53 protein-coding genes (2 of these 53 cut by a window edge) are annotated in these 55,997 nt (G+C 72.6%); 30 read left to right on the forward strand and 23 right to left on the reverse strand.

Annotated elements, in window-relative coordinates:
* From AB0E14_RS12450 to AB0E14_RS12460, 3 genes are all read left to right on the forward strand, one after another.
* On the forward strand, positions 1–724 hold the 3' portion of the coding sequence (locus tag AB0E14_RS12450) for an ionic transporter y4hA (RefSeq protein ID WP_362415422.1). The gene continues 383 nt to the left of window position 1, outside the view; the window shows 724 of its 1,107 coding nt (coding positions 384–1,107); its start codon lies off the left edge, out of view; its stop codon occupies positions 722–724.
* Positions 725–788: 64 nt separating this feature from the next.
* Positions 789–2,300, forward strand: coding sequence for a fatty acyl-CoA synthetase (locus AB0E14_RS12455; protein WP_362415424.1), 1,512 nt, complete (start codon positions 789–791; stop codon positions 2,298–2,300).
* Positions 2,301–2,349: 49 nt separating this feature from the next.
* A complete protein-coding gene (locus AB0E14_RS12460; protein ID WP_362415426.1) occupies positions 2,350–2,916 on the forward strand; it encodes a hypothetical protein in 567 nt (188 codons plus the stop codon).
* A gap of 121 nt (positions 2,917–3,037) precedes the next feature.
* Here AB0E14_RS12460 and paaK read toward each other — a convergent pair whose 3' ends face one another.
* Positions 3,038–4,324 carry a phenylacetate--CoA ligase PaaK gene (gene paaK / locus AB0E14_RS12465; protein ID WP_362415428.1) on the reverse strand — a complete coding sequence of 429 codons (1,287 nt, stop codon included), beginning with the start codon at positions 4,322–4,324 and terminating at the stop codon, positions 3,038–3,040.
* A gap of 179 nt (positions 4,325–4,503) precedes the next feature.
* On the opposite strand from paaK, the gene AB0E14_RS12470 reads away from it, so the two are divergent.
* From AB0E14_RS12470 to AB0E14_RS12500, 7 genes are all read left to right on the forward strand, one after another.
* Positions 4,504–5,319 carry a hypothetical protein gene (locus AB0E14_RS12470; protein WP_362415431.1) on the forward strand — a complete coding sequence of 272 codons (816 nt, stop codon included), beginning with the start codon at positions 4,504–4,506 and terminating at the stop codon, positions 5,317–5,319.
* A 180-nt stretch (positions 5,320–5,499) separates the two neighbouring features.
* Positions 5,500–6,756, forward strand: a complete 1,257-nt coding sequence (locus tag AB0E14_RS12475) for a type III polyketide synthase (RefSeq protein ID WP_362415433.1) — start codon at positions 5,500–5,502, stop codon at positions 6,754–6,756.
* Positions 6,753–7,976 carry a cytochrome P450 gene (locus tag AB0E14_RS12480; RefSeq protein WP_362415435.1) on the forward strand — a complete coding sequence of 408 codons (1,224 nt, stop codon included), beginning with the start codon at positions 6,753–6,755 and terminating at the stop codon, positions 7,974–7,976. Before AB0E14_RS12475 ends, AB0E14_RS12480 begins: the two co-directional genes overlap by 4 nt.
* A gap of 16 nt (positions 7,977–7,992) precedes the next feature.
* A complete protein-coding gene (locus tag AB0E14_RS12485) occupies positions 7,993–8,535 on the forward strand; it encodes a cupin domain-containing protein (protein ID WP_362415437.1) in 543 nt (180 codons plus the stop codon).
* Positions 8,536–8,621: 86 nt separating this feature from the next.
* Entirely contained in the window at positions 8,622–9,407 is a 786-nt protein-coding gene (locus AB0E14_RS12490) for a GNAT family N-acetyltransferase (protein ID WP_362415439.1), read from the forward strand.
* 152 nt (positions 9,408–9,559) lie between these two features.
* The gene (locus AB0E14_RS12495) at positions 9,560–10,834 is read left to right on the forward strand and encodes an FAD-dependent monooxygenase (RefSeq protein WP_362415441.1); all 1,275 of its coding nucleotides are present in this window, start codon (positions 9,560–9,562) and stop codon (positions 10,832–10,834) included.
* Positions 10,834–12,363, forward strand: a complete 1,530-nt coding sequence (locus AB0E14_RS12500) for a hypothetical protein (RefSeq protein ID WP_362415443.1) — start codon at positions 10,834–10,836, stop codon at positions 12,361–12,363. Before AB0E14_RS12495 ends, AB0E14_RS12500 begins: the two co-directional genes overlap by 1 nt.
* A gap of 95 nt (positions 12,364–12,458) precedes the next feature.
* Here AB0E14_RS12500 and AB0E14_RS12505 read toward each other — a convergent pair whose 3' ends face one another.
* A complete protein-coding gene (locus AB0E14_RS12505; RefSeq protein ID WP_362415445.1) occupies positions 12,459–12,854 on the reverse strand; it encodes a hypothetical protein in 396 nt (131 codons plus the stop codon).
* Between the two features lie 56 nt (positions 12,855–12,910).
* Positions 12,911–13,720: a pentapeptide repeat-containing protein gene (locus AB0E14_RS12510; RefSeq protein WP_362415447.1), complete on the reverse strand. Its 810-nt coding sequence runs from the start codon at positions 13,718–13,720 to the stop codon at positions 12,911–12,913.
* Between the two features lie 99 nt (positions 13,721–13,819).
* Between AB0E14_RS12510 and AB0E14_RS12515 the strand changes: the two genes are divergently transcribed.
* The gene (locus AB0E14_RS12515) at positions 13,820–15,340 is read left to right on the forward strand and encodes an alpha/beta fold hydrolase (protein WP_362415449.1); all 1,521 of its coding nucleotides are present in this window, start codon (positions 13,820–13,822) and stop codon (positions 15,338–15,340) included.
* Positions 15,341–15,513: 173 nt separating this feature from the next.
* Here AB0E14_RS12515 and AB0E14_RS12520 read toward each other — a convergent pair whose 3' ends face one another.
* From AB0E14_RS12520 to AB0E14_RS12535, 4 genes are all read right to left on the reverse strand, one after another.
* Complete coding sequence (locus AB0E14_RS12520) at positions 15,514–16,524, reverse strand: transporter (RefSeq protein WP_362415451.1); 1,011 nt, start codon at positions 16,522–16,524, stop codon at positions 15,514–15,516.
* A complete protein-coding gene (locus AB0E14_RS12525; protein ID WP_362415453.1) occupies positions 16,521–17,417 on the reverse strand; it encodes an ABC transporter ATP-binding protein in 897 nt (298 codons plus the stop codon). Before AB0E14_RS12525 ends, AB0E14_RS12520 begins: the two co-directional genes overlap by 4 nt.
* The gene (locus AB0E14_RS12530) at positions 17,414–17,818 is read right to left on the reverse strand and encodes a GntR family transcriptional regulator (RefSeq protein WP_362415456.1); all 405 of its coding nucleotides are present in this window, start codon (positions 17,816–17,818) and stop codon (positions 17,414–17,416) included. The genes AB0E14_RS12525 and AB0E14_RS12530 overlap by 4 nt, the downstream gene beginning before the upstream one ends.
* Before the next feature lie 399 nt (positions 17,819–18,217).
* Positions 18,218–19,849 carry an acyl-CoA synthetase gene (locus AB0E14_RS12535; protein WP_362415458.1) on the reverse strand — a complete coding sequence of 544 codons (1,632 nt, stop codon included), beginning with the start codon at positions 19,847–19,849 and terminating at the stop codon, positions 18,218–18,220.
* A 177-nt stretch (positions 19,850–20,026) separates the two neighbouring features.
* Between AB0E14_RS12535 and AB0E14_RS12540 the strand changes: the two genes are divergently transcribed.
* Both AB0E14_RS12540 and AB0E14_RS12545 read left to right on the forward strand, forming a co-directional pair.
* On the forward strand, positions 20,027–20,827 hold the full coding sequence (locus tag AB0E14_RS12540; protein ID WP_362415460.1) for a crotonase/enoyl-CoA hydratase family protein: 801 nt from the start codon (positions 20,027–20,029) through the stop codon (positions 20,825–20,827).
* A 174-nt stretch (positions 20,828–21,001) separates the two neighbouring features.
* Positions 21,002–21,961, forward strand: coding sequence for an OB-fold domain-containing protein (locus AB0E14_RS12545; protein WP_362415462.1), 960 nt, complete (start codon positions 21,002–21,004; stop codon positions 21,959–21,961).
* On the opposite strand, the gene AB0E14_RS12550 is transcribed toward AB0E14_RS12545, so the two are convergent.
* Positions 21,934–22,206 (reverse strand): hypothetical protein, encoded by a 273-nt coding sequence (locus AB0E14_RS12550; protein WP_362415551.1) that lies wholly within the window; start codon positions 22,204–22,206, stop codon positions 21,934–21,936. The two genes, AB0E14_RS12545 and AB0E14_RS12550, sit on opposite strands and share 28 nt — an antisense overlap.
* On the opposite strand from AB0E14_RS12550, the gene AB0E14_RS12555 reads away from it, so the two are divergent.
* The 7 genes from AB0E14_RS12555 (at position 22,126) to AB0E14_RS12585 (ending at position 29,866) form a co-directional block, all read left to right on the forward strand.
* Positions 22,126–23,160 (forward strand): thiolase domain-containing protein, encoded by a 1,035-nt coding sequence (locus tag AB0E14_RS12555; RefSeq protein WP_362415545.1) that lies wholly within the window; start codon positions 22,126–22,128, stop codon positions 23,158–23,160. The genes AB0E14_RS12550 and AB0E14_RS12555 overlap by 81 nt on opposite strands.
* On the forward strand, positions 23,153–24,319 hold the full coding sequence (locus AB0E14_RS12560; protein ID WP_362415464.1) for a thiolase domain-containing protein: 1,167 nt from the start codon (positions 23,153–23,155) through the stop codon (positions 24,317–24,319). The genes AB0E14_RS12555 and AB0E14_RS12560 overlap by 8 nt, the downstream gene beginning before the upstream one ends.
* 180 nt (positions 24,320–24,499) lie before the next feature.
* Positions 24,500–24,742 carry a DUF397 domain-containing protein gene (locus AB0E14_RS12565; protein WP_362415466.1) on the forward strand — a complete coding sequence of 81 codons (243 nt, stop codon included), beginning with the start codon at positions 24,500–24,502 and terminating at the stop codon, positions 24,740–24,742.
* Positions 24,743–24,784: 42 nt separating this feature from the next.
* Positions 24,785–25,195 (forward strand): ACT domain-containing protein, encoded by a 411-nt coding sequence (locus tag AB0E14_RS12570; RefSeq protein ID WP_362415468.1) that lies wholly within the window; start codon positions 24,785–24,787, stop codon positions 25,193–25,195.
* A 107-nt stretch (positions 25,196–25,302) separates the two neighbouring features.
* Positions 25,303–28,839: an AAA family ATPase gene (locus AB0E14_RS12575; RefSeq protein ID WP_362415470.1), complete on the forward strand. Its 3,537-nt coding sequence runs from the start codon at positions 25,303–25,305 to the stop codon at positions 28,837–28,839.
* 136 nt (positions 28,840–28,975) lie between these two features.
* Positions 28,976–29,476 carry a hypothetical protein gene (locus AB0E14_RS12580; RefSeq protein ID WP_361966387.1) on the forward strand — a complete coding sequence of 167 codons (501 nt, stop codon included), beginning with the start codon at positions 28,976–28,978 and terminating at the stop codon, positions 29,474–29,476.
* 24 nt (positions 29,477–29,500) lie between these two features.
* Positions 29,501–29,866, forward strand: a complete 366-nt coding sequence (locus tag AB0E14_RS12585) for an RNA-binding S4 domain-containing protein (protein WP_362415473.1) — start codon at positions 29,501–29,503, stop codon at positions 29,864–29,866.
* A gap of 29 nt (positions 29,867–29,895) precedes the next feature.
* On the opposite strand, the gene AB0E14_RS12590 is transcribed toward AB0E14_RS12585, so the two are convergent.
* The 3 genes from AB0E14_RS12590 to AB0E14_RS12600 form a co-directional block, all read right to left on the reverse strand.
* On the reverse strand, positions 29,896–32,094 hold the full coding sequence (locus AB0E14_RS12590; protein ID WP_362415475.1) for a terpene synthase family protein: 2,199 nt from the start codon (positions 32,092–32,094) through the stop codon (positions 29,896–29,898).
* A gap of 158 nt (positions 32,095–32,252) precedes the next feature.
* Positions 32,253–34,175, reverse strand: coding sequence for an N-acetylmuramoyl-L-alanine amidase (locus AB0E14_RS12595; RefSeq protein ID WP_362415547.1), 1,923 nt, complete (start codon positions 34,173–34,175; stop codon positions 32,253–32,255).
* Between the two features lie 334 nt (positions 34,176–34,509).
* Positions 34,510–35,634, reverse strand: a complete 1,125-nt coding sequence (locus AB0E14_RS12600) for an aminoglycoside phosphotransferase family protein (RefSeq protein ID WP_362415477.1) — start codon at positions 35,632–35,634, stop codon at positions 34,510–34,512.
* A gap of 233 nt (positions 35,635–35,867) precedes the next feature.
* On the opposite strand from AB0E14_RS12600, the gene AB0E14_RS12605 reads away from it, so the two are divergent.
* A complete protein-coding gene (locus AB0E14_RS12605; protein ID WP_362415479.1) occupies positions 35,868–37,361 on the forward strand; it encodes a hypothetical protein in 1,494 nt (497 codons plus the stop codon).
* Positions 37,362–37,624: 263 nt separating this feature from the next.
* Here AB0E14_RS12605 and AB0E14_RS12610 read toward each other — a convergent pair whose 3' ends face one another.
* The 4 genes from AB0E14_RS12610 to AB0E14_RS12625 all read right to left on the reverse strand — a co-directional run bounded on the left by AB0E14_RS12610 (position 37,625) and on the right by AB0E14_RS12625 (position 41,368).
* Positions 37,625–39,103 (reverse strand): SpoIIE family protein phosphatase, encoded by a 1,479-nt coding sequence (locus AB0E14_RS12610; RefSeq protein ID WP_362415481.1) that lies wholly within the window; start codon positions 39,101–39,103, stop codon positions 37,625–37,627.
* 737 nt (positions 39,104–39,840) lie between these two features.
* The gene (locus AB0E14_RS12615; RefSeq protein WP_362415483.1) at positions 39,841–40,227 is read right to left on the reverse strand and encodes a hypothetical protein; all 387 of its coding nucleotides are present in this window, start codon (positions 40,225–40,227) and stop codon (positions 39,841–39,843) included.
* A 58-nt stretch (positions 40,228–40,285) separates the two neighbouring features.
* Entirely contained in the window at positions 40,286–40,576 is a 291-nt protein-coding gene (locus AB0E14_RS12620) for a hypothetical protein (RefSeq protein ID WP_362415485.1), read from the reverse strand.
* Between the two features lie 141 nt (positions 40,577–40,717).
* Positions 40,718–41,368 (reverse strand): NAD(P)-binding domain-containing protein, encoded by a 651-nt coding sequence (locus tag AB0E14_RS12625; protein ID WP_362415487.1) that lies wholly within the window; start codon positions 41,366–41,368, stop codon positions 40,718–40,720.
* A 179-nt stretch (positions 41,369–41,547) separates the two neighbouring features.
* Between AB0E14_RS12625 and AB0E14_RS12630 the strand changes: the two genes are divergently transcribed.
* Complete coding sequence (locus AB0E14_RS12630; protein ID WP_362415489.1) at positions 41,548–42,090, forward strand: GNAT family N-acetyltransferase; 543 nt, start codon at positions 41,548–41,550, stop codon at positions 42,088–42,090.
* Here the strand turns inward: AB0E14_RS12630 and AB0E14_RS12635 are convergent.
* From AB0E14_RS12635 to AB0E14_RS12655, 5 genes are all read right to left on the reverse strand, one after another.
* A complete protein-coding gene (locus AB0E14_RS12635; RefSeq protein WP_362415549.1) occupies positions 42,083–42,634 on the reverse strand; it encodes a YdeI/OmpD-associated family protein in 552 nt (183 codons plus the stop codon). The two genes, AB0E14_RS12630 and AB0E14_RS12635, sit on opposite strands and share 8 nt — an antisense overlap.
* A 118-nt stretch (positions 42,635–42,752) precedes the next feature.
* On the reverse strand, positions 42,753–44,045 hold the full coding sequence (locus tag AB0E14_RS12640) for a bifunctional GNAT family N-acetyltransferase/ATP-binding protein (RefSeq protein ID WP_362415491.1): 1,293 nt from the start codon (positions 44,043–44,045) through the stop codon (positions 42,753–42,755).
* A 269-nt stretch (positions 44,046–44,314) separates the two neighbouring features.
* A complete protein-coding gene (locus tag AB0E14_RS12645; protein WP_362415493.1) occupies positions 44,315–44,671 on the reverse strand; it encodes a DUF805 domain-containing protein in 357 nt (118 codons plus the stop codon).
* Between the two features lie 237 nt (positions 44,672–44,908).
* Complete coding sequence (locus AB0E14_RS12650) at positions 44,909–45,295, reverse strand: SPW repeat protein (RefSeq protein WP_362415495.1); 387 nt, start codon at positions 45,293–45,295, stop codon at positions 44,909–44,911.
* A 246-nt stretch (positions 45,296–45,541) separates the two neighbouring features.
* Positions 45,542–45,919, reverse strand: coding sequence for a VOC family protein (locus AB0E14_RS12655; RefSeq protein WP_362415497.1), 378 nt, complete (start codon positions 45,917–45,919; stop codon positions 45,542–45,544).
* A gap of 166 nt (positions 45,920–46,085) precedes the next feature.
* Here AB0E14_RS12655 and AB0E14_RS12660 point away from each other — a divergent pair, with 166 nt between their 5' ends.
* The 4 genes from AB0E14_RS12660 to AB0E14_RS12675 all read left to right on the forward strand — a co-directional run bounded on the left by AB0E14_RS12660 (position 46,086) and on the right by AB0E14_RS12675 (position 48,837).
* Positions 46,086–46,457 (forward strand): cupin domain-containing protein, encoded by a 372-nt coding sequence (locus AB0E14_RS12660; RefSeq protein WP_362415499.1) that lies wholly within the window; start codon positions 46,086–46,088, stop codon positions 46,455–46,457.
* Between the two features lie 71 nt (positions 46,458–46,528).
* Positions 46,529–47,044 (forward strand): DinB family protein, encoded by a 516-nt coding sequence (locus tag AB0E14_RS12665; protein WP_362415501.1) that lies wholly within the window; start codon positions 46,529–46,531, stop codon positions 47,042–47,044.
* Between the two features lie 92 nt (positions 47,045–47,136).
* Entirely contained in the window at positions 47,137–47,667 is a 531-nt protein-coding gene (locus AB0E14_RS12670) for a GNAT family N-acetyltransferase (protein WP_362415503.1), read from the forward strand.
* Positions 47,668–47,862: 195 nt separating this feature from the next.
* The gene (locus AB0E14_RS12675) at positions 47,863–48,837 is read left to right on the forward strand and encodes a teichoic acid biosynthesis protein C (protein ID WP_362415505.1); all 975 of its coding nucleotides are present in this window, start codon (positions 47,863–47,865) and stop codon (positions 48,835–48,837) included.
* A gap of 120 nt (positions 48,838–48,957) precedes the next feature.
* Here AB0E14_RS12675 and AB0E14_RS12680 read toward each other — a convergent pair whose 3' ends face one another.
* Positions 48,958–49,326 carry a hypothetical protein gene (locus AB0E14_RS12680; protein ID WP_362415507.1) on the reverse strand — a complete coding sequence of 123 codons (369 nt, stop codon included), beginning with the start codon at positions 49,324–49,326 and terminating at the stop codon, positions 48,958–48,960.
* A 151-nt stretch (positions 49,327–49,477) separates the two neighbouring features.
* On the opposite strand from AB0E14_RS12680, the gene AB0E14_RS12685 reads away from it, so the two are divergent.
* Complete coding sequence (locus tag AB0E14_RS12685; protein WP_362415509.1) at positions 49,478–50,923, forward strand: carboxylesterase family protein; 1,446 nt, start codon at positions 49,478–49,480, stop codon at positions 50,921–50,923.
* Between the two features lie 40 nt (positions 50,924–50,963).
* Here the strand turns inward: AB0E14_RS12685 and AB0E14_RS12690 are convergent, their stop codons facing one another.
* The gene (locus tag AB0E14_RS12690; protein WP_362415511.1) at positions 50,964–51,404 is read right to left on the reverse strand and encodes an OsmC family protein; all 441 of its coding nucleotides are present in this window, start codon (positions 51,402–51,404) and stop codon (positions 50,964–50,966) included.
* A gap of 234 nt (positions 51,405–51,638) precedes the next feature.
* On the opposite strand from AB0E14_RS12690, the gene AB0E14_RS12695 reads away from it, so the two are divergent.
* Together AB0E14_RS12695 and AB0E14_RS12700 are read left to right on the forward strand one after the other, a co-directional pair.
* Entirely contained in the window at positions 51,639–51,905 is a 267-nt protein-coding gene (locus tag AB0E14_RS12695) for a hypothetical protein (RefSeq protein ID WP_362415513.1), read from the forward strand.
* Positions 51,906–52,007: 102 nt separating this feature from the next.
* Positions 52,008–53,000: a glutamate ABC transporter substrate-binding protein gene (locus AB0E14_RS12700; protein WP_362415515.1), complete on the forward strand. Its 993-nt coding sequence runs from the start codon at positions 52,008–52,010 to the stop codon at positions 52,998–53,000.
* A 151-nt stretch (positions 53,001–53,151) separates the two neighbouring features.
* Here AB0E14_RS12700 and AB0E14_RS12705 read toward each other — a convergent pair whose 3' ends face one another.
* Positions 53,152–53,952 carry an NAD(P)-binding domain-containing protein gene (locus tag AB0E14_RS12705; RefSeq protein WP_362415517.1) on the reverse strand — a complete coding sequence of 267 codons (801 nt, stop codon included), beginning with the start codon at positions 53,950–53,952 and terminating at the stop codon, positions 53,152–53,154.
* A 62-nt stretch (positions 53,953–54,014) separates the two neighbouring features.
* Between AB0E14_RS12705 and AB0E14_RS12710 the strand changes: the two genes are divergently transcribed.
* Positions 54,015–55,997: the 5' portion of a molybdopterin cofactor-binding domain-containing protein gene (locus AB0E14_RS12710; RefSeq protein WP_362415519.1), read on the forward strand. 408 nt of this gene lie beyond the right edge of the window; the window shows 1,983 of its 2,391 coding nt (coding positions 1–1,983); the start codon lies at positions 54,015–54,017; its stop codon lies off the right edge, out of view.

Genomic DNA, 55,997 nt, shown 5'->3' on the forward strand with positions numbered 1-55,997 from the left:
CGTCTTCAACGCGGAAGGCTCGGGCGGCGCCCTCGCCACCGTCTGCACCCTGGCGACCATGACCCTGGTCCTGCCGACGTTCACCACGAGCCACCCGGGACCGGAGTTCTCCGGTGCCCAGCTGACCTTCGCGGCCGTCGCCTCCCTCTGCCTGTACGGGGTCTTCGTCGCCGTCCAGACCGTCCGGCACCGGGACTACTTCCTGCCGGTGTCCCGGGAGGGCCAGGCCGGCGCGGGGTCGGAGGACGACCACGCCGACCCGCCGACCAAGCAGGAGATGTGGATCAGCCTCGGCCTCCTCGTCCTCGCGCTCGTCGCCGTCGTCGGGCTCGCCAAGCTCATCTCGCCCACGATCGAGGACGGTGTGGAGTCGGCCGGCCTGCCCAAGGCCGTGGTCGGCGTCATCATCGCCCTGATGGTGCTGCTCCCCGAGACCCTCGCCGCCGTCCGGGCCGCGCGCCGGGACCGCATGCAGACCAGCCTCAATCTGGCGTACGGCTCCGCCATCGCCAGCATCGGCCTGACGATCCCTTCGATCGCCCTCGCCTCCATCTGGCTCTCCGGGCCCCTGATCCTCGGCCTCGGGGCCGTCCACATGGTGCTGCTCGTGCTGACCGCCGTCGTCAGCGCCCTCACCGTGGTGCCGGGCCGCGCCACGCTTCTCCAGGGCGGCGTCCACCTCTCCATCTTCGCGGCCTTCGTGTTCCTCTCGTTCAGCCCCTGACCCCGAAGACCCCGGGGCGGTATACGTACTTGACCGGCCACCCCGGTCCGCCGAGGATCGCGCCATGGAACGACTCCTCAGCCGCACCGTCGACGGCGTCCTGCGCATGACCGCCCAGCGCACCCCCGACCGGGTCGCCGTCCGGTACGCGGACCGCTCCTGGACGTACGCGGAGCTGGACGCCGCCGTGACCACCGGGGCCGCCGTGCTGCGGGAGCGCTACGGACTCGAGGAGAGTGCCCGCGTCGCGACGTACGGCCACAACTCCGACGCGTACCTCATCGCCTTCCTGGCCTGCTCGCGCGCGGATCTCATCCACGTCCCGGTCAACCACCACCTCACCGGCGACGACCTCGACTACATCCTGCGCCAGTCGGGCAGTTCGCTCGTCCTCGCCGACCCCGCGCTCGCCGACCGCGTCCCCGCCGACATGCCCGTACGGGCACTGCGGGACACCGAGGGCTCCTTCCTCACCGCGCTCGACGAACCGGAGACGTTCGACCCCGACCGCGATGCCCGCGAGTACGTCCAGCTCCTCTACACCTCAGGGACGACGGCGCTGCCCAAGGGCGCCCGGATGACGCACCGGGCGCTGGTCCACGAGTACGCCAGCGCCATCGAGGCCCTGGACCTGAGCCCCGACGACCGGCCGGTCCACTCGCTGCCGCTCTACCACTCCGCGCAGATGCACGTCTTCCTGCTGCCGTACCTCGCGGTCGGCGCGGAGAACACCATCGTGGACGGCCCTGACCCCAAGGTCCTCTTCGACCTGATCGAGTCGGGCCGCGCGGACAGCCTCTTCGCCCCGCCGACGGTCTGGATCGGCCTGTCGAACCACCCGGAGTTCGCGAGCCGCGACCTCTCCGGCCTCCGCAAGGCGTACTACGGCGCCTCGATCATGCCCGTCCCGGTCCTGGAGCGGCTGCGCGAGCGCCTCCCCGACCTGGGTTTCTACAACTGCTTCGGCCAGTCCGAGATCGGCCCCCTCGCCACGGTCCTCGGCCCGGACGAGCACGAGGGCCGGATGGCCTCCTGCGGGCGTCCCGTCCGGCACGTCGAGGCGAAGGTCGTCGACGAGGACGGCGACGAGGTCCCCGACGGCACACCCGGCGAGATCGTCTACCGCTCCCCGCAGCTGTGCGACGGCTACTGGGACAAGCGCGAGGAGACCAGGGCGGCCTTCCGCGACGGCTGGTTCCGCTCCGGCGATCTCGCGGTGCGCGACGCCGACGGCTACTACACGATCGTGGACCGGGTGAAGGACGTCATCAACTCCGGCGGCGTCCTGGTCGCCTCGCGCCAGGTCGAGGACGCCCTCTACACCCACCCGGCCGTCGCCGAGGTCGCCGTCGTGGGGCTCCCCGACGACCGCTGGATCGAGGCGATCACGGCGGTCGTCGTCGCCCGCGCGGACGTCACCGAGGCCGCCCTGATCACCCACGCCCGCGAGAAGCTCGCGCCCTTCAAGGCTCCGAAGCGGATCCTCTTCGTCGACGAACTCCCCCGCAACGCCAGCGGCAAGATCCTCAAGCGCGAGCTCCGCGACCGCTTCGCGACGGCCACGGACGGCGCCTGAAGGGATCCCGCCCAGGGCCGCTCGTCGAGACTCCCGTAGCGTCCGTTCCATGACTGAGCTGGAGGCCCTCGTCCGTCTGTGCCCACCGCCCGCCGAAACGCCGCCGGTGGTGGACTGGGCGTCGGCCGAGCGCGCTCTCGGTGTGACGCTTCCTCAGGACTACAAGCGGCTCGTCGAGACGTACGGTGACGGCGTCTTCGACGAGACGGTCTGGCTGCTCGTCCCCGACTCCGCCTACGACGACTGCGACCTCCACGCGCAGACCGCCGAACGGGACGAGATCCTGGCCGACTTGTGGGGGATGGGTGAGGAGAGACCGGCCGCCCTGCTGGAACCGGGGGTCCGGGTCCTGCCGTGGGCCTTCGAGGAGGGCACCGGGGCGTTCCTGTACTGGCTGGTGCGCCCCGGCCGGCACCCCGACGAGTGGACCGTGCTCTACAACGAGGGACGCGGCCCCCTGTGGGAGCACCACGACACGGGGTGTGTCGCGTTCCTGCGGGCGGTGCTCACGGGAACGGCGAGGACGGCCTACTTCGGCTACCTGCACGAGGTGCTGAAGCCGAAGGAGCACCGCTTCGAGACGGCCGACGAGACCCTCGGCGCGTCCCGGTCCTGACGTCGTCGGCCGCTCCCGTCGCCCGGATCCGGAAGGCGGTTCCCAGGGCCCCTCGTTCGGATCATGCCGGGAATGCCGGGCTCGCGGGGTCCCCGATCCGGCCTGATCCGAACAGAAGGCGCTAGTTCTGCCGCAGATCCACGATCCGCTTGATCTTGCCCACGGACCGCTCCAGCGTCTCCGGGTCGACGACCTCCACCGCGACCGAGACGCCGATGCCGTCCTTGCAGGCCGTCGCGATCGCGCGGGCCGCTGCCGCGCGTTCGTCGGGGGTGGCGTCCGGCCGGGCCTCGGCGCGGACGGTCAGGGCGTCGAGGCGGCCCTCGCGGGTGAGCTTCAGCTGGAAGTGCGGGGCCACGCCCGGCGTACGCAGGACGATCTCCTCGACCTGGGTGGGGAAGAGGTTCACCCCGCGCAGGATCACCATGTCGTCGCTGCGCCCCGTGACCTTCTCCATCCGTCGGAAGACCCGCGCCGTGCCCGGCAGCAGCCGCGTCAGGTCCCGCGTGCGGTACCGGATCACGGGCATGGCCTCCTTGGTGAGGGAGGTGAACACCAGCTCGCCCTCCTCGCCGTCCGGCAGCACCTCGCCCGTGATCGGGTCCACGATCTCCGGGTAGAAGTGGTCCTCCCAGATGTGCAGGCCGTCCTTGGTCTCGACGCACTCCTGCGCGACGCCCGGGCCCATCACCTCGGACAGCCCGTATATGTCGACCGCGTCGATCGCGAACCGCTCCTCGATCTCCCGGCGCATCGCCTCGGTCCACGGCTCGGCGCCGAAGATCCCCACCTTCAGCGAGGTCGTCCGCGGATCGACGCCCTGCCGCTCGAACTCGTCGAGCAGCGTGAGCATGTACGAGGGCGTGACCATGATGATCTCGGGCCGGAAGTCCTGGATCAGCTGGACCTGGCGGGCCGTCATGCCGCCCGACGCCGGGATGACCGTACAGCCCAGCCGCTCCGCGCCGTAGTGCGCTCCGAGCCCGCCGGTGAACAGGCCGTATCCGTAGGCCACATGGACCTTGTGGCCCGGCCGGCCGCCCGCCGCCCGGATCGAGCGGGCCACGACGTCGGCCCAGGTGTCCAGATCACGCTCGGTGTAGCCCACCACCGTCGGCCGTCCGGTGGTCCCGCTGGAGGCGTGGATGCGCCGGACCTCCGACTGGTCGACGGCGAACATCCCGAACGGGTACTGGTCCCTCAGATCGGTCTTGACGGTGAAGGGGAAGCGGGCGAGGTCGGCCAGCGAACGGCAGTCCTCGGGACGCAGCCCGGCCTTGTCGAAGGACTGCCGGTAGAAGCCCACGTTCTCGTACGCGTGCCGCAGGGTGGACCGCAGTCGCTCAAGCTGGAGCGCCGCCAGCTCCTCACGTCCGAGTCGTTCGCCGCTGTCCAGCAGATCCGTCATGCCGCGCCCACTCCCGTTCCGTCACCGCGCACTCGTGATGAATCGAACTCGTGATGAATCGGACTACCGATCATTCGGTAGATCCTTTCGGGGTCAGTAAATCGGCCCCGACCCGGTGCGTGGCAAGAGGGTGGCGCCGAATTTCCCGTTCCGTGATCGGCTGATTACGCTCGGTCGCCGTGACTCTCTGGATGCTCAACCACCTCAGCACCCTGACCCTCGGCGTGGTGATCGTCGGCGGCACGGTCCTCGTCTCCCTCGTCGGGAGCGTCCTCCTGCGCAGGCGGCACCCCCGGCTCGCCGAGGGGGAGCACAACGACATGGTGGGGGTCGTCCTCGGGATGTTCGGTGCGATCTACGGGATCATCCTCGCCTTCGTCATCGTCACCCTGTGGACGCAGATGGAGAACACCCAGAACGTGGTCGCCGCCGAGGCCACCGGCGTCGCCCTGATCGTGCGTGACGCCCGCGCCTTCCCGCCCGAGGCCAAGGCCCGGGTGGACGCCGCCGCCTCCGGCTACGTCCATGGAGTCGTCGAGGTGCAGTGGCCGCTCATGCGCGAGGGTGCCTCGGACTACTCCGTGACGGGCGCCCGACTCGACGGCCTGTACGACGCCCTGCAGGCGTACGAACCCGTCACCGAGTCGGAGAAGGCCTTCTATGCCCAGGCCGCCGCCACCCTCGACGACGTGGCGGGCGAGCGCAGGGCCCGGATCACCATGGCCGGCCAGCAACTGCCGCTGCTCCTCCAGTTGCTGGCCGTCGGCGGCGCCCTCGTCATCATCCCGCTGACCTTCCTCTACGGGATGCGGAGCCGGCGCATGCAACTCCTCTTCGTCGGCGCGGTCGCGGCCCTGATCGGCTTCAGTCTCCTGCTCGTCGTCGTCCTCGACCGGCCCTTCGCCGGTGACCTGAGCGTCAGCCCCGCGCCCTACAGGGAGGGTGCGCTGGCCGCCTTCTGGGAGCCCGGCGCGCAGGGCATCGCACGGGGCTGACAACTCTTCTGCGCTTCTGTCACCACGGTTACTTCAAGATCACACAATTGAGTGTGTTTGATCGTCTTTCTGATCGTTCCGCCCTCCCGGGGGTAATCCGCAGGGAACCAGAGGTACGCCCGGCGGCTCGTCCCCGGCCCGGACGGACCTCCTACGCCCCTTCGGACACAAAGGCCCCCCATGCCCGTCCTGTGCCGTCCCGCCGTCTCCGTCCCCGAGCACACCATCACCCAGGACGAGACCCTCGACCTGGCCCGCAGACTGCACGCCGGACACGCGCAACTCCCGCTCGTGCTCCGTCTCATCGCCAACACCGGAGTCGCCAAGCGCCACCTCGTCCAGCCGATCGAGCAGACGCTGGCCCACCCAGGCTTCGAGGCGCGCAACGAGATCTACGCGGCTGAGGCCAAGGCGCGCGTGCCCGCCGTCGTCGACGAGGCGCTCGCCCACGCGGGCCTCGACGCCCGGGACATCGACCTGATCGTCTACGTCTCCTGCACCGGCTTCATGATGCCCTCGCTGACCGCCTGGATGATCAACAACCTGGGGTTCCGCAGCGACACCCGCCAGATGCCGATCGCCCAGCTCGGCTGCGCGGCCGGCGGCGGCGCCATCAACCGCGCCCACGACTTCTGCGCCGCCTACCCGGGAGCCAACGCCCTCATCGTCGCCTGCGAGTTCTGCTCCCTGTGCTACCAGCCGAACGACCTCACGGTCGGCAACCTCCTCTCCAACGGACTCTTCGGCGACGCCGTCGCAGCCGCCGTCATCCGCGGCACGGGCGGCGTCGGCGTCCGGCTCGAGGGCAACGGCTCGCACCTGGTGCCCGACAGCGAGGACTGGATCGCCTACAAGGTCCGCGAGACCGGCTTCCACTTCATGCTCGACAAACGCGTCCCCGGCACGATGGAGCAGCTCGCCCCCGCCCTCGTCGACCTCGCCGCGAAGCACGGACAGGACGCGCGCGACCAGGACTTCTACGTCATCCACGCCGGCGGACCCCGCATCCTCGACGACCTCGGCCGCCACCTCGAGGTCGCCCCGGAGGCCTTCCGCTTCAGCCGCGCCACCCTGACCGAGTACGGCAACATCGCGAGCGCCGTCGTCCTGGACGCGCTGCGCAGGCTCTTCGAGGAGGGCGGCACTCCGCCCGGCTCACCGGGCCTGATCGCGGGCTTCGGCCCCGGCATCACGGCCGAGATCTCCCTCGGCAGCTGGACCGGCGACCACCCGGCGGACGAGATCCGCCGCGAGACGGTCCACCTGCACGGAGGCCCGGTGCCCGTCCGCGTCCCGGCCGTCCCCGTACCCGCTGCCCTTCCGGCTCCCACACCGGCTTCCAGCACCCCCGTGCCCGCCGGTCTCTCCGCGCTGACCACTCCCTCTCGCCCCCTCGCATCGCCGAACAGCCCCGCACCCGCGAAAGCCGCCTCATGACCACCACCGCCACGCCCGAGTCCACCGCCACCCCCCGCGTCCACTTCTGGGCCGTACCGGACCTCACCGGCCTCTCGTTCGACCCCCTCCTCGCCAAGCTGCTCCACGAGGACCCCGTCACCCGGGTCCGGCTGCCGCACGGCGAAGGACACGCCTGGCTGGTGACCCGCTACGAGGACGTCAAGTTCGTCTCCGTCGACCCCCGCTTCAGCCGCCAGGCTGTCTACGGCCGTCAGATCACCCGGCTCGCCCCGCACTTCATCCCCATGGACGGCGCCGTCGGATTCGCCGATCCGCCGGACCACACCCGGATGCGGCGGGTCGTCGCCCGGGCCTTCTCCGCCCGCGCGCTCGCCGCCCTGCGCGACCACGCGCAGGCCACCATGGACCGGCTCCTGGACGTCATGGAGGAGCAGGGCGCCCCCGCCGACCTCATGGCCATGGTCAACCGGCCGTTCCCGCTGGCCATGGTGAGCGAGCTGATGGGCGTACCGGAAGGGGACCAGCAGCTGATGGCGGGGTGGTCCGACACGATCATCTCCGCCGGCGCAGGACGCGAGGCCAGCGAGCAGGCCAAGGCCCGGATGGCCCAGTACTTCACCGACCTGATCGGACGCGACCACGGCACCGGCCGCGAGACGCTCGCCGCCGTCCTCGCCGACGCCGTCGACGACGCGACCCTCGAAGAGCACGAGGCCGTCGGCCTCGCCGTGCTCATCCAGATCGGCGGCGCGCACGCCGTGCGCAACAACAGCGCCAACATGGTCTACGCCCTGCTCACCCACCCCGAGCACCTCGCCCGGCTCCGCGCCGAACCAGAACTGCTGCCGCAGGCCGTCGACGAACTGCTCCGCTACATCCCGCACCGCAACGCGGTCGGCCTCTCCCGGATCGCCATGGAGGACGTCGAGGTCGGCGACGTCCTCATCCCGGCCGGCGACCCCGTCTACGTCTCGTACCTGACGGCGAACCGGGACCCGGAGGTCTTCCCCGACCCCGAGTGCCTGGACTTCGACCGCGGCTACAACCCGCACGTCGCCTTCGGCCACGGTCCGCACTACTGCCCCGGCTCCCAACTCGCCCGTATCGAGTCGGAGATCCTCCTCGACACCCTCTGGAAGCGGTTCCCCGGACTGCGCCTCGCGGTGCCCGAGGAGGAGATCGAGTGGCAGCGGGGCGCGCTGATCCGCGGCCCCGAGACCCTGCCGGTCACGTGGTGAGAGGACCGACGGAGCCATGACAGCCATCCATCCCGCCGACGGACTCGTCGTGCCCCCCGGACACGGCAAGACCCTGACGACCGCCGCGCAGCGCGTGACGTTCAAGGTCACCGGCGCGCACACCCGGACCGCCTCCACCTTCGAGGTCGAGGTCCCGCCGGGGTTCGACGTCGGCGCCCACACCCACGGCCACAGCGAGGAGCTCTTCTACCTGCTCGAAGGAGAGCTGGACGTCCTCGCCTTCGAGCCCCTCGTCCGCACCCCCGACCGGTGGCGGGACTGGGAGTCCGCCTCGGGCGAACGGGTCGTCCGAGCCACCCCGGGCACCCTGATCCTGGTCCCGCCCGGCTGCCCGCACGCCTTCGCCAACCCGACGGGGGAGCCCGCCCGGATGCTCTTCCAGGCATCCCCGCCCCCCGACCACGAGCGGTACTTCGAGGAGCTCATCGAGATCCTCGGTTCCGGCGGAGAGGTCGACCATGCCGCGGTCGAGGCGCTCCGCCGCCGCTTCGACATCGAACAGCTCACGCCGCTGCGCCACGAGCCCGCCCCCGGCTGACGCCGGGCGACGCACGGCAGGGCCGTCGGGGCGCCCACGCGGAAAACGGATTGCCGCGCCCCGGCGGCCGGTGCTGGAGTCTGCCCATGACCGACGACGCGATCCTCGCCCTGTACGACCGTCAGCTGCGCCTCGGCGCCCGCCCGGACGGGCCCGGCGTGCGCGTGGAGCGGGCCGGTCCTGTCGTACGCCAGACGGGCCCGGCCCACGCCTGCAACGGCGTCCTCTGGTCCGGGCTCGACGAGCGGGACGCCGATGCGGCCGTCGCCGAGCAGATACGTCACTTCACCGCCCTCGGACTGCCCTTCGAGTGGAAGGTGTACGGGCACGACGGCCCGGCCGATCTCGCCGAACGGCTGCGCGCGGCCGGGTTCGACGCCGAGGACGAGGAGACCCTGATGGTCGCGGAGGCGGCCACGCTGCCCCTCTCCGTCGACCTCCCCGAAGGCGTCGAGCTGGTCCCCGTCACCGACGCCGCCGGAGTGGAACTGGTCACCCGGGTCCACGACCGGGCCTTCGGCGGAGACAGCTCCCACATCGGCCGCCAACTCCTCGACCGGCTCGCGGCGGCGCCCGACACCGTCGCCGCGGTACTCGCCCTGGCCGGCGACGAACCCGTCAGCGCGGCGCGCCTGGAGCTCTACCCCGGCACCGACTTCGCGGGGCTGTGGGGCGGAGGCACCGTCGAAGCCTGGCGGGGCAAGGGCCTCTACCGTGCCCTGGTCGCCTTCCGCACCCGTATCGCCGTCGAGCGGGGCCACCGCTACGTCCAGGTCGACGCGGCCGACACCAGCCGCCCGATCCTCCACCGCCTCGGTTTCACCGCGCTGACGACGACCACGCCGTACGTGTACGTCCCGCGCACGCCGTAGTCGCCCATGGGCGCGGCAGGCCCCGGCCCACGTTGACATGCCTGGGGCGACATGTTGCTATGAGGCGCCGCTCAGCCCTCTCCCTGCGCCGCGCCCCGACCATCCACCGCCGGAACCCGTGCGGCCGAGCCCTAGAACCTGAGCGAGGAACCATGCCGCAGCGCGCCGCCACCGTCGTCGGCGGCGGGATCGGCGGCCTCGCGGCCGCCCTCGCCCTGCACCGGCGCGGCTGGCGCGTCGAAGTCCTCGAACGGGCCCCGCGGTTCACCGAGATCGGCGCCGGGATCTCCCTGTGGCCCAACGCCCTGCGCGCGCTGGAAGCACTCGGTACCGACGACACCGTGCGGGCCCTCGGCGCCGTAGAGAAGTCCGGCGGCGTGCGCGACCGCCGGGGCCGCTGGCTCTCCCGTACGGACACGGCCGCACTCGTGCACCGCTTCGGCCGTCCCCTCGTCGTCCTGCACCGCGCGGACCTCCTGCGGGCACTCGCCGAGGCGCTGCCCGCGGAGTGCCTCCGGCCCGGCAGCGAGGTGACCGCCGTCCACGACGACGGCCACGGCCTCGTCGTCCAGCACACGGGTGGCGCGACCCGGGCCGACCTCGTCATCGGCGCCGACGGGCTGCGCAGCACGGTCCGCCGTGCGCTGTGGCCCGAAGCGCCCGACCCCCGGTACGCCGGCTACACCGCCTGGCGCATGGTCACCGAGCCCCTCGCCGCACCGCCCGCCGAGGGCGCCGCCACCTGGGGCCGCGGCGAGCGGTTCGGCTATACGGCCCTGCCCGGCTGCCGGATGTACTGCTTCGCGACCGCGTCCCTCCCGCCGGGAACGCCCCCGGGCACCACCGAGCATGCCGAACTGCTGCGCCGGTTCGGGGCCTGGCCGGACCCGATCCCGTCCCTCCTCGCCGCCGTCCCCGCGGACGCGGTGCTCCGCCACGACCTGTACGCACTGCCACCGCTGCGTTCCTTCGTACGCGGCCGGGTCGCCCTCCTCGGCGACGCCGCCCACGCCATGACCCCCAATCTGGGCCAGGGGGCCTGCCAGGCCCTGGAGGACGCGGTCACCCTCGCCGCCTGCCTCGACGACACCCCGGACGTGACCGCCGCGCTCCGCTCGTACGACCGGCTGCGCCGACCCCGGTCCCAGGCTGTCGCGCGCCGCTCGGCCCGCCTGGGCGCGATCGGCCAACTGGCGTGGCCACCGGCCGTGTTCCTGCGCGACCTCGCGGCCCGGCTCACGCCGGAGCGGGCGACGCTGCGTTCCATGACACCGGTGCTCGGCTGGACCCCGCCCGGCGCATCCGCGACCGCGACCGCGACCGCGCGTGAGCCCGCGCCCGACAGGGCACCCGCTCCGCCTGAGACGGCGACACCCGCCCCGGCGCCCGACACGGCGGCACCCGCACCCGAGAACGAGACCCCCTGATGCCGGACTGGACGTATCACCCCCTGCGCGGCGCCGCCGCCTCCCTCGTCGGCACGCGACGCTCGCAGCGCACCGCGCTGCGGTTGCTGGCCGCGATCGGCTCCCGGCCGGTCGGCGCGCGGCTGATCGCCCGGGGCTTCGGGCACCGCCATCCGCCCGAGCGGCTCGCGGGCGAGATCGCCGGTGTGCCCGTGGCCGTCCGCCTCGGGATGTCCGTGCCGCCCGTGCTCGCCCGCGAGACCCTCCGCGCCATGGCCCCGATCGGGGCCGGGGTCGTCGAGGTGGGGCCGGTCGCGGCGGCCGATGTCGAGACCGTCAGGGCTGCCGCCGCAGGTCGCTCGATCCCGCTGGTCGTCCGAACCGACGACCCTGAGGTGGAGGCCGCCCTCGGCGCGCACGTCGACGGCTTCACGAGCGGCGCCGAGCCTCACGTCCTGCGGGTGTCCGACGCGTCGGTCGGCGCCGCCGCCGACGCGCTCGACGACCCGAAGGCGGTCGTGCTCGCCCGGCCGGCCCTGCTCGTCGCGGCCGGACCCGGCTGGTTCGCCCGTGTCACCGAGGCGGCCACCCCCACCGCCCCGGCTCCTCGGCTGCGCGACGTCGGCCGCGATCCCCGCCGCTGGCCCGCCTGGGTGTGGGCGCTGCTCGTCGGTCTCGGCATGATCGGCGCCGGGCTCGGCGCGGCGGTGATCACCCTCGGACCCGTCCTGCTCTGGTACGACCGCGACTACCTCGGCATGACGCTGGACGAACTGCACGCCGCCAACCACCACCTCGTGCACTTCCTCCAGCACGACCGGATCACCATGGCCGGCACGATGGTGTCCATCGGCGCGCTCTACACCGGCCTCGCCGTCGGCGGGATCAGACGCGGCAGGGCCTGGGCCCGCGAGGCGTACCTGATCTCCGGCGCCATCGGCTTCCCCACCCTCTTCTACTTCCTGGCGACCGGCTTCGTGGAGCCGCTCCACACGGCCACCACGATCGTCCTCTTCCCGATGTTCGTCGCCGCGGTGCTCCGCGCCCCGCACACCCCGCGCTGGCGCCGGATGCCCGAGGGCCCGGAGCGCGAGCGGAGGCGGGCCCTGGTGGGACAGCTCCTGCTCATCCTCACGGGAGCGGGCCTGTTCGCCGGCGGCACGGTCATCTCGGTGGTCGGTCTCACCGGCGTCTTCGTCCCGAGCGACCTGGTCTTCCTGGGCGCCGACACGCAGGCCCTGGAAGCCGTGAACCCCCGGCTCGTGCCGTTCGTCGCCCACGACCGCGCGGGCTTCGGCGGCGCCCTGATGTCCGCCGCCGCGGCCATCACGCTCCTCAGCGCGTGGGGCTGGGGGCGGGGCGAGGCCTGGGTGTTCTGGTCCCTGGCCACAGCGGCGGCCTTCGGCTTCCTGCCGGCCGTCGTCGTGCACGGCGCGATCCACTACACGGACTTCCTCCACCTCGCACCGGTCTACCTCGGCATCCTCCTGACGGCCCTCGGCCTGTACCTGGCCCGCCCGTACCTGTGCGCGAAGGAGGCGGACGTCTAGTGCCGTGACGGCGAACCTCTGCAGGGTTGCTCGTCTCGCCGTCGGCGTCCAACGCGCTCGGAAGCGGTCGGTCTGACGAGTCCTGGGAACTCGTCTCAGTCGGTGAGGTGCCGTCGGACGAACGGTGCCGTTCCCAGGACGAGTACGGCAAAGACGGTCAGGCGTTGAAGGCCGGGCTGAAGGGCGAGGCTGCTGTGCTGGATGCCGTAGACCGCGTACCAGTTGGCGGCGAGATCGGTCGCCATGATGGCGCAGGCGAGGTCGGTTCCTCGGCGTTTGCCCCGGATCAGGAACACGGCGGCAAGCGTGTCGAACAGCGCCAGCGACGACCAGTAGAGGTTGAGCCACCCCGGTGCCCAGGGGTACGGGTGCAGACCATGGCTGAGCAGGTCGCTGATGTGCGCGGAAGTGCCGACGAAGAGCAGGAGGGCCGCGACGACGCAGACCGCTGACACCGCCCAGCGCGGGGTGTGGTGCATCCATCCGATCACGCTGGGGATCGTCCCACCTGCGGGCGCTGCTCGTCAGGTTGCGATCTGCGGTGGCGTCATGCGTTCTTGGCCCAGTGCGCCGGGCGCTCGAAAGTCTCGGGCAGGCGGGTCGTGGCGTCGCCGCGGGCCGAGTTGAGCTGCGGCTGGGTGAGGAACAGGGCGTCCGTGAGGTCCGCGCCCGACAGGTCCGCGTCGCGCAGGTCGGCGCCGATCAGGTCGGCCAGGGACAGGTCGGCGCCCTTCAGGTCGGCGGCGATCAGCAGGGCGCCGCGCAGGTCCGCGCCGCGTAGTTTCGCTCCGCGCAGCCGGGCCCCGATCAGGTCGGCCCCGCGCCGGCTCTTGACCTTGGCGCCCGCCGCGGCCCGTACCAGGGCGCTGGTCTTCAGGAGCAGCGGGTTGACCTCGCCGCGCACGGCGGCGACGTCCAGTTTCTCCAGCGCGTCCGCCGACCCCTCGGTCAGGCTCTCCACCCGCGCGAGGAGCGCGCGCAGTTCCGCGTGGACCGGGCGCGCGGCGGGCCGGGCGAGGGCCTCGGTGAGGTAGCGCAGCAGCTCGTGGAGCTGGCGCATCACGGGGAACACCTCGTACATCTGCCGTGCGCTCTCCGGCGCCTCGCGCCAGGAGATCCCCCCGAAGGTGACCTGCGAGACCTTCTGGCCCGCGCCGAAGCAGTCGTACACCGTGCACCCGGAGTACCCGCTCGGCCGCAGCCGCGTGTGGATGCCGCAGCGGAAGTCGTCCTGGAGGTTCCGGCACGGCTCCCCGGACGGCTTGTGCGCCGCGAAGTCCGCGGACTTCGCGAAGGGGAGGGCGACGCAGCACAGCCCGAAGCAGTTCGTACAGTCGCCTCGGAGGGTCTCGGGCATGGGAAAGTCGTTCCTTCGCGGGTGGGAGTGAACCCACCGTATCGCGCCCTGGGCGAAATCGCTTGCGAAGATCATCCGGCTGCGCGCACGATCGGTGTCATGCCGACCTTCACGACGTACGACGGGACCGAACTGGCCTATGACGTACGGGGGGAGGGCGAGCCCCTGGTCTGTCTCCCCGGCGGCCCGATGCGCGACGCCGCGTACCTCGGCGAACTCGGCGGCCTGGCCGCCCATCGCCGTCTGATCGTGCTCGACCTCCGCGGCACCGGCGCGTCCGCCGAGCCGGCGGACCCCGCCTCCTACCGCTGCGACCGTCAGGTGGCCGACGTCGAGGCGCTCCGCCGCCACCTCGGCCTGGAGCGGATCGACCTGCTGGGCCACTCCGCCGCCGGGAACCTCGCCACCCTGTACGCCGCGTCCCACCCCGAGCGGGTGCGCTCCCTCGTCCTGGTCACGCCGGGCACACGCGCCGTCGGCATCGAGATCACCGACGAGGAGTGGGACAGGGCGGGGGAGGTGTTCCAGAGCGAGCCCTGGTACGAGGAGGCCCGGGCGGGCCTGGCGACGATCGGGCCCGACGCGCCCCCGGCGCGGATCATGGAGATCGCCGCTCCCTTCGCGTACGGCCGGTGGGACGAGGCCGCCCGGGCCCATGCCGCCGCGCTCGCCGACGAGGCGCACTGGGCCGCCGCGGCCGCCTTCTACGCGGACGGCGCCTTCGACCCCGAGGCGACCCGGGCCGCGCTGGCCGGGCTCACCGCGCCTGTACTGATCCTGGCGGGGGAGTACGACGGCGGGCCGGGCCCGGCGCGGGCGGCCGAGCTCGCGGAGTGCTTCCCGCACGCCGAGCTGGTCGTCCAGCGCGGCGCCGGCCACTACCCCTGGGTGGACGACGCGGGTGCCTTCGCCCGACCGATCGCCGCGTTCCTCGACCCGGAGGTCCGCACGGTCACCGTCGACGGAGTCCGCCTCGCCTACCGGGCGTGGGGCGAGGAGGGCGCGCCGCCCGTCGTCCTGGTGCACGGGCGCGGCGGGAGCGGCGCCGAGTGGGCGCGGATCGCCGGGGAACTGGCCGTCGATCACCGGGTGTACGCCGTAGACCTGCGCGGGCACGGTCTGAGCGACTGGACAGGGCCGTACGGGTTCGACGTGTTCCGCGACGAGCTGCGCGGCTTCCTGAAGGAACTGGACCTCACCGGCGCGGATGTGGTCGCCCATTCCATGGGCGGCGCGGCGGCCTACCTCCTCGCCATGGACGAGCCCGGCCTGATCGGCAGGCTCGTCCTGGAGGAGGCGCCCGTCTTCTTCCCCCTCGATCCGCCGCGCACTCGCGCGGACCGTCCCGAGGGGCCCCTCGGCCTCGACTGGGACGTCGTGCACGCGACCGACGCCCAGCTGAACGAGCCCGAGCCCGCCTGGCGCGAGGGCCTGGCGGCGATCACCGCCCCGACCCTGATCCTGGCCGGCGGCGAGCTCAGCCACTTCGCGCAGGAGCGCATCGCGTGGATGGCGAATGCCCTCCCCTCCGCCCGCCTCGTCACGATCGACGTCGGCCACGAGATCCACCGGTCCCGGCCCGACGCCTTCCTCGCCGCCCTGCGGGCCTTCGGGATCTAGGGCGCGGTCGGGCGGCTCGAGGCCGGTGGACGTGAGTCCGCGGGGCCGGAGTCACGGATGTGCCGGACCGATCGAACTGAGGGCTGTGGCCCGGCCCCGGCCGACGCGGTGAGGGGCAGCCGGGTCTCGGCTGCCCCTGACGGGTGCCCTCGTAGCGGGAGTGCCTGCTTCTGTCAGGTCACCCGACGGCGGATCCACCAGGCGCAGAACCCGGTCAGGGTCAGGGCGAGGCCGAGGTAGAGCCCGGTCTCGACCCATTGAAGGGCCCAGAAGTTCCCGGCGGGCTGGTACGTCACCTGCTGCTGGTAGCCCAGGGCGCCGAGGTCGGCGAGGCAGCCTTCGAACTGCTGCAGGGTGGGCGGGCCCGACTCGGTGCGCAGGCAGTCGGCGAAGGACGACGGCACAGCGGCCGGCTGCCCCGCGGCGTTCAGCGTCTGCTGGGAGGTGACCCAGGCACCGGGCGCTTGTTCGAGATGCACGATGATCTGCCCGGCGTCGTCCTGGACGCTGATGGGAGCGCCGCCGGGCTCGATCGGCACGGTGGTCCGGTCCGCCGATGCCAGGTGGGCCCGGACCCACGTCGGCACGGCGATCTGGACGGTGGCGTAGAGAGCGAACGTGGTGGCCATCGCGGGCAGGGTGCGGCGGATGACCAGGCCGAGGGCGACGCCCAGGACGAAGGCGAAGGCGGCATGGGCCATGGGGACGACACCGCGTGCGGCGAAGGCCACGGGGTCGAGCCGCGGGAAGTACGTGTCCGTCGCACCGCCGCCGTTGACAGCCCGGTCGATGGGGCTGCTCCACCAGCTCACCGCGAGGCTGGTCAGTCCGGCAGCGGTCATGGAGGCCGCCGCACCGATCCCCACCTTGGCCGCCAGCCAGCGGGTGCGGGTGACGCTCTGGTTCCACGCGACGTAGTGGGTGCCGGTCTCCAGTTCACGGGAGATCAGCGGCGCGCCCCAGAACATCCCGATGGCCGCCGGCACGGCGAGCACGACCAGGAGTCCGGTGTAGTAGAGGGTCTGGTCCGCAGGGGAGACCTGGTCCACCAGGCCGCTGCCGACGGTGCGGTGGAGGTCGGCCAGCCGCGGGCCGGTGACCGCGAGGGTGGCGGCGAGGACGGCCACGGCGGCGGACATCACGGCGGCCTGGGTACGGAACTGACGCCAGGTCAGCCAGATCATCGGAGTACCTCCAGTGCCGGTCGGGTGTCACGTACCGCATCGGCGGGCCGGGTCATGTAGGCGAGGACGATGTCCTCCAGACCGAGCGGGCTCACGGTCCAGGACGGGTCGTGGACCGCGGTGTCGGTGCGCACCAGGAGCGTGGTCTGCCGGTCGGTGTGGCTGGCGGTGATGACGTGCACGCCGGCCGGGAGCGTGGCCGGGTCCCGGCGCGGTCCGGTGAGCCGGTGGTGGCAGGAGACCAGGTCGTCGATGTCGCCGGCCACCTGCACCCGGGAGTCGACCAGGACGACGACGTAGTCGCACGTCCGCTCCACGTCGGAGACCAGGTGGGAGGAGAGCACGACGCTCAGCTCGTGCTCGGCGACGGCCTCCATCAGGTCCTGCATGAACTCCCGCCGGGCGAGCGGGTCCAGGGCCGCGACCGGCTCGTCCAGGAGCAGCAGTTCCGGGTGCTTGGCGATACCCAGGGTGAGCGCGAGCTGCGCGCGCTGGCCGCCGGACAGCTTGCCGGCCCGCTGCTTCGGGTCCAGGCCGAGGCGACGGATCCGGTCGCGCGCCACGGCGTCGTCCCAGTTGGCGTTGAGGCGCTTGCCGAACTCCAGGTGGTCGGCGACGCTCAGACCGGCGTAGGTCGGGGCGTCCTGGGCGACGAAACCGACCTTGGCCAGCTGTTCCACACCCGTGGCAGGACGGCCGCCGCACACCTCGATGGTGCCGGCCGACGGGGTCAGCATGCCGGAGGCCAACTTCAACAAGGTGGACTTGCCGGCGCCGTTGGGGCCGACCAGGCCCACCACCCGGCCGGCGGGGACATCCAGGTCGCAGTTCTGCAGCGCCCAACGCTGCTTGTACCTCTTGCCCAGGCCTCGGGCCCGCAGGACGGCGCTCACGCCACGTCCTCTCCGGCGGCGTGACGAAACGTGCTCATGAACAGTGCCTCGATGCTCTCGTCGTCGAGCCCGGCCAGGCGTGCCTTGGTCAGCCAGCGCTGCAGGTCCTTGCGGAGCGGTCCGTGCGCGGCGAGCGTGCCGTCGGCCAGCGTCCGGGTCACGAATGTCCCGACGCCGGGACGGGCGGCCACCAGGCCGTCGTGCTCCAGCTCCCGGTACGCCTTGAGCACCGTGTTCGGGTTGACCGCCATCTGCTTCGCGACGTCCTTGACGGTGGGCAGCCGGTCCCCCTCGTTCAGCAGGCCCAGGCGCAGCGCGTGCCTGACCTGCTGGACCAGCTGCTGGTACGGGGGCAGGCCGGACCGGCTGTTCAGGTGGAACTCAATCACCGGTTCCTCCATTTATCTAGGTGCCTAGCACTATAGCCCCCTACGTTGACTGTTCGGCAAGGCGCGCACTGCGGGCGCCGGTCGGGAATCGACGATCGTCGGGGTCGCACCGACGATCGTCGGGGCGATTCGACCAGCCCTGCCAGGCGACGTGACGCCTCGGCTCACTGAGAAGTCTTCGAGCGTGGCTGCGTGAGCCGGCTCGGCACAGGCGTCCAGCTCCGACGAGTCCGCGCGGGCGTGCAGCGGTCAGGGGGGCGGCCTGTAGGTGCGGGCAGGGTTCGGCCTCGGTCCGGAACGCGAAGTCGCCCGGGAGTGGTCGTCGGCAGTGTGGCCGGCCGCTCCCGTGGGGCGCGCGGAATCGGGTCGGCGGGGGCATCAGGTACCCCGCCTACCCGACTGTCCGGCGTGCTAGGCCTGGGCGCCCGGGTCCTCGGCGGCGGCGAGGGAGCGGGCCCAGCGGTAGTCGGCCTTGCCGCTGGGTGAGCGCTGGATGGCGTCGGCGATCACCAGCTGGCGGGGGATCTTGTAGCCGGCGAGCCGGGTGCGGCAGTGGGTCTGGACGGTCTCCAGGTCGAGCGCGGGGGCCCCGGCGCGCAGTTGGACGACCGCCGCCACGTGGTTGCCCCACTTCGCGTCCGGTACGCCCGCGACGAGCGCGTCGTACACGTCCGGGTGGGACTTGAGCGCCTGCTCGACCTCCTCCGGATAGACCTTCTCGCCACCGGTGTTGATGCACTGCGAGCCCCGCCCGAGGACCGTCACGATGCCGTCCTCGTCGACGGTCGCCATGTCGCCGAGCAGCACCCACCGCTCGTCGCCCTTCTGGAAGAAGGTCTCGGCGGTCTTCGCCGCGTCGTTGTAGTAGCCCAGCGGGACGTGGCCGCGCTGTGCGAGGCGCCCCACCTCGCCGACCGCCACCTCCTCGTACGTCGCCGGGTCGACGACCCGCGTCCGCTCGTTGACCTCCAGGCGGAAGCCCTTCTCCGGGCCGGAGTCGTCCGTCGCCTTGCCGTTGGAACCGGACTCCGAGGAGCCGAAGTTGTTCAGGAGTAGCACGTTCGGTACGAGCGCCTGGAACTGCGCCCGTACCGTCTCCGACATGATCGCGCCCGACGAGGAGACACTGAAGAGGGAGGACAGGTCGGTCCCCTTGAGCGGGCCGTGGAGCGCGTCGATCAACGGCCTGAGCATCGCGTCGCCCACCAGCGACACGCTGGAGACCTTCTCCTTCTCGATCGTCCGCAGCACCTCCTCCGGCACGTACTTGCGGTGGATGACCACCCGCTGCCCGTAGTTGAAGGCGATGAACGAGGTCAGCGTCGAGGTGCCGTGCATCAGCGGAGGGGCCGGGAAGAACGTGATGCCGGCGCCGCCCGCGGCGACCCTCTCGGCCAGTTCCTCGGGGCGTTTGACCGGCTCGCCCGCCGGGTCGCCGCCGAAGAGGCCGGCGAAGAAGAGGTCCTCCTGGCGCCACATGACGCCCTTCGGCATCCCCGTCGTACCGCCGGTGTAGATGATGAAGAGGTCGTCGGCGGAGCGCGGTGCGAATCCGCGCTCCGGAGATCCGGCCGCCTCGGCGTCCGTGAAGGACACGCACGCCAGCGGCGGAGCGTCCTCGTGAGGGGTCCCCACCCGCACGAGGTGCCGCAGCTTCTCCGTCTGCGGCCGCGCCGCCGCGACCCGTTCGGTGAACTCCGCGTCGAAGACGAGGGCGGCGAGGTCGGCGTCGCGGTAGAGGTAGACCAGCTCCTCCTCCACGTACCGGTAGTTCACGTTGACCGGGACGATCCGTGCCTTCAGGCAGGCCAGGACGGTCTGCAGGTACTCGATCCCGTTGTACATGTGGATGCCCAGGTGTTCGCCCGGCCGGATGCCGGAGTCGACCAGGTGGTGGGCGAGCCGGTTCGCCGCGGCGTCCAGCTGCGCGTACGTGAGGCGGCGCTCCGCACCGGTGCCGGGGTGGTCGACGTAGACGAGCGCCTCGCGCTCCGGGACCACGTCGACGACCGACTCGAACAGGTCGGCAAGGTTGTACTCCACCGTTCCTCCTGACCTCGCTGGTCGCCCAGGCCCGAACTGACTCGGCGGTCATTAGAGCGCCGGGCGGCGGAGGTGGGAAGGGGTCGCGCAGAAGAATCTGACTGAGTGTCAGGAAACTATTGAACTGGAACCGCACCTCCTGCAACCTGTTCTAGGTCTGGAGACGGGAGAACACCCATGGGTGGGACCGAACACCTCACCGTGCAGCGCGAAGGCGCCACACTCGTGCTCACGCTCAACCGGCCTGAAGCCAAGAACGCGCTCTCACTGCCCATGCTGGTCGGGCTGTACGACGGCTGGCTGGAGGCCGACGCCGACGACACCGTCCGCTCCGTCGTCCTCACCGGCGCCGGCGGCTCCTTCTGCGCCGGTATGGACCTCAAGGCGCTCGCGGGCAAGGGCATGGAGGGCGAGCAGTACCGGGACCGGCTCAAGGCCGACCCCGACCTGCACTGGAAGGCGATGCTGCGCCACCACCGCCCGCGCAAGCCCGTCATCGCGGCCGTCGAGGGCTACTGCGTCGCCGGCGGCACCGAGATCCTGCAGGGCACCGACATCCGCATCGCAGGCGACACGGCGACCTTCGGGCTCTTCGAGGTGAAACGCGGCCTCTTCCCGATCGGCGGCTCGACCGTCCGGCTGCCACGCCAGATCGCCCGGACCCACGCGCTCGAAATGCTGCTGACCGGACGGCCGTACGCGGCGGAGGAGGCGGCCCGGATCGGACTCGTCGGCCGTGTCGTCCCCGCCGGTACGGCGCTGGAGACGGCGCTCGCCGTCGCGGAACAGATCAACGCCTGCGGGCCGCTCGCGGTCGAGGCCGTCAAGGCCTCGGTGTACGAGACGGCAGAGCAGACGGAGACGGAGGGGCTCGCCGCGGAACTCGCCCGCGGCTGGCCGATCTTCGACACGGCAGACGCGAAGGAAGGGGCGCGCGCGTTCGCGGAGAAGCGGCCACCGGTGTACCGCCGTCAGTGACCCATTCCTGCCCCGCCCCACCCCGCCCCTTCCCGAACCGGGGGCAAGCCCCCAGGCCCTCGTACGGCCAGCGGGGTCCGGGGCGGAGCCCCGGTTCGGGAAGGGGCGGGGTGGGGAGAAGGCCCCGCGCAGCGGCCCCGACCGCACCCCCAGCCCCCGACAAGGAGCCCGCTCATGACAGTCGCCCCCGTCCCGCAGACCCTCCGCGCCCCCCTCGTCGTAGAGTTCCCCTTCACCCGGTCCCTCGGACCCGTGCAGTCCGCGTTCCTGACCGGGCTGCGCGAGCGGACCGTCCTCGGTGTGCGGACCGAGGCGGGCACGGTGCTCGTCCCGCCCGTCGAGTACGACCCCGAGACCGCCGCCGAACTCCGCGAGCTCGTCGAACTCGGCGCCACCGGCACCGTCACCACCTGGGCCTGGAACCCCGAACCCCGCAGCGGACAGCCCCTGTCCACACCCTTCGCCTGGGTCCTCGTGCGCCTCGACGGCGCCGACACCGCCCTCCTCCACGCCCTCGACGCGCCCGGCCCGGACGCGGTCCGCACCGGCATGCGGGTCCGGATCCGCTGGGCCGAGGAGCGGACCGGCGCCATCACGGACATCGCCTGCTTCGAGCCGCACGAGAGCGAGCCCACGACCGACGTCCACGCCCACGACGGCACCTTCGGCGACCCCGTCACCGGCATCGTCGCCCACGCCCGGCTCGACTACACCTACAGCCCCGGCCGGGCCCAGACCGGCTACCTCCACGCGCTCACCGAGCGCAGGACCGTCGGCGAACGCTGCCCCTCCTGCACCAAGGTGTACGTCCCGCCCCGAGGCGCCTGCCCCACCTGCGGGGTCGCCACCACCGAGCACGTCGAGGTCGGCCCGCGCGGCACGGTCACGACCTTCTGCATCGTCAACATCAAGGCCAAGAACCTCGACATCGAGGTCCCGTACGTCTACGCCCACATCGCCCTCGACGGCGCCGGGCTCGCGCTCCACGGCCGGATCGGCGGCATCCCCTACGACCAGGTGCGGATGGGGCTGCGCGTCGAACCCGTGTGGAGCGAGGACGGCCGCTACCCCGACCACTACCGGCCGACCGGCGAACCCGACGCCGACTACGACACGTACAAGGAGCTGCTGTGACGCCGGACCGACAGGGCCGCCAGGACGGACAGGACCGACAGGGCGGAGAGAGCCGCCAGGATGGACAGGACCGACAGGGCGGAGAGAGCCGCCAGGACCGCGAGGGTCGACAAGGCCGCGAGGACCGCCACGGCCGCCGGGGAGGACACGACCGCGAGGTCGCGATCGTCGCCTTCGCGCAGACCGAGCACCGACGCCGCACGGACGACCTGTCCGAGGTCGAGATGCTCATGCCCGTCCTCCACGACGTGCTGCGCCAGACCGGACTGAAGACCGCCGACATCGGCTTCACCTGCTCCGGCTCCTCCGACTACCTCGCCGGACGCGCCTTCTCCTTCACCATGGCCCTCGACGGCGTCGGCGCCTGGCCGCCGATCTCCGAGTCGCACGTCGAGATGGACGGCGCCTGGGCCCTCTACGAGGCCTGGGTCAAGCTGCTGACCGGCGAGGCGGACACCGCGCTCGTCTACTCGTACGGCAAGTCCTCACCCGGATCCGTACGCGACGTCCTCACCCGGCAGCTCGACCCGTACTACGTCGCCCCGCTCTGGCCCGACTCCGTCGCCCTCGCCGCGCTCCAGGCACGGGCGCTCATCGACGCGGGACACACCGACGAGCCCGCACTGGCGGCCATCGCCACCCGCAGCCGCGAGGACGCCACCGCCAACCCGCACGCCCAACTGCCCGGCGCCCGCGAGCAGGGCGGGTACCTCGTCGAGCCGCTGCGCACCGGCGACTGCCCGCCCATCGGCGACGGCGCCGCCGCCGTGATCCTCGCCGTCGGCGACCGGGCGCGTGAGCTGTGCGACCGCCCCGCCTGGATCCGCGGCATCGACCACCGGATCGAGGCGCACTCTCTCGGCGTGCGCGACCTGACCGACTCGCCCTCCACCCGGCTCGCCGCCGAGCGGGCCGGCGCCTTCGAACGGCCGGTCGACACCGCCGAACTGCACGCCCCCTTCACCTCCCAGGAGGTCGTGCTCCGCCGAGCCCTCGACCTCGACGACAGGGTGAGGGTCAACCCGTCCGGCGGAGCGCTCGCCGCCAACCCGATCATGGCCGCCGGCCTCATCCGCCTCGGCGAGGCCGCCGCCCGCATCCACCGGGGCGCATCCGACCGCGCCCTCGCCCACGCCACCTCGGGCCCCTGTCTGCAGCAGAACCTGGTCGCCGTCCTGGAAGGGGAAGCCCGTGCCTAAGGAGCCAGTGGCCGTCGTCGGAATCGGCCAGACCAAGCACGTCGCCGCGCGCGGGGACGTGTCGATCGCCGGACTCGTCCGCGAGGCCGCCCTGCGCGCCCTGGAGGACGCCCAGCTGACCTGGGCGGACATCGACGCCGTCGTCATCGGCAAGGCGCCCGACTTCTTCGAGGGCGTGATGATGCCGGAGCTGTACCTCGCCGACGCCCTCGGCGCCGTCGGCAAGCCGATGCTCCGGGTGCACACGGCGGGCTCGGTGGGCGGTTCCACGGCGCTCGTCGCCGCGAACCTCGTCGCCGCCCGTGTCCACGGCACCGTTCTCACCCTGGCGTTCGAGAAGCAGTCCGAGTCCAACGCCATGTGGGGCCTCTCGCTGCCCGTCCCGTTCCAGCAGCCGCTGCTCGCCGGGGCCGGCGGCTTCTTCGCGCCGCACGTCCGCGCCTACATGCGCCGCACCGGCGCGCCGGACGCCGTCGGCTCCCTCGTCGCGTACAAGGACCGGCGCAACGCCCTGAAGAACCCCTACGCCCACCTCCACGAGCACGACATCACGCTGGAGAAGGTCCAGTCCTCGCCCATGCTCTGGGACCCGATCCGCTACTCCGAGACCTGCCCGTCCTCCGACGGCGCCTGCGCGATGGTCCTCACCGACCGCGCGGGCGCGGCACGTTCGCCCCGGCCGCCTGCCTGGGTGCACGGCGGCGCGATGCGCAGCGAGCCCACCCTCTTCGCGGGCAAGGACTTCGTCTCGCCGCAGGCCGGGAAGGACTGCGCGGCCGACGTCTACCGACAGGCCGGCATCACCGACCCGCGCCGGGAGATCGACGCGGTCGAGATGTACGTCCCGTTCTCCTGGTACGAGCCGATGTGGCTGGAGAACCTGGGCTTCGCCGAGGAGGGCGAGGGCTGGAAGCTCACCGAGGCCGGGGTCACCGAACTCGACGGCGATCTTCCCGTCAACCCGTCCGGCGGCGTCCTGTCCACCAACCCCATCGGCGCCTCCGGGATGATCCGCTTCGCCGAGGCGGCGATGCAGGTACGGGGGCAGGCGGGCGAGCACCAGGTGGAGGGGGCGCACAGGGCGCTCGGCCACGCGTACGGAGGGGGCGCGCAGTTCTTCGCGATGTGGCTCGTCGGCGACCGGCCACCGGCCTCCTGAACCTTGGCCGGCGGTCTTCCCGAACCTTGGGCGGCGGTCTTCCCGAACCTTGGCCTGAGGTCTCCCGAACCTTGGCCGGAGGTTTTCCCGACCCTTGCGCGGTGGTCTGTCGGCCCCCGGAGCCGCTCGCTACCCTGAGCCCCGGACGACGACGTTGCGCTATGCGGGAGGAGCACGGACGTGGCGGAGAGCACCACCACCCAGCACGCCTTCACGGGGTGGCACAAGCCGGACCTCGACCTCAGCGGAGCCGACTGGCGCTCCGGCAGCCAGGGCGCGGGGGACGTCCAGATCGCCTTCGTCGAGGGCTTCATCGCGATGCGGAACGGAGGCCGGCCCGAGGCGCCCTCGCTGATCTTCACCCCGGCCGAGTGGCGGGCGTTCGTGGTCAACGCACGTGAGGGCGAGTTCGACCTGACGTGACCTGAGGTGACGTGACGTCGGCGCCGCCCTAGGGTGCGGATCATGACCGCGGAACGGAACCTGACCCGGCTGATCGCCGGGATGCGGCCGGAGCTGAACCCCGGCCGCTACGTCTTCACCACCGTGGACGGGCCCGCTCCGGCGGGCGTCGTCCCGGTCGTCACCGTCGCCGAGCAGGAGGGGGTGACGCTGGTCGTACGCCAGGAGGAGGCCGACGCGGCCGGCCTGGCGTACGACTACGTGGCCGGCTGGATCACCCTGCGGGTCCACTCCGCCCTCGACGCCGTCGGTCTGACGGCGGCGGTCGCGACGGCGCTCGCGGACGCCGGTCTGAGCTGCAATGTCGTGGCCGGCTTCCACCACGACCACCTCTTCGTGGAACACTCCGGGGCCGAGCGGGCGTTGGCCGTTCTGCATGGAATCGCGGACCGCGCGTCCGGCTCCGCCGTCTGACCTCGCGAGGGGCGCGTACGGGCGTACGCTGAGGTCTTCGCGGGGCTCTCCGGCCCGGCCGCACGAATCCGCGCGCCGGGTGTGCGCCCCCGGCGTGGGGGTGGAACGTGGTGGTACGCAGCGGTGGTAGGGACCGCCGGGGCTTCGGTCTGTTCGAGCGCGAGGCGGAACTCGCGGCGGCGGAAGAGGCCTTGAACCAGTTGACGGGTCTGGGCGAGGACGACCGGTGGCCGGGAGCGGGCGACGACGGGTGGCGGGGGACCCCCGACGCGTCCACCGGAGACGGCGACACCGACATGGCCGGTGGCGGTGACGGTGGCGGTGACGGTGACGCGTGGTCGGGCGACGGTGGCGGGTGGCCCGGCATCGGCGACGACGAGTGGCGCACGGCCGATGGGGACCGGCCGGGGGCAGAGGGCGGCGACACCTTCCCGCCCCGGCGGTCGGGGACCGACGGCCCGGCCGTAGCCGCCGACGCGCGGCGTGCGCGTGGCGAGGGCGGTGGCCCGGAGGCGGGAGATCCGGGTGGCGTTCCGTTTCCGAGGTCCGACGCCGACGGCCCGGCCGTCGGGAACCACGCCGGACGACTCCGGGGCGAGGACGGCCACGGAGCCCTCGAAGACGGCCCGCTCCCGCGGACCGGGGCCGATGCCTCGGCTGCCCGCGTGGGTGTCCAGGCCGGGAGCCCGAACTCCGCCGACGCACCGGCCGCCCGCGTGGGTGCCCAAGGCGGCAGCCCGACGACCGCCGACGCACCGGCTGCCCGCGTGGGAGCCCAGGCCCCCGGCCCGACCACCGCCGACGCACCGGCCGGCCGCGGCGGCGTCCAGGCCGGCAGCCCCACGCGCCACGGCGGTGCCTCCTCCCGCGCGCCCCGGAGCCCGCGCGGTGGGGTCCTCGCCTTCGCCGCGCCCGCCGGGCTCGGGAAGACCACCCTGCTCGCCGAGATCCGGCGCCGCGCGGGCGCCAAGGGGTGCACCGTGCTCGCCGCGCGCGGCGGCGACCAGGAACAGCGGGTCGCCTTCCATGTCGCCCGGCAGCTGCTCCAACCGCAGCTCGCCACCGCATCCGACACCGAACTCCGCGCCCGCCTGGGCAGTTGGTACGACATCGTCGGCCCCGCCCTCGGCCTGTGCGCGCCCGCCGACGGCGGGCCGCCCGACCCGCAGGGCCTGCGCGACGGGCTCGACTGGGTCCTCACCCACCTGGCCGTCCGGCGCGCCCCGCTCGTCGTCGTCCTCGACGACGCCCACTGGGCCGACCCCGAGTCCCTCGGCTGGCTCTCCGCCTTCGCGCCCCGCGCGGAGGAACTGCCCATGCTCCTCGTCGTCGCCTACCGCCCCGACGAACTCCCCGACACCGGAGCCGAGTTCACCGGGCACCGATCCGGGCGGCGGCCCCTCGGCCTGGAGCCCCTCACCTCCTCCGCCATCGCCCGCCTCGTCCGCGACAGGGTCGGCGCCCACGCCGACGACACCTTCTGCCGCGAGTGCTGGACCGTCACCTCCGGCAACCCCTTCGAGGCCGTCGAACTGGCCGCCAAGGTCCGCGACCGCGGCCTCGAACCCCGCGCCGAGGCCGCGCACGAACTCCGCGACCTCGCCGCCGCCGTCAAGGGCCACGGCCTCGCCGCGACCCTCGAACGGCTGGGCACCGCCACCGTCCGGCTCGCCTGGGCCTGTGCCGTCCTCGGCACCGAGATCTCGCCCCAGCTCGCCGGGGCCGTCGCCGGGCTCGGCACGGAAGCCGTGGCCGAGTGCGCCGGACGGCTGCGCGAGGCCCGCATCCTCGCCGGCACCGAGACCCTGGAGTTCGTCCACCCTCTCATCGCCACCGCCGTCTACCAGGCCATCCCTCCCGCCACGAGGGTCGCCCTGCACGGCCAGGCCGCCTGGTGCGTGACCGACGCCGGACTCGGCGCCACCGCCGCCGCGCGCCACCTCCTGGAGACCCACCCCGAGCAGGACCCCTGGGTCGTGAGCCAGCTGCGCGAGGCCGCCCGCGAGACCCTGCGGGCCGGTGCCCCCGACGCCGCCCGCCGTTTCCTCGCCCGCGCCCTGCGCGAACCTCCGGCCGACGAGGAGCGCGCCGCCGTCCTCTTCGAGCTCGGCAGCGCCTCGCTGCTCACCGAACCCGCCACCACGGTCAACCACCTGCGCGCCGCACTGGAGGAGCCGGTCGCCGACCCGGCGCTGCGCCACGGCATCGTCTACCGCCTCTCCCAGGTCCTCGCCCACAGCGACCGGCTCGTCGAGGCCTCCGAGCTCCTCGGCCGCGAGTCCCGGCTCACCACCGACGCCCGCAGCCGGCTGCGCATGCAGTCCGAGAAGTTCATGTGGGACGCCTTCCGCGCCGACGAACCCGACTCGCCGGCCCGCTCCCGCAGGCTCGCTCGACTCGCCGACCGGCTCACCGGCCGTGATCTCACCGAGCGGTACGTCATCGGCCTGCGCGCCTGGGACGCCACCCTGCGTGCCGAACCCTCGACCGTCGCCGTCGGCCACGCCGAACGCGCCCTGGCAGGCGGGCTGAGCTGGGCCGACGAGAGCCGCGGCTTCGAGGTCCCGGTCCTGGTCGCCCTCACCTTCCTCTACGCCGACCGCCCCGGCCGCGCCGAGGAGCTCTTCGCGGCCGGCACCGCCGAGTTCGAGCGGCAGGGCTGGCGCGGCGCCCACCTCTCCTTCGCGTACACCCTGCTCGGCTACATCCGGCTGCGCCGCGGCCGACTCGTCGAGGCGGAGGACTTCGTCCGCGCGGGGCTGCGCCTCGCCGAACGCGTCGGCCCCCGCACCCCGGCCCTCTGGTACGCCGTCGGTGTCGCCATCGAGGTGCTGCTCGCCCGCGGCCGGGTCGAGGAGGCCGACCGGCTGGCCCGTACCCATGACTTCGGCGAGCCGTTCCCCGCGGCCGTCACCTTCCCCGACTCCCAGACCGTCCACGCGGAACTGCTCCTTGCCCTGGGCCGGGTCGACGAGGCGGCGACCGAGCTGGCAGCCGTCGGGCGCCGCCTCGACCCGCGCGGGATGCGCAACCCCGCGTGGTGCCCCTGGCAGCTCCACCTCGCGCTCGCCGAGGCCGGAAGGACCCCCGAGCGGGCGCGCGAGACCGCCCGGGAGGCCGTCGCCAGGGCCCGTCAGTACGGTGCGCCGTCCGCGATCGGCCAGGCGCTGCGCGTGACCGCCGAGGTCGTGGGCGGCGACGAGCGGGTCAAGCTGCTGGAGGAGTCCGTGGACTGGCTGGAGCGCTCGCCCGCCGCCTACGAGCTGGCACGCTCCCTGGTCGCCCTCGGGGCCGCGCTGCGGCGCGCCGGCCGCACCGGGGAGGCCGCCGATCGGCTCTACCGGGGCCTGGAAGCCGCCCAGACCTGCGGCGCCGACGGCCTCGGCGAGGCGGCCCGCGCCGAGCTGGCCGCCTCGGGGCTACGGCCGCGCGCCCTCCACCCGGCCGGTACGGACGCGCTCACCGCCAAGGAGCGGCTGGCCGCCGATCTCACGGTCCGCGGCGAGGACCCCGCCGACGCCCTGAAGGCCGACCGGGGCGCCGTGACCCTGCTGCTGTCCTCCGTCTACCGCAAGCTCGGCACCGACCGGACGGGTCTCGCCCAGGCCCTCCGCCGCTCCGACGGCTACTCCCGCCCCGCCTGACCCGAGCGGCGCGCGGGCCCACCACGCGTCCCGCCGGTCGACGTGTCGATCGGCGTGTCGCGGGTCGCCGCGGGGCGCCCGCGCGGGACCCGCCCCGGCGCGTCGCGGTGGGGGCCGGGACACGTACCATGGCCGTATGTCCTTCCTCCGCCGCCGCAGCGCCGCCACACCCGCGGGCCCGGACTTCGATGTCCTGGCCATGGACCCGGGGGACTGGCCCGGCAATCTCGGTGCCGGTCTGCTGCCCGCGCCCGACGGCAGCTGCCAGGGCGTCTTCCTCCGCTACGACCTGTTCGGCGGTCGCGGCCCCGCGATGATCATCGGCAATCTGCCGGAGGGCTCCCCGGCCCGCGAGCTCGCCGAGGGCCAGATCCCCTTCGAGGTCGCCCAGCTCCTCGCGGCCCTGGAGAACGACGAGCCGGTCGAGGTCCTCGACACCGAGGACATGCCGGTGATGCAGGGCGACAACCTGCTGATCGTGCGCCGGCTCAAGCTCTCCGAGAGCCGCATCGCCTGCGTCCAGTTCGACCGCAGCGACAACGTGCTGGTGACGATCGCCAGTTGGGACCGGCCCATCACCGACGATCTGTACGCTCTGCTCAAGCCACTGCCCGCAGAGCTGTTCCAGCAGGGCTGATCGCGAGACGAAGGACGGGGGCCGATGAGCGCACGCGTCGACAGCTGGATCTGGGCGGTCCGCCTCACCAAGACCCGCTCGCAGGCGGCCGCCGCCTGCCGGGCGGGGCATGTCAAGGTCAACGGTGACCGCGCCAAGCCCGCCCAGCCGGTGAAGCCCGGCGACGAGGTGCGCCTCTTCCACGGCGGCCGGGAGCGGGTCGTCGAGGTCAAGCAGCTCCTCACCAAGCGTGTCGGCCCGCCCGTCGCGGCCGAGGCCTACGTCGACAACAGCCCGCCGCCGCCCCCACGCGAGCACGTGGCCCTCGCCGCGGTGCGCGACCGCGGCGCCGGCCGTCCCACCAAGCGTGAGCGCCGCGAACTCGACGAGCTGCGCGGCCGCTCCGTCTGAGACCGGGAGCGACCGCGCAACGGGCCGACTCAGGGCACGAACAGCTCCGCGAGGCGCGCCGCCGACGTGCCGATCCCGGTCCTCCCGACCCCGGTGGGACCCACCCGGGTCAGCGCGCCGGTCGCGTGCACGTCCTCGGGGCCGTAACGACGCGCGACCCGATGCCAGTTGAGGATGCCGGCGAGCCAGTCCTCCAACTCCCTCACGTACGCGGCGAAGGCGGCCCTGCCCTCCTCGTCGAGGTCGAAGTCCTCGTACAGCAGCGGGAGTTCGTGCCGCTTCAGGTGCTCGAACTGGCGCAGGCGCCCGCGCATCAGGTCGTCGACCATGGCCACGGCCGTCGGGTAGTCGCAGTCGAAGAAGGTCTGGAGCACCAGGACGCCGTTGTGCACCTCGCCCTCCACCTCGATCTCCTTCTGGTAGGAGAAGAGGTCGTTGAGGAGCGTCCCGTAGTCCGCCGCGGAGTTCTCGAGGGCGCGCACCGTGCCGCTGCGGAAGATCTCGCGCGGCAGCGACTCCGTGCGCCGCAGCTTGCAGAGCAGCATCGTGAGCTCGGAGCCGAAGGTCGTGCGCCGCATCTCGATGTAGTCGACCGGGTCGGGCACCCGGTGCTGCGCCTGGTTGTGCAGCTCCCACAGCCAGCTGTCGAGCATCGCGTCGACGGCCACCCGAAGCCGTGCGCGGGCCTCCGGCGCCATCGGTGCGGCGGTACGGGCCCACAGGTCGGCCAGCGCGCCCTCCAGGGGGCTCACGGCGCCCGCCCGACCGGCCTCCGGATCGTCCAGTGACATGACGGACTTCAGCCGCTCCGTGCACTCCTTCGCGCCGATCAGGTTCCGCGACCGGCCGAAAACGAGCGGGTAGTAGTCGTCGGCGTAGGTGCCCCAGGCCAGCCACTCCGTGCTGAGTTCCAGCTCCTCCAGGGTGGCGTCCGGGTCGAGCCCCGCCGCGCAGACCGCGAAGTCGAAGCCCTCCGCCTTCTCCCGGTCCCAGATGTCGCCGAGCAGCCCCATCCGCTCCGACCAGTCGAGCGAGCGCCGCAGCGCCTCATGGCGGTGCGGGCTGAGCGTCAGCGGGTAGGGCAGGTCGAACGCGGGCAGCAGCGAGGGCCCGACCATCTGGTGCGGAACGTGCGTCAGCGCGCGCAGCCGGGCGGCCGCGGGCCGGCCGAAGAGGGTACGGATGTCGAGGGCGGAGGTGCCGAGGAGCCCGTCGAGACGCGAAGGTCCGGTGTCCAGGCCCTCGTTCATGTAGCGGCTGGAGCGCATGTGCCACTCGTGGCCGCCGGACTGCCAGTCCTGGAGCCCCTTGGCGTACGCGGCGATCGCCGCGCACTCCCGCGGGCTCAGCCCCTTCTCCAGGCAGAGGGCGGGGACTTCGGTGAGGGCGGTGTTCTCGAACTGGTGGAGCCGGGAGGTGAGCAGGTCGTTGACGGCCTCGGCCGCCTCCTGCGTCGTGCACCCGAGGAACTTCTCCAGGACGAGGACCCCGTTGCTGTTCTCCCCCTCGTCCTCGACCTCCCGCTGGTACGAGAACAGGTCGTTGCGCAGGTGCACGGCGTCGGAGAAGGTGTCGCGCAGGACGAGCAGCGGCCGGGCGTGCGCCACCTGCGCGGGCACCTCCGCGCCCGCCGCGTACTCCACGAGCCCCGCCGACCAGGGCGCGCCGCCCACCTTGCGGCGCATCTCGATGTACTCGACCGGGTTGGCGATCCGGCCCTCGTTGATGTTGTCGAGCTCCCACAGCGACTCGTTCAGGAGCGCCTCGGTCGCGGTGGCGAACCGTTCCCGCCAGCCGGCGGACATGGACGGCACCGTGCGCCGCCACAGGTCGGCGAGCCCCGCCTCGACGGGGTTGGTGGGCGCGGGCATCGCGGCCGACGGGTCCCCCGGCATGAAGAGGGGCAGCCGGTCGAGGTACGCCTTGCTCCCCGGCCGGTCCTGCGTGCGCTTGAAGACCTCGAGGAAGTGGTCGTCGAAGAAGAAGACCCAGGTGTACCAGTCGGTCACCAGGGACAACGCCTCGGCGTCGCAGTCGGGGTGGGTGTACGAGCAGAGCAGCGCGTAGTCGTGGGACTCGAGGTCGTGCTCCTCCCAGACGCCGGAGCCCTCCAGCATCCCCATGGACCGCGCCCACTCCCGGGTGTGGGTGCGGGCGGTCTCCACATGGGGGTTGAGCCGCGCCGGATACGGGACATAGAAATCCGGCAGAACGAAGGGCTGAGCCATGCGTGCGGGGCCTTCCGGTGAGCGTGGGCAGTGATCGGCCGAGCATTACCCCTCGCCCGGACGGCCCACGCGACACCGCGAATAGTCGTATGAACGGAAGCGGGGTGTCGTCGGGTCCCCGACCCGCCGACACCCCGCCCGCTCTGGCCGGATCCGCCTCAGCCTTGCCGAACCCGCACGTCAGCCGCCTTCACAAAGGCGATCCGATGGCCGAATTGGATCTGGTAGTACTCCTCCTGGCCCCGGACCACCCGATGCCCCGCGGCGTCGAACGTGGGAGCGAAGTAGTACTCGCCCGGGGTGCGGCCGCCCACGACGTACGACTGACCCGCGAGCAGCCGGTACGGCAGCGGGGACACGGCCTGGACCGGGACCCCGGCCGGATAGGCCGAGGGCTCGGGGTAGGCGCGCCCGTACACCGGCACCTCCGCCAGACCCTCCCTCGGGGTGAGCAGCGGGCCGCGTGTGTCCACCGCCGTCCGCCCGCCCTTCGGATCGTGGAACCAGGCCTTCTGCCCCAGGTACCAGATCGCCGTCCAGTCGCCCCGGCGCTCCGCCACCGCGTAACTCTGCCCGGTCGACGCACGCGCGCCGGTGTCGTTGACCCCGGTCGTCGAGTCCTCGCCACCCGGACGCAGTCCGACGTCCTTGACCAGCGGTGCGTCGGTGCTCGGCGCCGTGTACAGCCTGACCGCCCCGCTGCCGTGCGGGGCGCACGCCTCTCCCGCCTTCACGCACCCCGTGTACGTCGGCTGGTGCGTGGCATAGGCGGGCCGGATCGTCACCACGCGCGCCTCAGGGCCCGCGCTCGCCGTGAACGGGCGGCCGAGGAGACGGAAGTAGTGGTCCCAGTCCCAGTAGGGACCCGGGTCGGTGTGCATCCCCCGGATCGTCGACGTGACCGTCCCGGGCACGTTGTCGTGGCCGAGGACGTGCTGCCGGTCCAGCGGGATGTCGTAGCGCCGGGCGAGGTACCGCACGAGCCGCGCGGAACTCCGGTACATGGCCTCCGTGTACCAGGAGTCCGGCGCCGTCAGGAAGCCCTCGTGCTCCAGACCCACCGACTTGGCGTTCACGAACCAGTTGCCCGCGTGCCAGCCGACGTCCTTCAGCGGCAGGTGCTGGGCGATGTGGCCGTCGGAGGAGCGCAGCGAGTACTGCCACGACACGTACGTCGGGTCCTGCACCAGCTTCAGCGTGACGTCCCAGGTCGCCTCCGTGTCGTGCACCACGATGTAGTCGATCGACTGGGACGCGGGCCGGTCCGCCATGTCGTGGTTGCCGTAGTCCCCGTCCCCGAACTCCTCGTACGGCGCCGGGATCCACTCGCACGCCACCGTGTGCGGGCACTCCGTCGGCCCGCTGCTCGGCGCCCGCAGCCCCAGGGAGCGCACCTGCCCGCGCGCGGGCGCGACGCCCGGATCGGGCGCGAGCGTCACCACCTGCCCGCTGTCGGTCGTACGGGACTCGCCGGTGCGGATCACGTCGAACACGTCGTTCGCGTACGCCGTCGCGGTCGCCGTGTCGTCGGCGCCGGAGTAGCGCGCCACCGCGCCGAACCAGTCGGCCGGGTCGCCGCCCGGCGGCCGGCCCGACGCGCGCTGGGCCGCGGCGAGCAGCGCCGCGCCACCCTCGATGTTCGCCGCCGTGCCCGTGCGCAGCTGCTCCGCCGGGATCCCGGTCAGCGCCGCCGCCCGGTCCAGGGTCTTGAGCCGCTCGGGCAGTCGGTCGCGCGTGGGCAAGGGAGTCGCGCTCGCCGAACCGTGGCGCGGAGCACGCGCGTCGTCGCCCCGGGCGTCCTCCGTGCCGTGCGAGTGGTGCGGGGCGTCGGCCAGCGCGGTCACCGTGTCCGTCAGGTGCATCGGGCCGTAGCCCCCGGTCACGCTCGGCGCGCCGCCGTGCCCGTCCCAGCGCGACTGCAGGTACGACACCGCGAGCAGCACGCTCGGCGGCACGCCCTGCCGTTCGGCCGCCGCCGCGAACTGGCGCTGCAACGAGCCGGGCACCGGCGGTCCTGCCGTGGCCGGCGGAGCGGCCGAGAGGAGCGGGAGGAGCAGAGCGGCGGACGCCACGGCGCCCATCGCTCGGGGGACCCGTCTGCGGGACACGGAACGGTGCAAGGCGGCCTCCAGATACCAGGGGTGACGAGGGGGCGTGCGGGGCCGGACCCGTACAGGGGTAGCGGCTTCCCGACGATCCGTCAATCACCCGCACCGGCCCGCGAATTCGCACGTCAGGGGCGGTTCGGGGGAGGCGTCGCGGAGTTTCGGGGCGGCGGTGCGCGGGCCTGCGGCGCGTCAGTGGAATGGACCAATGGCCGGGCGTCGCACGGGGCGAACGCCGAAGCGCCGTGCGCCCGGTGTGTCGGCACCGGGCGCACGGCGTGTCACCCCCGTGGGGACGGTCGGCGCGGATTCAGCGCGTACCGACCGCCGCGCGCACGGCCCGCCGTGCCATGGCGCAGTCGTCGTGCAGCCGCCGCAACAGCCGGCGCTGTTCCTCACCGGGCGAGACCGCGCCGGAGGGGACGGGAACAGAACCCGCGGGCGGAGCCTCCTTGATGGTCCGCTGCACCGCCGTCTCGTACGTACGGATCTCCCGGGTCAGCACGATCATCAGGTTCACCAGGAAGGCGTCCCGGGACGCGGGACCCGCCTGCTGGGCGAGCTGGCTGATCTGGCGCCGGGCCAGCGGCGCGTCACCGAGCACCGACCACAACGTCGCCAGGTCGTAGCCCGGCAGGTACCAGCCCGCGTGCTCCCAGTCGACGAGGACCGGTCCTGTGGGGGAGAGGAGGATGTTGGAGAGCAGGGCGTCGCCGTGGCAGAACTGGCCCATGCCCTGGCGGCCACCGGCGTGCGCCAGGCCGTGCAGCAGCTTCTGCAGGTCGTCCCGGTCGCGGTCGGTGAACAGGCCCAGCTCGTGGTAGCGCGCGATCCGCGCCGGGTAGTCGAGCGGGGCGTCGAAGGTCCCGGCGGGCGGGCGCCAGGAGTTGAGCCGGGCGATGGCACCCAGCGCCGCGCGCAGATCCGCGCGGGGCGGTGCCTCCACGGGGTGGCGCGTCAGCGCCGCCGCCCGCCCCGGCATCCGCTCGATCACCAGCGTGCAGTTCTCCGGGTCCGCCGCGATCAGCCGCGGCGCGCGCACCGGAGGACGGTGCCGGACGAAGGAGCGGTAGGCAGCTATTTCGTGCTGGAACCGCTCGACCCACGCGGGAGAGTGGTCCAGTAAACACTTCGCGACCGCCGTGGCCCGCCCGGTCGTTCCGACGATCAGGACGGAACGACCGCTGCGCCGCAGGACCTGCACCGGGTTGAACTCCGGGCAGATCCGGTGGACGGACGCGATCGCCATCCGTACCTGGGCGCCCTGCGGGCCCGAAAGGTCGATCCTTCCACTGAGCGGCTGAGCGGCACTGCCCGCCCATCGCCTCGGCCGGACCGCCGGAGCGACGGGGGCGAGGTACGGTCCGCTCCCGGCCGGTACGGAACGGTGCTGCGGCCGGGGCGGGGCGGACACGGAGGACGATGCTGTGTACATGGGGAGACAGATCCCTTCGTGTGCCGACGAGTTGCGTGCGTCGCCCCGCCCGACCTCCGGTCCGCACCCTGGGGAATGAGGGCCGGTTGTCGGGGCGGGGTGGCGCGTTCCTACCTGACACCCCGCCGCGGGTGGCGGAACATTGAGCGCACCCTGGCGAACCCTGGCGAATAGTCGCCAGCCCTATGACAGGGGGTTACTGTCAACTCAGCCGAGAACCTGGGGGCTTAGACGTGACCGGACAGACCAACACCCGCCTGGCAGACCTCTTCGGCCTCGCCGGCTGGTCCAAGGGAGAACTCGCGAGGCTCGTCAACCGGCAGGCGGCGGCCATGGGCCACCCGCAACTGTCGACCGACACCTCACGGGTGAGGCGATGGATCGACATGGGGGAGACCCCGCGCGACCCCGTGCCCCGGGTGCTGGCTGCACTGTTCACCGAGCGACTCGGCCGTGTCGTGACCATCGAGGACCTCGGGTTCGTACGACACGGGCGCGCCGGGAAACGGCAGAACGTCAGGAACACCGACAACCCTGACGGGCTGCCCTGGGCGCCCGAGCGTACGGCAGCGGTCCTCACCGAATTCACGGGAATGGACCTCATGCTCAACCGACGCGGCCTGATGGGCGCGGGCGCCGTGCTCGCCGCCGGCTCCGCCCTCACCAGCGCCATGCACGACTGGCTCCACACCGACCCCGCGCGCGCCGCCACCGCGCCACGCGCCAACGATCCCCTCCACGCCGACCCCGCTGGGTTCGACCGCTACGAGGCCGCCCCCATCGGGTCGGAGGAGATCGAGGCGCTGGAGCGCTCCGTGGAGGTGTTCCGCGCCTGGGACGCCTCCCGCGGCGGCGGCCTCCAGCGCAAGGCGGTCGTGGGCCAGCTCAACGAGGTGGGCGGCATGCTCGCCTACCGCCACCCCGACCACCTCCAGCGGCGCCTGTGGGGCGTCGCCGCCAACCTGGCCGTCCTGGCCGGCTGGATGTCGCACGACGTGGGCCTGGAACCCACCGCCCAGAAGTACTTCGTCATCGCCGCCCACGCGGCGCGCGAGGGCGGCGACCGGCCGCGCGCCGGCGAGGCACTGTCCCGCGCGGCCCGCCAGATGGTCCACCTGGGCCGGCCCGACGACGCCCTCGACCTGATGAAGCTCGCCAGGTCGGGTTCGGGCGAGCAGGTGCTGCCCCGCACCCAGGCCATGCTGCACACCATCGAGGCCTGGGCACAGGCCTCCATGGGCAAGGGCCAGGCGATGCGCCGCACGCTCGGCGAGGCCGAGGAACTCTTCGTCTCCGACCGCTCCGACGTCCCGCCGCCGAGCTGGATGCAGAACTTCGACGACGCGGACATGCACGGCATGCAGGCCCTCGCGTACCGCACGCTCGCCGAGCACGACCCCGCCGCCGCGGCCCCGGCCCAGCGCCACGCCAAGCTGGCCCTGGAACTGCGCCGCAACGGCCACAACCGCTCGAAGCTCTTCGACTACATCTCGCTGGCCTCGGCCTGCTTCATCGCCGACGACCCGGAGCAGGCTGACCGGTACGCGCGGCTCGCGCTGGTCTCCATGGGCGAGACCTCCTCGCACCGCACCTGGGACCGGCTGCGCGAGATGTACCGGCTCACCGGGCAGTACGCCGGCTACGCCAAGATCGAGGACCTGCGCGAGGAGATCGCGCTCGCGCTGCCGAAGCCCGCGGCCAAGCGGCCCCGCAGCAGCGGGATCTGAGCGGGGCCGTCAGGGGATTCGCCCCCAGGGGTTGCGAGAAGGGTTCGGCGGGGACCGAGTGCGGGACTCGGCCGCTGTCCGTACCGCACCGTCCTGAGTCCGTCAGGGAACAGGCCCGAGTCCGTCACCCGACCGTCCTGAGACCGTCCGCACGCCGACCTGACGTGCGGCGCACCGGCACACACGACACAGACACAGGGCACACCGGCTTGAGCCGCGCCGGTATGCCCTCGTAGTCGCGCCTGGTCGTGTCTCTGCTCGCCCTAGTCCCCGACCCGGACCACCATCACGCAGGCGTCGTCCTCGCGGGGTGCCTCACCGAACTCCTCCACCACCGACCGTACGCAGTCCTGCGCGTCCCGTGCCTCGGCAAGGCGGGGGGCCAGGTCGAGCAGCCGCTGCGTACCCGTGTCGTCCAGGCCGCCGCGGCGGGTCAGCCCGTCCGTGTGCAGCACCAGCAGATCGCCGGGAAGCAGTCTGATGGCGGCCTCTTCGTACGAGGCCCCGGTCGTCGCTCCCAGCAGTACACCGTCCGGGCGCTTCAGGGCACGCCCCGTTCCGCCGCGGAAGAGCAGCGGGGCGGGGTGCCCCGCCTGCGCCCAGGTGAGGGTCTGGCTGACCGGTTCGTAGCGGCAGCACATCGCACTGCCGAGCGCCGGCTGCACCGAGGACTCGAGCAGCTGGTTGAGGTGGCCCATCAGCGCCCCGGGGCGAATTCCGGCCACTGCCATTCCGCGCAGCGCGCCGAGGAGCATGGCCATGGAGGAGGTCGCGGAGACGCCGTGGCCGGTGAGGTCGCCGACGGTGAGCAGCGCGTCGCCGTCGGGGAGGGCCAGTGCGTCGTACCAGTCGCCGCCGATGAGACCGGTGGTGGCGGCCGGCAGATAGTGGCCCGCCACGTCGAGGGGGGCACCGGGGCCGCCGTGTGCGAAGCTCAGCGAGCCGCGCCACGGAGGCAGCACGGCCTCCTGGAGCTCCACGGCGACCCGGCGCTCGGTGCGCTCGATGTGCCGGCTGCGCTGCAGGCTGTCGCGGGACTCGCGGACCGCGCGCTCGCTGCGCCGCAGCTCACTGACGTCGCGCAGGACGGCCCACATGGAGGCCGTGCAGCCGTCGGCGTCGAGGACCGGCTCGCCCATCATGTGGAGCGTGCGGACCCGGCCGTCGGTGCGGACGACCCGGAACTCGCCGTCGATCGGCTTCCCGTCGATCAGACAGTCCGTCACCATCGCCTGGAGCACGGGCTGGTCCTCGGCGAAGACCATGGACGGCAATTCGTCCAGGGACATCGGGCCGCTCTCGGGGCTCCGGCCGAAGATCTGGTACAGCTCCTCCGACCAACTCACCTCGTCGGTCAGCAGGTTCCACTCCGCGCTGCCGACACGGCTCAGGAGCGAGCCGGTACGGGCGGGCGCGGGGCCGCCGTACGCCGCGCCGGGGTCGGAGGCGGCCTCGACCGTCTCCTCGGCAACGACGGACTCGACGCCTTCCACGAGCGACGCCTCGTCCGGGATACCGGCCCTGAGCTGACCCAAATGGGCCCCGAGGTCGTCGAGTTGGTGCACGGCGAGATCGCAGAGGGCACGCTGCCAGCGGTTCTTCGGGTCGTCCTCGTCCAGGACCGCGTCCCGGCGCACGGCGTCCACGTCACCCCGCAGACGGCGGGTCTGCGAGATCAGCGCGTCCACGGTGCCGGGCTCCGGCGGCTGGGCTGGACGATCCGCGTAGAGAGGGGACGGCATGTCGTACTCCGATACAGGCGCGGCGCGGGCGAGCGGTGGAACGAGGCCCGGATATGACTGTTGCACAGGCGGGGAAAGCCCGTAAGGGATTTGGCAACACTCGATACGGTGGTGCTTCTGGCATATGCCAACGGCCCGCCGATTATCGGCCATCGGGGTGGTAACGGGAAGGGCCCGTGAGAAGGTTACGGTGCTCGTGTGGTGAACGACGACCTGGACTCGGTGGGGACGGCAGTGCTGCTCGCGGCGGCGCCGGCCGGACGCGGAAGGGCGGTGGACGCGGCGGCCGTGCTGCCGGCGTTCGCCGCGGTACCGCCGGGGGCGCTGACCGGCACACCGGTGGCGACGGTGGTCGAACTCGCGGACCCGCTCGACCCGCAGACCGTCCTGACGAGGTTGCGCGCCGCGGCCGCGGCGCCGGGACCGCTGGCGCTCTTCCTCGCGGGTCAGCTCCAGGCGGACCGCCGCCAGCACCTTCCGCACCTCGCGCTGGCGCGCTCCACGGCGACGACCCTGCGCTACACCGCGCTGCCCTGGCACTGGCTCGCGACGGAGCTCGCGGTGCGGCGCGCGGGCACGACGACGGTGGTGGCGGACCTGGTCGCCGACGCGGAGCTGTGGGAGCGACTCGGCGCCGCGCCGGGGCTCCTCTCCCTTGGCCCGGGCATCCGGCTCTACGGCCGCGTCGCCCCCGCCCCGCGCCGGAGCGGCGCTCCCGTGACCCCGGAGTACCTGCGTCACTTCGCCACGGTCTGGCGCACGGGCGCCCGTCCGCCGCTCGCGCAGCTCCACGCGGAGGCGGCGGCGCAGGCGGGTTCGGGGGAGGCCGTCCGGCTGGCCCAGGAGCCGGCGGGTCCGGACGGGGCGAATCCCCTTGTTTCGCACCCGAGTTCGCATCCCGTACAGGCGGGCGGACACGTGGCCGTCGCGGTGCCTGCGGCCGAGCCCGTGCCGGTGGCCGTGGCCGTGGCCGCGCCGGTGGTTGTGCCCGCGCCCGCGCCCGTGGCCGTGGCCGTGCCCGTGCCGGCGGTCGTGCCCGAACCACAGCCGGAGCACGGGCGGGCGACCGTCGTCGCGGCACCGTCGCCCGTCCGCCCGCCCGCGCCCACGGCTCGGGAGACCACGCCGGGTGCCCCATCCGCCCCCGAGTCCTCGCTGCGCGCCGCCTCCGCCCACGAGCCCTCAGCGGGCGAGCCCGACCCGCACCCCGCGATCCTCGAGGCGGCGCGCGCCGGGCGCCACGGGGAGGCCGTCGCTGTCGCGGTGGCCTGGGAACAGGTGGCGCTGCGGCGCTTCGGGGCACGGTCGCCGGAGGCCGTGCACTGGATGGAGGTACGGGCCGACCTCGCCCGGCTCGCCGAAGATCCCGCGCGCAGCTGCGAGTTGTGGATCGCCGTGGCGCGGGCCCGGCTCGCCCTCGGCCAGGGGGCGCAGGACCCCGAGGTCGAGGGGGCGGTCGACCGGGCCCACCATCAGTGGGAGAGGATCGAGGACCCGTCCGCGCGCGTGAGCTGGGCAACGCCCTCGTCGCGCTCCGGCGCCGTGTCCCGGGCCGCAGGGCAGGCGCCCTCGCCGCCCTTCAACGCCGCATGGTCTGAGAGCGTGCCCGGCACCCTACGCGGTGGCGGGCGGGACCACCCGGATACCGAAGGCGAACGAGTCGATCGCCCGGGCGATGCCGACGAAGAGCAGCGCGAAGTGCTCCTGTCCGCGCGCGGTCTCGATGCCGCCGAGGTCGAGCACGGACTCTTCGGACCAACCGAGATCGGCAAGCAGGCCGCTCACCGTCCGCTTGGCGTCGGCGTCGTCGCCCGACAGGAAGATCGTCGCCGGGCCGGAGAGGCTCCCGGGATCCACCATCACGACCCTGTCGATCGTGGAGAACGTCTTCACGACCGGTGTCGCCGGGAAGGCTTGCTGGATCTCCTCACCGAGGCTGACCACGGGGTGCGAGAGGCTCTTGTCCTCCAGGAAGCCGACGGCGACGTCCAACAGCACCTTCCCTTCCAGCGCGGCGGCGCCGATCGACTCCAGGACCGCCATGGACGCCGTCCCCGGCGTCGCGTTGACCAGCACCTCCGCGTGCGCGGCGGCCCCGGACGACGTCCCGACCCGCACGCCGGCGTCGAGGAGTTCCTTCAGCTCCGTGAGGAGGTCCGCGTCCTCGGGTCGCCGTGACCCGAGGACGATGTCGTGACCCGCGCGGGCCCAGCCCGCCGCGAGTGCCTGTGCCACATGTCCCGTACCCAGAAGTCCGATTCGCATGGGGACGACGCTAGGCGCGGGCCGTCGGCGGCGTCATCGGACCAGGGTCGTGCCGGGGCGGCCGATGGGCCTAGGACGACCTGCCTAGGACGACCACCTGGGCCGACCCGCCCAGGGCGGCCGCCCCCGGGGCAGCCGTGCCACGCGGGGCGGGGTGCGAGGCTGAGATGATGGTACGTATGCACGCCTCACCCTCCGCCGCGTCGCGCGGCGACCTCAGCACCGAGCGGCTCCTGCTGCGGCCCGTGCGGACGGCCGACCTGCCTGCCGTCACCCGGCTGTGGACCGACCCCGAGGTCCGGCACCACCTGGGCGGGCCGGTGAGCGAGCAGGTCGTGCGGATCCGGCAGCGGCGGGTCGTCGGAGCGCCCGGGGTGCGCGCGGTCGTGCGGGCGGCCGACGGGGTCCTGCTCGGGCTCGTGACGGTGGAGCCGGGGGCGCGCGACGGGGAGACCGAGCTCTCGTACCAGTTCCTGCCCGAACACTGGGGGCAGGGCTACGCGCGTGAGGCCGTCGCCGCGGTCCTCGATGCCACGCTCCGGGACACGCCGAGCGTGGTCGCGCTGACCCAGGAGGCGAACCACCGCTCCCGACGGCTCCTCGAAGCCGTCGGCATGACCCATGTCTCCTCCTTCGTCGAACACGAGGCCCACCAGGTCCTCTACCGACGCGGCGACCGTCCGCCCACTCCGGGCGGGCCGCCCTCCCCGCCCGTCAGGTGACCTTCTCGCCCGCCGCCAGCTTCGCCACCATCCGCTCCAGGCGCTGCGCCCGGCCCTTGGCCGTGCGAGCCTGCCAGAGCCGCACGATCACCAGATACTGATCGGTCCTGCCGAGCCCCGCGTAGAACTCCCGCGCCCGCTCGTCGGCCGCCAGGGCCGCCGCAAGGTCGTCCGGCACGGTCGCCTCCGCCTGGGACGGGTACGCGCCCTCCCACCGCCCGTCCGCCCGCGCCGCCCGCACCTCGGCCAGTCCAGGCTCCCGCATCCGCCCCGCCGCGGTGAGCGCCTCGACCTTGCGGACGTTCACCTGCGACCAGAGGCTGCGGGAGCGGCGCGGCGTGTACTTCTGGACGTAGTACGCCTCGTCCCCGCGCTTGCGCTGACCGTCGATCCAGCCGAAGCAGAGCATGCTGTCGAGGATCTCCGGGATGCCGAGGGAGACCCCGCCCTTCCCCTTCTTGGCGATCCTCAGCCAGACCCCGGGGCTGTCGGCGTGGTGGGCCTCCAGCCACGCCTCCAGTTCCGCGGTCTCGGTGACGGTCATGATGTCGAGCCCTTCGTACTGCTCCACCGCCCGGCTCCCCTGTCGTGGTCGACGCCGTCCCCGCGGCCCGGGAACGCTCATGACCACGATAGGGAGCCGCACTGACAGTGCCGTCCCGTCAGAAGCGGGCGTGGGTGGTGATGTCCGACTCGAACTGGGTGATCATCTCCGGGGTCACGGTCGGCCGGCACTGGCCGATGGCCTCCAGATAGTCCGCCGTGGTCGCGCCCGGCCGGCCTTCGTCGCCGACGGAACGGGGGCCGACCGGGACGAGGTCGCGCTCGAAGGAGTTCTGCGCGGCGATCCGCGCGGCGTGCTCGATGTCGGCGGGTGTGAACAGGTCGCTGGCCGCGACCAGTTCGTCGATGTCGACATCGGAGCGGCCTTCGGTGTACCGCCCCCAGATCGCGGCGCGGGCGGCCTTGTCCGGCGTACCGATCGGGATGAGGTAGTCGAAGCGGCCGGGGCGCAGGAACGCCGGGTCGAGGGAGCGGATCGAGTTGGTGGCGCAGACCAGCAGCCGCTCGTCGCGCTCGCGGAAGCCCGGGATGAGCTTGAGGAGTTCGTTGGTCACGCCGTGCATGCCCCCTGGCTGCGCGGGCTCCTGGCGGACCGGGGCGATCTCCTCGACCTCGTCGATGAAGACGAGAACCCGCTCCAGCTCCGCGATCCGGGCGAACGCGGAGCGCAGCGCGGCCGCCAGGTTCCCCTCGTCGGCGAGCCGGGACGGCAGGATCTCCACGAACGGCCAGCCGAGCCGGGAGGCGATGCCCCGCGCGAACGTCGTCTTGCCGGTCCCCGGCGGACCGAACAGGCCCACCGCGCGTGGCGGCCGCACACCGTGTCGCGCCGCGCGCTCCGGCTCGGCCAGCGGGAGGACGACGCGCCGTTCGATCAGGTCCTTCTCCCGTTCCATGCCGGCGACCTTGGCCCACAGGTCTCCCGGCAGCAGCCGGCCGCCGAGGTCGTCGAGGAGATTGGCGGCGGGGCCGTGCAGCGGCTCCACCTTCTCGAAGTAGGCGACGGCCGGCTGCCGCGTGTATCCGGCATTGAGGAGACCCTCGCCGAGCAGCTCCTCCTCGGGCAGGACGTACGCGATCCGGCCGACGCGCGCCGCGACCAGCCGTCGCTCCAGCTCGACCAGGAGCGCGCTGGCGAGGCCCCGGCCACGCCAGGCGGAGGAGATCGCGATCCGCATCACCCAGGCCCGCTCCCCGGAGACGGAGGCGAGGGCGGCGCCGATGGGGACGCCCTGGTGGACGGCGACGACGGCCGGCTGGCGGGAGGTCAGGGCGCTGATGCACTCCGCCAGGGAGAAGACGGACTCCTGGCCGAGTTCCGCCGTGGTGTCGATCAGGTGGACCACCGCGGCGAGATCGCTCTCGCGGTAGTCGTGGATGAGCCAGTTCACGGATGCCGCCCCTCGTTCGTTCGATCGTGTGATCGTTCGTGTCGCGCCGTTGCGGCGAGGCTAGGGGCGGGGGCGAAGGCAGGTCGTGCGCCACCGTGCACAAGGCGTGAGCGGTGATTGCTACGAACCGTCACTGGGCGTACGGCGCCCGAGGCGTCGTCCCCGACGCGCGGGCCCCGTGCAGATGGCTGGAAAGGGGCTGTTCGGAACGGGCGAGGCCCCCGAAGGAATCTTCCTTCGGGGGCCTCGCGAGGTGGTGCTCAGTGTGCTCAGTACGCCGGCGCGAGCTTCGGGTTCGGGCCGTGGGCGTTGTCGGTCTGGTTGCCCTCGGAGGCGAGGAACACGATCAGGATGATGAAACCGACCAGCGGAACGAAGTTGATCAGGATCCACCAGCCGGAGCGGCCGGTGTCGTGCAGACGACGGACCGTCACGCCGAGACCGGGCAGGAACACGGCCAGCGCGTAGATCGAGTAGAGCAGCGGGTACGTGCCGATGGCGAAGTCGACGGCGGCGAGGACGATGAACGCGATGATGTTGAACAGCGCGAACATCCAGTATTCCTTGCGACGCGCACGGCCGCTGAATACCGCGTACTTCTTGAGAACGTCGAGGTACCAGTTCACTTAGTCCCCCCAAGGACTGGGAAATGCGAGCGGGAGCCTGTCCCTGTGGAGCAAGCTTACGCAGAACTTATGTGGCCGAAACGCCGACGGTCAATTCGTTACCTGCGATGGGGCGTTGGGGGTCGGTGTGTCTTGATTTGCGATTGTTGCAGGGTGGTGTCGATTGCTGACACACAGCGACGGTGCCCCGTCCCTGACCGGGATGGGGCACCGTTCCGAGAGGGGATCAGGGCTTCCTCAGGTCTTTCTGGTCTTGCTCATGAGCAGTCCGCCCGCTGTGAGCGCGAAGAGGCAGACGCACGCGCCCGTGATGACGTTGCTCAGGATCGCGCCGGTTCCGGCGTCGGTGGTGGCGACCACCCAGGGGGAGAGGATCAGCCATACGCCGAGCGCCAGGACGACGAAGTTCAGGTCCTGGGACCGCTCGGGCGCCATCGACATGCAGAGGCCGAGGATCGCGAGGGCGATGCCCGTGACCAGGTTGCTGAGGGCGAGTTCGGGCCTGGCGGTCGAGAAGTGGACCACCCACCCGGAGACCGCGGCGTAGATGCCGGCGAGGATGACGAGCTCCTCCACCGCGGCGACACCTCGGGTCTGGAGTATTTGCGAGTAACGTTCCCGCATTTCCGGAGCGTCGGGGTGTCCTGTCATATCACCGGTGCGGTGAGAGACGTCAGACATACGACTCGCCTCCTTACTGGCGTCCTGCACGTCTGATCGCGCTTGCGGCGTCGTGCCGCGGTTTCATTGTGCTCTTATCTGGCCTTTATGTGTAGGTCTGTCCGATATCGTATCCGGACAGAAATCGGCAGGTCGATTAGCGGAGATCCGCCAAGCGCAAGAAAAATTCTGTGAACGTTCAATGAGGTGTCATGTGGTGTACGGACGGGTGATGATCTCCATGTTGTGGCCGTCGGGATCGTCGAAGTAGGCGCCACGCCCGCCGAACAGGTCGTTCACCCCGCGATCCGTATGACTCGGGTCGGCGTAGAAGGGCACGCCGATCGCCTCCAGTCGCGCGATCATCAACTCGAACTCCTCGTCCGGCACGAGGAAGGCGTAGTGCTGCGAGACGACCGGCGTCCCGGCGTGCTCGTAGAAGTCCAGCGTCACGCTGTTGCCCAGGGCGACGGGGAGGAAGGGTCCGAACGGCGCTCCGACCTCCAGTCCGAGGACCGTGGCGATGAACTCGGCGGAGCGCTTCCTGTCCGTGGCCTGCACGATCGTGTGGTTGAGCTCGGCGGTCACAGGTCCTCCCGGAGTCTGGTCCGTGGTCTCCCCGTTCCGACGGTAGTCCGTCACGCGGGCCCGCGGGAGGTGCGGGGAGCGGACGGGGCGGCCGGTGAGGGGGGTCCGGCGTAGCCTGGAAGTGGACTCGGGGACCTCACGTCGCACCGCCGGGAGGCGGAGAAACATGACCGGAATCGTCTCCAGAAGCTTCGACTCGGCGGATGAGACCCGTCCGTTCGAGGACGCCAAGGGCCGGCTCGACCTGATCACCACGGACCGCGGCCCGGTCGGCCGCGCGGTCTTCGAACCCGGCTGGCAGTGGAGCAAGCACATCAAGCCCATCGCCGGTACGGACAGCTGCCAGGCCGCTCATGTCGGCTATGTCGTCGGCGGCCGGATGAAGATCGTCATGGACGACGGGGAGTCCCTCGAAGTGGGCCCCGGCGACCTCTTCGTCGTCGACCCGGGCCACGACGCCTGGGTCGTCGGCGACGAGCCGTGCGTGGCCCTGGACTGGGTCGGCTTCGGCGACTACGCCGTGCGCCCGGGCTCCTGACACCCTGACGGCGGCCCCGGCTCGGCGAAACCCGGTGGCCGCCCCGCGCGGCGTGGCGGCACGATGACCGGATGAACGAAGATCGCCGCGTCCAGCCGCCGCGTACCGCCGACGAGCGGGCCACGCTCACCGCCATGCTCCAGTTCCAGCGCGACACCCTGGAGTTGAAGTGTGCGGGGCTCGGCACCGAACAGCTCAAGGAGCGCGCCGCGCCCCCGTCGGGGCTCTCCCTCGTGGGTCTTGTGCGGCACGCGGCGGAGGTGGAGCGCGGCTGGTTCCGCAATGTGATCAACGGCGAGAGCAGCAGCAGTCCGTGGACCCCCGCGGGCTCCACGGAGTGGGCGGACTTCGACGTGGACGACCTCGACGAGGCCGCAGTGGCCGAGGCGTTCACCGTCTGGCGCGAGGAGTGCGCCCGAGCCCGCGCGGTCGTGGACGCGGCGGACTCCCTCGACGTGTGCGGACATGCGGGCGGCGAGGCCTACTCGCTGCGCTACGTCGTCGCCCACATGATCGAGGAGTACGCCCGCCACAACGGTCACGCGGACCTGCTGCGCGAACGGCTCGACGGCCGCACGGGCGAGTAGCGCGGGCCGCCCGGCGGAAGCTGCCGCCACGCCCTGGCCGCTCAGGCAAAAGCCCTGATCAACGGTGGCACGGGCCTGTTATCGTCGCCGGCATGCGTGAACTGGTCCCTCCCACGGCCCACCTGCACCGTTCCTGGCTCGAAGCGCACGCGGAGTGGAATCCCGGCGCGCGCCAGGCGGGCGCCGGGATAGGGCTCGCGGAGAGGGAGGCCCTGGCGATCCCCGAGGTCTTCGCCTCGTGGGTCGGCCGCCTGCGTGAACAGGCCGACCCGGACAGGGCCTTGGGCGAGGGACGCGTGCACGCCACCCATTGGTGGATCGTCGAGGACGGCGCGTACGTCGGCGCGATCGACCTGCGCCACCGGCTCAACGACTTCCTGCTGCGCGCCGCCGGACACGTCGGCTACAGCGTCCGCCCCTCCGCCCGCCGCCGTGGCCACGCCACCTGGGCCCTGGGCGCGATCCTCCCCGAGGCCCGCGCCCTCGGCATGGACCGGGTCCTGGTGACCTGCGACGAGGACAACATCGCCTCGGCCCGTGCGATCGAGCGCAACGGCGGTGTCCTGGAAGACATCCGCATCACCGAGATCGGCCGCAAGCGCCGCTACTGGATCACGCTGTGACAGGGGGCGTGGGGAACCCTCGGCGCCTCGCGGACGGACGGAGACGCCGCCGGTTCCGTCCGATTCCGCCCGAGGCGTGCGAGGGTGACAACCCGTCGGGTCTTTGACCGCCCAGCGGGACCCCGCACGTCACACCGTTCGCACGGCAGCTACGATCACGGACTTCTGCTTTCCCCCCATGCAAACGGAGTGACCATGAACCCCACTTCTGGCTTCCCCCTGTCCCGTCGCGGCCTCATACGCACCGGCGCCGGCGCCACCCTCGCCGCGCTCGGACTCGGCGCCGGCGCGCAGAGCGCCGCCGCCGTGACCGCCACCAAGCGGTTCGACCTCACGCAGCCGTCGCACGACCTGTTCCGCTCCAAGGACACGCACGGCGCGCGCGTCCAGCAGAGCTTCGCCTTCGACTGGGAGAACAAGTTCCTGTTCGTGGCGACCAAGCGGACGGGATCCACCGAGGCCGACGGTGACCTCTGCATCAACAAGATGGACTTCGACGGCAACTACCTCTCGTACATGCACCTCAACGGCTTCGGCCACGGTGTCGCCTTCGCCGCGCTGCCGAACGGTTCCGACACCGAGCTGTGGATCGAGTGCGCCGCGAACACCGGCGGCTACGGCACCGCGCTCGCGCCCATCCGCTACACCGCCGACACCACCCTGGGCTCGCCGGCGGCCTCGGCCGCGTACCGGCCGATCTCCGGGGCCACCGAGTACACCTGCTCCGTCGACCCGGTCTACCGGCGCATGATCGTGCGCTACCACACCAGTGCCGGGAAGCGCATCGCCGTCTACCCCCTCTCGGCCTTCGAGACGCGCGACTTCGGCGCGCCGCTGGTCGACTTCAAGCAGCCGACGATCCCCGGCACCCCGCAGGGCTACACCCTCTACGGCTCGTACATGTACTACCTGACGGGTGACGCGTACCCCGAGCCCGGCACTCCCGTGGGCGACGGCAACTCCTACATCACCAGCATCGACATCAACACGGGCACCGTCGAGCAGGGTCCCGTCCTCACCAAGGCCGGCTCCACCCTGCATTTCCGCGAGCCCGAGGGCCTCGCGGTCTACCGCACCGACGCCGGTGAGGCCCGCCTCTTCCTCGGCTTCGCCACCGGCGAGGAGGGCGACCGGCGCTCCAGCATCTTCTACAAGAACGTGCTGGTCTGACGCAGGCCTGAGGCTCCGGAGCTGAGGCCCCGGGCCTGATGCTTCGGGCCCGGGAAGCCGGGCCTGGGGAGCCGGGCCTGAGGCTTCGGGCCCGGGGCTCCACGGGACAGCCGGCCGGTGTCAGCCGTACGCGTCCGTCATGCAGTCGCGGGCACAGGCGCCCCGTTCGTACTCGTGGCGGAGGGCCGCCGCCGCGAGGCGGGGGTCGGCGTCCGGCCGGTCGAAGTGCTCGTCCGCCAGACGGACGACGTCCGAGACCGTGATGATCGCCGGCTCCCCGACGCCCGCCGCCCCGCGGGCGGAGGCGATCGCCATGCCGGCCGCCCGGCGCAGCACCCGCCAGTGCTCCCGCTCCGTGGCGTCCGTCGTCCGAGCGGGGGCCGGCGGGCGCGCCGAGCGGCCCTGGCGGGCGGCGCCGAGTGCCATGAGTCCGATCCCGGCGGCGACCGCCAGGATCCCGACCGCCGTCCCCGCGTGCAGCCCCGCCATGCGTGCCCCCTTGCCGTCCCCTTGAGTCGTACCCCGGTGGGCCGGACTCCAGTCGAGGCGGCGAGCCCCCTGAGTGACACGCGTAAGTGACACGTGTCACCTTTCTGTTTCAGACGTTGACTCGGCTGATCACCGGCCGGACGCTGCTCCCATGACCGTCACCACCGTCACCACCACCCGCGGCCCCGTGCGCGGCGAGCGCCGGGCCGACGGGAGCCTCCGCTTCCTCGGCATCCCCTACGCGCAGCCGCCCGTCGGCGACCTCCGCTTCGCGGTGCCCGTGCCACCGGAACCGTGGACCGAGCCCCTGGACGCCACGGCATACGGCCCGACGGCCCAGCGGCGGCCCTTCGCCGAGGTCACGACCATTCCCGAGCCGTCCGTCCCGGGCGCCGGGGTCCTCAACCTCAACGTCTTCACTCCGGGCACGGACCCCGAGGCCGGGCTGCCGGTCCTCGTCTGGATCCACGGCGGCGGGTACGTGGCGGGCTCGGCGGCCAGCCCCTGGTACGACGGCTCGGCCTTCAACCGGGACGGTGTCGTCCTGGTCTCCCTCGGCTACCGGCTCGGCATCGAGGGCTTCCTCCACCTCGACGACGCCCCCGACAACCGGGGCGTCCGGGACTGGATCGCCGCCCTCGAATGGGTCCGCGACAACATCGCCCGCTTCGGCGGCGACCCCGCCAAGGTCACCGTCGCCGGCCAGTCGGCGGGCGGCGGCGCCGTCCAGACCCTGCTCGCCGTCCCCGCCGCACGGGGCCTGTTCCGGGGCGCCCTCTCGGTCTCCGGGGCCGTCATGACCCCCGACGGACCCGAGGTCGCGCGCGCCGCGTCCCGGCTGTTCACGGCCCGCACCGGCGTGCCCGCCACCGCCGCCGCGCTCCGGGAGCTGAGCGACGACGACCTCCTCGATCTCCAGGACCGGCTCGGCGCGCCGGGCCCGGACCGCGAGGGCCTGCCGCCCCTGCTGTCCCTGGCCCCCTTCGCCGACGGCGAGCTGATCCCGGAACCCGTTCTCGGCGCACTGGCCGCCGGGGACGCGGGCGCCGACGTCCCGCTCATGCTCGGCTTCACGGCCCATGAGTTCAACGCCTTCCCCGCGCCAGGACCCGAGGGCCCGCCCGTCCCGGTGCTGCTCGGGGCGCTGGGCCTCGCCGAGGAGAAGGTGGCGGCCTTCACGAAGGCGTACGGCGCCGACGGCCCGGACTCGCTCTTCGGCCAGGCGCTCACCGACGTCACCTTCCGGGCGCCCTCGCTGGCCGTCGCGGAGGCCCGCGCGGCGCGCGGACGCCCCACCTGGCTGTACGAGTTCCGGTGGGAGTCGCCCGTCGACGGCACCGCCTTCCACTGCCTGGACCTGCCGTACGCCTTCGACCTCCTGGACGCCGAGGGGGTCGCCGCCGCCGCGGGCGACGCGCCGCCCCGCGCCCTGGCCGACGCGATGCACGGCGCCTGGGTCGCGTTCGTACGGGACCAGGACCCGGGCTCCTCCTGGCCCCGTTACACGGCGGCCGACCGGGCCACGATGCTCTGGGGGGCCGAGTCGCACGTGGAGCGGGACCCGCTGGCCCAGGTCCGCGAGATCTGGCACGACTGAGCGAGCGCGCCCCTGGGGGACGGTCGCGGGTGGCCGGCGGTCAGCCCGCTCGGAAGCCGATGGTCCCGTCGGGCAGGACGGCCTCCACCGTGGCTCCGTGCTCGACGGTGCGGCTCACCGTGCAGAACTTCTCGTGCGTGAGCCGCACACCGCGGGCGAAGACCTCGGCGGCCTTCGGGTTGGTGTCGGGCAGCTCGAACTCGTAGCTGACCCTGATCCGGCCCACCCGTCCGTCGTCCTCCGGTGTGGAGACCGACTCCACGACGATCCGCAGGTCGTCGTGGTCCACGGCGCGCGCCGTCCGGTCCACCACCATGCCGCCGCAGCCGCCCATGGCCGCGAGCAGCAACTCGACGGGTGTGAACGAGGGCTGGGCGTCCGGGTCGTCCGCCGCCCCCATGCGTACCTCCGCGCCCCGGTCGTTGCGGGCGGTCCACTGCCGGTAGCCGGTGCGGACGGTCTCGATGCGGTAGTCAGCCATGTGGTGCGGGCTCCTCGGTGCGAGTGTGCGAGTGTGCGAGTGGGCGGATGGGTGGTCGGGGGACGTGCGTGTGGGTGCGGCGGGTGCGTGCCGGTCGCCCACGCAACCCCACCGGGCCTTGGGCCGCCAAGGGGACGCGCCGCGACGGACATGCGCCGGTCTGAGTATGCGGGGCAGGCCGGGTGAGTACGTCGCCGGATGCCCGGGCCCGGCCGCCGGCGGTGGAATGGGGGCATGACCACGGACGCCCGGCACACCAGCCGTATCCAGCACGTCACGGCCACCGGCTCGGCCGTGGCGGTCGCGCTCCTCCCGCTCGTCGTCGGCATGATGCTCGCGCGGAGTGTGGGCGCCGACCCGATGACGTCCGTGAACGCGCTCATCACGAGCGGCGGGCAGCGCGCTCGGCTCTCCCGCTGCCAACTGCGCGCCGTGCCGCGGCCGGCGCTTCCCGCCCTCCCGGCCCTGCCGGCCCTCTCCGTCCGCCGCCGGGGTCGGTGAAGACTCCTCCAACTTCGACCCAACTCTCGGTATGAGGACCGTGGTTGGGTTCTCGTGCGTAGCCTTGGGGGTGGGGGAGTCGGCTGCGCGGGGGTGGGGCTTGTGACTGCTGGATCCGGTTCGGAACGGCGCGCGAGGGGGCCGCTGGGCGGACGCCTCGCGCTCTGGCTGACACTGGCCGCGGCCGTGCTCGCCGCGGCCCCGGCCGCCGCCGTCACGGCGGGCCCGTCCGCCGTGCCACGTGCTCATGCGGCCCGCCCTCCGGCCGCCGCGGCCGCGCGGGCGCCGGACTGCGACCCCCGCCGCGCCGGTCCCCGCCCCGACCGGGTGGACGGCGAGGCGGTACGGCGCATCCGGGAGCGCGGACATCTCGTCGCCGGCGTCGACCTGAACAGCTACCTCTGGGCCTCCCTCGACCAGGACGCCCAGGAGCCGTCCGGCTTCGACATCGACCTCGTACGGGCGATCGCCCGTGACATCCTCGGCCCGAAGGCCACGGTGCGCTTCGTCAGCATGCCGCCCGCCCAGCGGATCCCGCGGCTGCAGAGCCGCCAGGTCGACGTCATCGTGCGCACGATGAGCATCACCTGCGAGCGGCTCGCCGATGTCGCGTTCTCCAGCGTCTACTTCGAGACGGGCCACCGGCTCCTCGTGCCGCAGGACTCCGAACTCACCGGTTTCGACGCGAAGCTGCGCGGCCGGCGCGTCTGTCTGAGCAAGGGCAGTTCGGCCTCCGGCCTGCTGAAGAACTCGGGCACCGGCGCCGTCGCCGTGGAGACCGCGAGCCATCTGGACTGTCTCGTCGAACTCCAGCAGCGGAACGTGGACGCCGTCCTCACCCACGCCACGCTCGCCGCCGGACTCGCCGCCCAGGACCCCACGCTCAAGATGGTCGGGCCGCTCCTCGACACCTCGCTGTACGGCGTCGCCATGAACAAGGACGACACGGACCTGGTCCGGCGGGTCAACGCGGTGCTCGAGGACTATCGCGCGGGCGGCGCCGCGAGCCCCTGGATGGTCTCGTACGACAAGTGGCTCGCCCCGACCCTGGGCCCCCGTCCGCAGGGCCCGCCGCCGGCCGCGTACGCCGACTGACGTACGCCGGCCGTGGTGCGCCGGCCGCGTACGCCGACTGACGTACGCCGGCCGTGGTGCGCCGGCCGTGGTGCGCCGACGGACCGGCGCCGACAGGGGTGACCCCGCCGTCACCGGGGCAGGCGTTCGGGGGCGTCGCCCGGGGCCGCCCTCAGCCCCGGAACGTGGCCGGACGCTCGGGAGACGCCTCGGCGAGGGCCTTGGTGACCGCTTCGACCCCGGCCCGCAGGCCGTACACCGGGGTGTCGGGCTGCTGGCGCCAGGACTCGTCGATCCCGCCCGCGTCGACCGTGTCGAAGCCCAACTGGTCGATCAGGGCGCGGACCGTCTTCTTCGCGACCTCGTCGTCGCCCGCGACCGGCAGTGCCATCCGCTCCGGGTCGCCGGCCGGAAGCGGCCGGTCCAGGATGTCCTCGGCGTACGTGCCGTTGAACACCTTGATCACGGGGTGGCCCAGGTGCCGCTCGATCCAGCGGCTCTCGGTGAGACCGTCGTCCTCGATGGCGGCGATCCGACCGTCGCGCTGCTGCGGGTAGTAGTTGTTGGTGTCGATGAGGGCGAAGCCCTCCGCCGCGTCCGCGAAGAGGTTCGAGGGCAGGTCGGGAACCGCCTTGAGCGGCACGGTGACGACGACGATCTCCGCGCCGCGCGCCGCCTCCTCGGCGGTGACGGGCGTCGCGCCGGTCTCCTCGGCGAGCGCCGTGAGGGTGTGCGGACCACGGGAGTTGGCGACGGACACGTCGTGTCCGAGTGCCGTGAGGCGACGGGTGAGGTTGCCGCCGATGTTGCCTGCGCCGATGATGCCGATCTTCATGAACGTTCCTTCCGAGCCGGTGCGACGGGGTGTCACGAAGGGTCTGAACCTCCTGCCCTGGGCGAGGTATTCCCGGTTCGTCCCGCCGTGTCGTGAGGGCTTGGAGGTGCCGCGGTGAATCCTGCGCCGTTCCGGCATGCGGAAGTCGGCGGATGAGCGATGATCCCCCGTGACGTGGTGGTCCGTGGAGAGGGCAGTCGATGACCGTGCGGGAAGACGCGCACCAGCAGCATGAGGGGCGGAACGAGGGGCCGGGCGAGGGGCGGGGCGAGGGGCCGGGCGAGCCGGTACCCGACCGGCGGCGCTTCCTCGGGTACGTGCTCGCGGCGCCGACCCTCACCGTCGCCGCGCAGTTCGGCGAGGCGGTCCTCGCTCCCGCCCCGGCACGCGCCGCCGCCCCGGCACTGGTGCCGTCCCTGCCCGGGCCTTCCGAGATCTACGACCTCAACGACATGCTCACGCACGCCGCCCTGCCCACCGCGAACCTGATCACGATCCGCATCGAGGCCGACGGCTCCGCCTCCTTCGCCCTGCCCCGCGCCGAGGTCGGCCAGGGCATCACCACCTCCTCCGCGATGGTGATCGCCGAGGAGCTCGACCTCCCGCTGGAGAAGGTGCGCGTCACCCTCGCGGACGCCCGCCCGGAACTGCTGTTCAACCAGATGACCGGCGGCTCCAACACCACCATCGCCACCTTCACCCCGCTCCGTGTCGCCGCAGCCGTCGCCCGGGGCCGGCTGCTGCGCGCCGCCGCGCTCGAACTCGGCGAGCTGCTCGGCTCGCTCACCGCCAAGGCCGGCGCGGTCGTCTCCTCGGCGACCGGCCGGAGCCTCGGCTACGGCGAACTGGCCGCGAAGGCGGCCGCGGTGAGTGACGCGGCCGTCGCGGTCGTCCTCAAGAAGCCGTCCGAGTTCACGGTGATCGGCACCGCCCAGCGTCGCGTCGACGCCCTGGAGGCCGTGACCGGCCGCAAGCGGTTCGCGATGGACGTGCGGGTGCCCGACGCCCTGCCCACGATGGTCTGCCGGCCGCCGACCATCAACGGCACCGTCCGCTCGGTCGACAACCTGGCCGAGGTGCGTGCCATGCCCGGCATCACCGACGTCGTACGGATCTCCACCGGCGTCGCCGTGCGCGGCCGAACCTTCGGCCAGTGCATCGACGCCGTCCGGGCCCTCAGCGTCACCTGGGGACCGGGAACCGCCGAGGGGGCCTCGGACGCGACCGTCCAGCGGAAGCTGCGGGCTGCCGAACTGCCGCTGGTCGTGCCGCCGTTGCCGCTGCTCACCAAGGCCGTCGACGCGCGCTTCACCTTCCACTTCTCCAGCAACAGCGCCCTGGAGACCAACTGCGCCGTCGCGGACGTCCGTGCGGACTCGGCCGAGATCTGGGCGAGCCTGAAGACGCCGATCGTGGCGCAAGAACAGATCGCCCTCCGGCTCGGCCTCCCGATCACGGCCGTGAAGGTCCATGTCACCGAGGGGGGCGGCTCGTTCGGCCGCAAGCTCTTCCACGACGCCGCCGGGGAGGCGGCCGAGATCTCCCGGGCCATGGGCAAGCCGGTGAAGCTGATGTGGCACCGGACCGACGACTTCCGGCAGGGCCGTACGCACCCCATGTCGACGTCCCGGGTCCGGGCCACGTACACGCTCGGCGAGGTGCTGACGTACGAGCAGCGCCACACCTCCGTCGCCACCGACTTCGGCCACGGCCTCGGCGAGATCATCACCTCCTCGGCCGCCCAACTGCCGGTGGGAGACCTCGCGTTCTCCGAGACGATCTTCGCGCTGACCCAGCAGAGCCCGTACCACTTCGGGGTCACCACCCAGCTGCTCAGCGAGACGGACAAGGGGTTCAACACCGGCTCCATGCGCGGCATCTACTCGCCGAACGTCCGGTGCGCGCAGGAGCTGGTCGTGGACGAACTCGCCAGGCGCATGGGCAAGGACGCGTACGACTTCCGCCGCCGGCACCTCAAGGAGGAGCGTGCCCGCGCGGTCCTGGACAAGGTCGCCGAGCTGGGCCGTTGGGGCAGGGCGATGCCCTCGGGCACGGCCCAGGGCATCGCGCTCCACCCCGAGTACCACGCCTTCGTCGCCGTGCTCGCCGAGATCGACTGCCGGCCGGAAACCACCGGCCGGAGGATCCCCGACGCGTACACCGGCCCCCGTGTGACCAAGGTC

Origin of the sequence: Streptomyces sp. NPDC047981 (assembly GCF_040653315.1) — a bacterium.
GTDB lineage: Bacteria > Actinomycetota > Actinomycetes > Streptomycetales > Streptomycetaceae > Streptomyces.

Excerpts from the sequence above, each read along its gene's own strand:
- AB0E14_RS12545 (WP_362415462.1), top strand. The coding sequence starts at position 21,002 with ATGACAGTCGCCCCCGTCCCGCAGACCCTCCGCGCCCCCCTCGTCGTA.
- AB0E14_RS12695 (WP_362415513.1), top strand. The coding sequence starts at position 51,639 with ATGACCACGGACGCCCGGCACACCAGCCGTATCCAGCACGTCACGGCC.
- AB0E14_RS12660 (WP_362415499.1), top strand. The coding sequence starts at position 46,086 with ATGACCGGAATCGTCTCCAGAAGCTTCGACTCGGCGGATGAGACCCGT.
- AB0E14_RS12625 (WP_362415487.1), bottom strand. The coding sequence starts at position 41,368 with ATGCGAATCGGACTTCTGGGTACGGGACATGTGGCACAGGCACTCGCG.
- AB0E14_RS12680 (WP_362415507.1), bottom strand. The coding sequence starts at position 49,326 with ATGGCGGGGCTGCACGCGGGGACGGCGGTCGGGATCCTGGCGGTCGCC.
- AB0E14_RS12675 (WP_362415505.1), top strand. The coding sequence starts at position 47,863 with ATGAACCCCACTTCTGGCTTCCCCCTGTCCCGTCGCGGCCTCATACGC.
- AB0E14_RS12510 (WP_362415447.1), bottom strand. The coding sequence starts at position 13,720 with ATGCCCGAGACCCTCCGAGGCGACTGTACGAACTGCTTCGGGCTGTGC.
- AB0E14_RS12520 (WP_362415451.1), bottom strand. The coding sequence starts at position 16,524 with ATGATCTGGCTGACCTGGCGTCAGTTCCGTACCCAGGCCGCCGTGATG.
- AB0E14_RS12690 (WP_362415511.1), bottom strand. The coding sequence starts at position 51,404 with ATGGCTGACTACCGCATCGAGACCGTCCGCACCGGCTACCGGCAGTGG.
- AB0E14_RS12515 (WP_362415449.1), top strand. The coding sequence starts at position 13,820 with ATGCCGACCTTCACGACGTACGACGGGACCGAACTGGCCTATGACGTA.
- AB0E14_RS12600 (WP_362415477.1), bottom strand. The coding sequence starts at position 35,634 with ATGTACACAGCATCGTCCTCCGTGTCCGCCCCGCCCCGGCCGCAGCAC.
- AB0E14_RS12610 (WP_362415481.1), bottom strand. The coding sequence starts at position 39,103 with ATGCCGTCCCCTCTCTACGCGGATCGTCCAGCCCAGCCGCCGGAGCCC.
- AB0E14_RS12685 (WP_362415509.1), top strand. The coding sequence starts at position 49,478 with ATGACCGTCACCACCGTCACCACCACCCGCGGCCCCGTGCGCGGCGAG.
- AB0E14_RS12485 (WP_362415437.1), top strand. The coding sequence starts at position 7,993 with ATGACAGCCATCCATCCCGCCGACGGACTCGTCGTGCCCCCCGGACAC.
- AB0E14_RS12705 (WP_362415517.1), bottom strand. The coding sequence starts at position 53,952 with ATGCCGGAACGGCGCAGGATTCACCGCGGCACCTCCAAGCCCTCACGA.
- AB0E14_RS12670 (WP_362415503.1), top strand. The coding sequence starts at position 47,137 with ATGCGTGAACTGGTCCCTCCCACGGCCCACCTGCACCGTTCCTGGCTC.
- AB0E14_RS12650 (WP_362415495.1), bottom strand. The coding sequence starts at position 45,295 with ATGCGGGAACGTTACTCGCAAATACTCCAGACCCGAGGTGTCGCCGCG.
- AB0E14_RS12620 (WP_362415485.1), bottom strand. The coding sequence starts at position 40,576 with ATGGTGGGCCCGGTCGACCGCCCCCTCGACCTCGGGGTCCTGCGCCCC.
- AB0E14_RS12570 (WP_362415468.1), top strand. The coding sequence starts at position 24,785 with ATGACCGCGGAACGGAACCTGACCCGGCTGATCGCCGGGATGCGGCCG.
- AB0E14_RS12460 (WP_362415426.1), top strand. The coding sequence starts at position 2,350 with ATGACTGAGCTGGAGGCCCTCGTCCGTCTGTGCCCACCGCCCGCCGAA.
- AB0E14_RS12595 (WP_362415547.1), bottom strand. The coding sequence starts at position 34,175 with ATGGGCGCCGTGGCGTCCGCCGCTCTGCTCCTCCCGCTCCTCTCGGCC.
- AB0E14_RS12480 (WP_362415435.1), top strand. The coding sequence starts at position 6,753 with ATGACCACCACCGCCACGCCCGAGTCCACCGCCACCCCCCGCGTCCAC.
- AB0E14_RS12590 (WP_362415475.1), bottom strand. The coding sequence starts at position 32,094 with ATGGCTCAGCCCTTCGTTCTGCCGGATTTCTATGTCCCGTATCCGGCG.
- AB0E14_RS12530 (WP_362415456.1), bottom strand. The coding sequence starts at position 17,818 with ATGGAGGAACCGGTGATTGAGTTCCACCTGAACAGCCGGTCCGGCCTG.
- paaK (WP_362415428.1), bottom strand. The coding sequence starts at position 4,324 with ATGACGGATCTGCTGGACAGCGGCGAACGACTCGGACGTGAGGAGCTG.
- AB0E14_RS12665 (WP_362415501.1), top strand. The coding sequence starts at position 46,529 with ATGAACGAAGATCGCCGCGTCCAGCCGCCGCGTACCGCCGACGAGCGG.
- AB0E14_RS12495 (WP_362415441.1), top strand. The coding sequence starts at position 9,560 with ATGCCGCAGCGCGCCGCCACCGTCGTCGGCGGCGGGATCGGCGGCCTC.
- AB0E14_RS12635 (WP_362415549.1), bottom strand. The coding sequence starts at position 42,634 with ATGACCGTCACCGAGACCGCGGAACTGGAGGCGTGGCTGGAGGCCCAC.
- AB0E14_RS12585 (WP_362415473.1), top strand. The coding sequence starts at position 29,501 with ATGAGCGCACGCGTCGACAGCTGGATCTGGGCGGTCCGCCTCACCAAG.
- AB0E14_RS12475 (WP_362415433.1), top strand. The coding sequence starts at position 5,500 with ATGCCCGTCCTGTGCCGTCCCGCCGTCTCCGTCCCCGAGCACACCATC.
- AB0E14_RS12630 (WP_362415489.1), top strand. The coding sequence starts at position 41,548 with ATGCACGCCTCACCCTCCGCCGCGTCGCGCGGCGACCTCAGCACCGAG.
- AB0E14_RS12500 (WP_362415443.1), top strand. The coding sequence starts at position 10,834 with ATGCCGGACTGGACGTATCACCCCCTGCGCGGCGCCGCCGCCTCCCTC.
- AB0E14_RS12455 (WP_362415424.1), top strand. The coding sequence starts at position 789 with ATGGAACGACTCCTCAGCCGCACCGTCGACGGCGTCCTGCGCATGACC.
- AB0E14_RS12490 (WP_362415439.1), top strand. The coding sequence starts at position 8,622 with ATGACCGACGACGCGATCCTCGCCCTGTACGACCGTCAGCTGCGCCTC.
- AB0E14_RS12580 (WP_361966387.1), top strand. The coding sequence starts at position 28,976 with ATGTCCTTCCTCCGCCGCCGCAGCGCCGCCACACCCGCGGGCCCGGAC.
- AB0E14_RS12540 (WP_362415460.1), top strand. The coding sequence starts at position 20,027 with ATGGGTGGGACCGAACACCTCACCGTGCAGCGCGAAGGCGCCACACTC.